The sequence below is a fragment of the Stenotrophomonas sp. 10L48 genome (assembly GCF_056395105.1).
In genome coordinates this window covers 1-56860 of sequence record NZ_JBFTIX010000015.1, presented here as the reverse complement: position 1 = coordinate 56860, position 56860 = coordinate 1, and the positions used below count along the sequence as shown (strand labels likewise).

Below are 56860 nucleotides of genomic sequence, written 5' to 3'. Positions count from 1 at the left end.
AACGCGCTGATGGCGGTGGGCCGCGGCGAGTGGACCGGCGTTGGCCTGGGCAATTCGGTGCAGAAGCTGTACTACCTGCCCGAGGCGCACACCGACTTCATCTTCTCGGTCACCGCCGAGGAATTCGGTTTCCTGGGCACCTGCGTGATCGTGGCCCTGTACGCACTGCTGGTCGGCCGCACCTTCTGGCTGGGCATGCGCTGCGTGGAAATGAAGCGCCACTTCTCCGGTTACATCGCCTTCGGCATCGGCCTGTGGATCAGCATGCAGACCTTCGTTTCGATCGGCGTGAACCTGGGCATCCTGCCGACCAAGGGCCTGACCCTGCCGCTGATTTCGTCGGGTGGTTCGTCGGTGCTGATGACCTGCGTGGCGATGGGCCTGCTGCTGCGCGTGTCCTATGAACTCAAGCGCGCCGAGCGCCGCCAGGCCGTGCGCATGGGCGCCGCCGACGATGTAGCCGGGCCTGCCGCCGCCGAGCCTTCTGCTGCACCGGTGGCGAAGAACGTGCCGATGGCTGCCGAACCGGCCGCGGCCGAGCCGGCCGCCGTGCGTGGCACCAGCCGCCTGCAGTCGCGCGTCGAACCCACCTTCGGGAGGCTCGGATGAGCGCGGCCCAGAACAACAACCGGCCGGTGATGATCCTGGCCGGTGGTACTGGCGGGCACATCTTCCCGGGCCTGGCCGTGGCCCGCGTGCTGCGCGCGCGTGGCGTGCCGGTCACCTGGATGGGTGCCGATGGCGCCATGGAAACCCGCCTGGTTCCGCAGCACGACATCGCCATCGATACGCTGGCCATCACCGGCCTGCGTGGCAAGGGCAAGCTGGCTCTGCTGGCCGCGCCGTGGCGCCTGATGCGCGCGCTGCGTGCGGCCGGCCTGATCATCCGTGATCGCCAGCCGCGTGCGGTGGTCGCCTTCGGTGGCTTCGCTTCCGGCCCCGGTGGCATGGCCGCGCGCCTGCACGGCCTGCCGCTGATCGTGCACGAACAGAACCGCGCGCCGGGCCTGACCAACCGCATCCTGTCGCGCTACGCGCGCCGCCTGCTGACCGGTTTCCCGGGCACCTTCGCTGCACGCGAAGAGTTCGTGGGCAATCCGGTGCGCGCCGAAATCGCCGCCGTCGCGCCGCCGCAGCAGCGGCTGGCCGATCGCAGCGGTCCGCTGCGCCTGCTGGTGCTGGGCGGAAGCCAGGGTGCCCGCGCGCTCAACAGTGGCGTGCCGCAGGCACTGGCCAGCCTGGGTGCGCAGGTGCCGGTGGTGGTGCGTCACCAGAGCGGCGAGAAGCTGCATGCCGAAGCAGTCGAGGCCTATGCCAAGGCCGGCGTGCAGGGCGAGGTCACACCGTTCATCGCCGACATGGCCGAAGCCTTCGCCTGGGCCGACCTGGTGGTATGCCGTTCCGGCGCGTCCACGCTGGCCGAACTCTGCGCGGTCGGCATCGGCAGCGTGCTGGTGCCATTCCCCGCTGCTGTCGACGATCACCAGACCCGCAATGCGGAGTACCTGGTCGAGCGCGATGCAGCCGTATTGCTGAAGCAGGACGAAACGCTGGCAGACGGCATTGCCGCGCTGCTGCGTGATCTGTCCGAAAATCCCGCCCGCCGCATGCAGATGGCGCAAGCCGCGCGTGCCCTGGCCAAGGTCGATGCCGCCGAGCGCATCGCCGATATCATTCTCGAGGAAGCTGTATGAAGAAGGCACGCTCCAGCGCCTGCCCTGCGCGAGGCCGCGCATGATCCGCCGCCTGCATGACACCAACGATCTGGTGCGCGCGTTCCCGCGCGTGCATTTCGTCGGCATCGGCGGCACCGGCATGAGCGGCATCGCCGAAGTGATGCTGACGCTGGGCTACGAAGTGTCCGGTTCGGACAACGCCGACAACGTCGCGACCCGCCGCTTGGCCGGCCTGGGCGCGCGCATCATGCGCGGCCACTCGGCCGCCAACGTGCTGGGCACCGACTGCGTGGTGGTCTCCAGCGCGATCCGCGAAGACAACCCGGAGCTGATGGAAGCGCGCAGCCAGCGCATTCCGATCATGCCGCGCGCGGCGATGCTGGCCGAACTGATGCGCTTCCGTCGCGGCATCGCCGTGGCCGGCACCCACGGCAAGACCACCACCACCAGCCTGACCGCTGCGGTGCTGAGCGAGGGTGGGCTGGACCCGACCTTCGTGATCGGTGGCCAGCTGCTGGCTGCCGGTGCCAACGCCAAGCTCGGTGGTGGCCAGTGGCTGGTGGCCGAGGCCGACGAGAGCGACGGCAGCTTCCTGCGCCTGAATCCGTTGATGTCGATCATCACCAACATCGATTCCGATCATCTGGAGAACTACGGCAACGATTTCGCCCGCGTGCAGGCAGCGTTCGCCGAGTTCCTGCAGCGCCTGCCGTTCTACGGCCTGGCAGTGCTGTGCATCGACGATCCGGAAGTGGCCGCACTGGCCGCCAAGACCCCGCGCCACGTGATGAGCTACGGCATGAGCCCGCAGGCCGACGTGCGCGCCGAGAACGTGGTGCAGGAAGGTTCGCGCATGCGCTTCACCCTGCGCCTGCCGCAGGGCACCAGCCAGGAAGTGGTACTGGCGCTGCCGGGCAAGCACAACGTGCTCAACGCGCTGGCCGCTGCGGCGGTGGGCTGGCAGCTGGGCGTGGCCCCGGACACGATCGCGCGTGCGCTGGCCAGCTTCGCTGGCGTCGGTCGCCGCTTCAATGACCTGGGCGAAGTGACCACCGCCAGCGGTGCCAAGGTCCGCATCATCGACGACTACGGCCACCATCCGAGCGAGCTGGAAGCGGTGTTCGCCGCCGCGCGTGGCGGCTGGGCCGACAAGCGCCTGGTGGTCGCCTTCCAGCCGCACCGCTACAGCCGTACCCGTGATCAGTTCGACAAGTTCGCCGCGGTGCTGTCCAGTGTCGATGCACTGGTGCTGAGCGAGGTCTACCCGGCCGGTGAAGAGCCGATCGCTGGCGCCGATTCGCATGCACTGGCCCGCGCCATCCGTGCACGTGGCCGCAGCGAGCCGGTGGTGGTCGGCAAGGCATCCGAGCTGGCCACCGTGCTGCCGGACGTGCTGCAGGACGGTGACCTGCTGCTGATGATGGGTGCCGGCGACATCGGCGCCGTCGCCAGCCACATTGCCGTGGAAGGCTTCAAGGCGGAGGGCGAGGCGTGAGCACGCTGACCTTCCCGCCGCTGCGCAGCACCGACCCGGCCGCGTTCGGCCGCGTCGCCGTGCTGCTCGGTGGCAGCTCCAGCGAACGCGAAGTGTCGCTGGATTCGGGCCGCAACGTACTCGAAGCGCTGCAGTCGCGCGGCGTCGACGCCGTCGCCATCGATGGCATTCCGGCGCTGGCCAAGGCGCTGGCGGCCGGCGGCATCGATCGCGTGTTCAACATCCTGCACGGCCACAATGGTGGTGGTGAGGACGGCATCGTACAGGGCCTGATGGAGGCCTTCGGCGTGCCGTACACCGGCTCCAACGTGCTGGGCTCGGCGTTGAGCATGGACAAGATCCGCACCAAGCAGGTGTGGCTGTCACTGGGCCTGCCGACCCCGCAGTACCGCGAAGTACACGGAGGTACGAGTGCCACGGGAGGCAGGATGCCGGGAGCGGCCGAAAAGAATGTCCACGCGCTTGCGGCCGAGCTCGGCCTGCCGGTGGTGGTCAAGCCGGCCAACGAAGGCTCCAGCGTGGGCATCAGCCGGGTCACCGACGACGCCGGCCTGGACGACGCCGTGGCCCTGGCCGCGCGTTACGACGGCCAGCTGCTGATGGAACAGATGGTGGTCGGTGACGAACTGACCGTGGCCATCCTCGGCGACGTTGCGCTGCCGTCGATCCGCATCGTGCCCAAGGGCCAGTGGTACGACTACAACGCCAAGTACATCGCCGAAGACACCCAGTACCTGTGCCCGGGCCTGGACGGTGATGACGAAGACGAGATCCGCCGCATCGCGCTGGCTGCCTTCCGCGCGGCCGGTTGCCGTGGCTGGGGTCGCGTCGACGTGATGCGTGACCGCACCAGCGGCCGCTTCTTCCTGCTGGAAGTGAACACCGCGCCGGGCATGACCAGCCACTCGCTGGTGCCCAAGGCGGCCGGGCAGGCCGGTATCAGCTTCGAAGAGCTGGTGTGGCGCGTGCTGGAACAGACCCTGGAGGCATCGCACGCATGAACGCGGTGCTGCGCATCTTCGTCTGGCTGTTGGCACTGTCGGTGGTTGCACTGCCGGTGGTGGCCGTGGTCAATGGCTGGGTCGGCGCCGAGCGCTGGCCGCTGGCGAAGCTGCGCGTGCACGGTGAGTTCAAGCGGGTGCCGCCGGAACAGCTGCAGCAGGTGCTGCTGCCGTATGCGCATGCCGGCTTCTTCGCGGTCAAGCTGCAGGACGCGCAGGACGCACTGGAAAAACTGCCGTGGGTGGAAAGCGCGCAGGTGCGCAAGCAGTGGCCGGACGTGCTGGAAGTGACGCTGGTCGAGCACAAGCCGTTCGCGCGCTGGGGCGAAGATCGCCTGCTGTCCGAGCAGGGCAAGCTGTTCCCCACGCCGAAGAAGCTGGCCGACCTGCAGCTGCCCGAGCTGGATGGCCCGGACAGCCAGACCGAGGAAGTGGTCAAGCTGTACAACGATTCGCGCGCGCTGTTCGCGCCGGCAGGCGTCGACGTGCGCCGGCTGACGATGGACGCGCGCGGCAGCTGGTCGCTGCTGCTGAGCAACGGCACTGAAGTGGTGGTCGGCCGCGACGATGCCCGCTCGCGCCTGCAGCGCTTCGTGCGCGTGCTGCCGCAGCTGGCCAACCAGGCCGCGCCGATCGAGCGCGCCGACCTCCGATATACCAATGGTTTCACGCTGAGCTGGGGCACTCCGGCCGCCCCCGCCAATGCACCGGGCACCCCGGCAAGAAGGACGCAGGAAAGAACATGAATCGCAAGGGTGACAAATCGCTGATCGTCGGCCTGGATATCGGCACCTCCAAGGTGGTGGCGCTGGTGGGCGAGTATTCGCCGGGCAACCCGATCGAAGTGATCGGCATCGGCTCCCATGAGTCGCGCGGCCTCAAGCGCGGCGTGGTGGTGGATATCGAATCGACCGTGCAGTCGATCCAGCGTGCGGTCGAAGAAGCCGAGCTGATGGCCGGCTGCGAGATCCGCTCGGTGTATGCCTCCATTTCCGGCAACCACGTGCAGTGCAAGAACTCGCCCGGCATCGTGCCGATCCGCGACGGCGAAGTGACCTGGGGCGACCTGGATCGCGTGCTCGATGCGGCCAAGGCAGTGGCGATTCCGGCCGACCAGAAGATCCTGCATGCGATCCCGCGCGAGTACGTGCTGGATGATTCGCAGGAAGGCATCCGCAACCCCGTCGGCATGACCGGCGTGCGCCTGGAGGTGCATGCGCACCTGGTGGTGTGCGCGCAGTCGGCTGCGGCCAACATCAGCAAGTGCGTGCAGCGCTGCGGCCTGCAGGTGGACGATCTGGTGCTGTCCTCGCTGGCGTCCAGCGTGGCGGTGCTGACCGCCGACGAGCGCGAACTGGGCGTGGTGCTGGTCGACATGGGCGCCGGCACCACCGACATCGCAGTGTTCGTGCAGGGCGCGATCTGTCATACCGCCTCGCTGCCGATCGCCGGCGACCACGTGACCAACGACATCGCGCACATGCTGCGCACGCCGACCCCGGAAGCCGAGCAGATCAAGGTGCGCTATGCATGCGCCCTGGCCCAGCTGGCTACCGCCGAGGAAAGCATCCAGGTGCCGTCGGTCGGTGATCGTCCGCCGCGCCGCATGCCGCGCCACGCGCTGGCGCAGGCAGTGCAGGGCCGCTACGAAGAGATCTTCGAAATGGTGCAGGCCGAACTGCGCCGCTCCGGGTTCGAGGAACTGGTGCGCGCCGGCATGGTGCTGACCGGTGGTGCCTCGAAGATGGAAGGCGTGGTCGAACTGGCCGAGGAAATGCTGCAGATGCCGGTACGCGTGGGCATCCCGCAGCACGTTACCGGCCTGGGCGAAGTGGTGGGCAACCCGGTGCATGCCACCGGCGTGGGCCTGCTGCTGATGGGCAGCCAGATCGAGCATCCGCGCCGGCCGTCGCTGCCGACCGGCCGCGCCGGAAGCATGTTCAAGAAACTCAAGACCTGGTTCCGCGGCGAATTCTGACGCGGCACCTGTACCACCCGGGCGCAGCCCGGCTGCAACACCGGCAACACGACGCTACACCGGCAACACACATAACCCACACAGCCGCAACGACGGCATGCAGCACGAAGGCAGGACGCCCGAACGCCCATGCAATCGAAAGCGGATACAACGAGGACACGGACATGGCGCATTTTGAACTGATCGAAAAGATGGCACCCAATGCGGTGATCAAGGTGGTTGGCGTGGGCGGCGGCGGCGGCAATGCCGTGGCGCACATGGTCAACTCGGCAGTGGATGGCGTGGAATTCATCACTGCCAACACCGACTCGCAGGCCATCAAGAATTGTGGTGCCAAGCTGCAGCTGCAGCTGGGTACCAATGTCACCAAGGGCCTGGGCGCAGGCGCGAATCCGGAAGTCGGCCGCCAGGCTGCGCTGGAAGACCGTGAGCGCATCATGGACGCGCTGCAGGGCGCGGACATGGTGTTCATCACCGCTGGCATGGGCGGTGGCACCGGTACCGGCGCTGCGCCGGTGGTGGCACAGCTGGCCAAGGAAATGGGCATCCTGACCGTGGCCGTGGTCACCAAGCCGTTCCCGTTCGAAGGCCGCCGCCGCATGCAGGTCGCGCTGAAGGGCATTGAAGAACTGAGCCAGCACTGCGACTCGCTGATCACCATCCCCAACGAGAAGCTGATCACCGTGCTGGGTCGCAACGCGACCATGATCCAGGCCTTCCGTGCCGCCAACGACGTGCTGCAGGGCGCCGTGCAGGGCATCGCCGACCTGATCGTGCGTCCGGGCCTGATCAACGTCGACTTCGCCGACGTGCGCACCGTCATGTCCGAAATGGGCCTGGCGATGATGGGTACCGGTACCGCCCGCGGCGATGACCGCGCGCAGGCCGCGGCCGAGTCGGCCATCCAGAACCCGCTGCTGGACGATGTGAACCTGGCTGGCGCCAACGGCATCCTGGTCAACATCACCGCCGGTGCCGACTTCACCATGGCCGAGTTCGACGAGATCGGCCGCACCATCGACGGCTTCGCTTCGGAAGACGCGACCGTGGTGGTGGGTACCGTGCTCGATCCGGACATGCAGGACGAAGTGCGCGTGACCGTGGTCGCCACGGGCCTGAACCGCGTCTCGGCCAGCAAGACCCAGCGTCCGGGCGAGCGTGCACCGATCAAGCTGGTCCGCAACGCCACCACCGGCCAGCCGGAGTTCGGCGAGTTCGACAACGGCGGCGATGCGGTGTCCAAGGCCGTCGGCGGCATGGGCCTGGGTCTGCGTCGTGCCAGCAGCGACAGCGTGGCAGCTTCCACCCCGTCGGCTCCGGCCTCCTCGGCCCCGGCCGCGGCGGAACTGCCGAACGATTACCTGGACATCCCGGCGTTCCTGCGCCGCCAGGCGGACTGATCGACGCTGCCCGGGGCTTGTCCCCCCCGGGTTGCGCCACCATGTCCTGAAAACGCGGGCGCCGGGCCAGGATGGGCCCGGCCGCCCTGCTTCACGCGCGTCCCACCGGCGTTTCAGCCGGGGTAGGGGACCCTGCGTGTTAATCTACTGTGTCACTTCCGGTCGTCCCCCATGATCCAGCAACGCACCCTCAAGAACACGATCCGCGCCACCGGTGTAGGCCTGCACAGCGGCGACAAGGTCTACATGACCCTGCGCCCGGCGCCGGTCAACCATGGCATCGTGTTCCGGCGCGTGGACCTGGACCCGGTAGTGGAAGTGCCTGCGAAGGCCGAACTGGTCACCGAAGTGACCCTGTGCACCGGCCTGACCTGCAACGACGCCAAGATCCAGACCGTCGAGCACCTGATGTCGGCCCTGGCCGGCCTGGGTGTGGACAACATCATCGTCGAACTGTCCTCGGCCGAGCTGCCGATCATGGACGGTTCGTCCGGCCCGTTCGTGTTCCTGCTGCAGTCGGCAGGCATCGTCGAACAGGATGCGCCCAAGCGCTTCATCCGCGTGCTGAAGACCGTGGAAGTGACCGAGGGCGACAAGATGGCCCGCTTTACCCCGTACGAGGGGTACAAGCTGGGCTTCACCATCCAGTTCGACCACCCGATGATCCCGGCCAAGCAGTCGCGCCAGGAAATCGAGTTCTCGACGATGGCCTACACCAAGGAAATCTCCCGCGCGCGCACCTTCGGCTTCATGCGCGACCTGGAATACATGCGCGAGCGCAATCTCGGCCTGGGCGGTTCGATGGACAACGCCATCGTGCTCGACGAGTTCCGCGTGCTCAACGAAGACGGCCTGCGCTACGCCGACGAATTCGTGCGCCACAAGATTCTTGACGCGATCGGCGACCTCTATCTGGCCGGCGGCCAGGTGCTGGGTGCCTACGAGGGCTTCAAGTCCGGCCACGCGCTCAACAACAAGCTGGTGCGGGCGCTGATGGCCGATGCCACCGCCTGGGAATGGGTCACTTACGACTCGCCGGCCGTGCCGGACCCGGTGGTGTACGCCACGCCGGCCTATGCCTGATTTCACAAGCTGTTGAATTTCAATGCAAAAACGCCGCCTTCCAGGGCGGCGTCTGCGTTTCCGGCGTTGTTTGACGCACTGGCGCAGTTGGTGACGCGACGGCCGGGCCGAGGTCACGGTTTTGTGAACCTGTTGGATCCGAAGCCTGAATTTAACGTTGTTTTAACAACAATCTAACGACTGGCCCACCGCGGCCAGCTAGGATGCGACCCGGCCCCCGAAATGTTTCACGCTGCGGTGACACGCGCGACGGGGAGTGGAGCAGGACGCTCCGCTGCTTTCAGGTTTCCCGCTTCGGTTTCGAAGGAAGGTCCTGCAGAGCTGCCAAGGCGTCGCGTAGCCCTTTGTGCGTGGCGGCTGAAACTGCGTGGGGTCCATTCCGGTTGTCGAGCGCTGGGGAGCGCGTGGGAGTGGGAGACGCAGTCTTGACGGTCACCTTGGTGGCCTTCAGCCCGATGGACCGGGCCGCGTCGAGCAACTGGGCTTCGGCAAGCCGCAACTTGGCATGCCAGACCGGGGACTCGACGAGAAAAACGAGGTGTTCCCCGTCCACATTGGCCAGCCGGCAACGGCTGCGCAGAGGTGGCGGCAACTGGGGGCGCAACTGACGGTCCAGCGCGTCGAGCCATAGGGCACGCCGCAGCGGGTTCCCGCTTTTGTCCGCCATCACTGCATCCAGGGCCGGTTTCGGTCGGGATGCGGGACGAACGCTGGATTTCGGCTCAGACATGAAAACTCACTGATGGCATTCAAAAAGATCGTAATCAAAACGCGTGAAGGACAGGCCAAATCGGCGCTCACGCGTTTGCGGTTCTACTTCGAGGACCGCCCCCGAGCCCTGCTGGGCAGCGTGCTCGGCGCAGGTTGCATTATCGGCCTTGCCGGTGGAATTGGCGTCAGCGCGCTCAATGACTCGCGCCTGCAGGCCAAGGTCGACCGCCAGGAGGCCGAACTGGCCAAGGTCCAGCGTGATGCGCAGACCCAGGTCAACGCGCTGGCTGCCCGCCTCGGCGAGCTGCAGGCGCAGGCCACCCGCCTGAACGCCCTGGGCGAGCGACTGACCCAGATGGGCAAGCTGGAAGACGGCGAATTCGATTTCAACGAGACCCCCGGCCTCGGTGACGGCGATGCCGGCGGCCCGACCGCCGACATCCCGGTGAAGGACGTCAACGCCGACTTACAGGTGCTGGAGCAGCGCTTCGCTGCTTCAGGCCGCCAGTTGTCGGTGATGGAATCGCTGATGTTCGACCACCAGCTGCAGCAGAACGCCGTGCCTTCGCGCATGCCGATCCGCAACAGCTACGTCACGTCCGGCTTCGGTACCCGTGCCGACCCGTTCGGTCGCGGTGCCGCCACCCACAAGGGCATGGACTTCCACGCCCGCGTCGGTGACCCGGTGATGTCGGTGGCCGACGGCGTGGTCAGCTTCTCCGGGGTCAAGGGCGGCTACGGCAACGTGGTCGATGTGGACCACGGCAACGGCTACGTCACCCGCTACGCGCACAATTCGCGCCTGGTGGTGAAGGTCGGCGACCTCGTCCGTGCCGGCCAGGAAGTGGCCAAGGCCGGTTCCACCGGTCGTTCGACCGGCGCCCACGTGCACTTCGAGGTGTGGGAGAACGGCAACGTGGTCAACCCGCGCAAGTTCCTCGGCGATGGCGGCAATACCCCGGTCGGGCGCATCACCCGCGGTTGAATCGGGCCCCCGTACTCCGGGGGCGGTAGTGCCGGCCGCTGGCCGGCAACCTCATGATCTTCGGCAACATCGCGGATTGCCGGCCAGCGGCCGGCACTACCGGAATGTTCGGATGCCAATGCCGCCACAGGGTTGAAACCCCAGCGGCCCATCCCAAGCTACAATGGGTGTTGCCATCGACAGGGCGCCAGGCGCCCTGATTCGTTTGCGGCGGACGGATCCTTCCCGGAGCCGTGCGGCATTTCCATCCAACCCGGTTCCCTCAATGATCAACAGCCTGCTTACCCGCGTATTTGGCAGTCGTAATGAACGACAGCTGCGCCAGCTCAACCGCATCGTCGCCAAGATCAATGCGCTGGAGCCGGAGATCGAGAAGCTTTCCGACGAGCAGCTGCAGGCCAAGACGCCGGAATTCAAGCAGCGCATCGCCGGTGGTGAAGCCCTGGACAAGGTGTTGCCCGAAGCGTTCGCGGTCTGCCGCGAGGCCGGTCGCCGCGTGCTGGGCATGCGCCACTACGACGTGCAGCTGATCGGCGGCATGGTGCTTCACCTGGGCAAGATCGCAGAAATGCGCACCGGTGAAGGCAAGACCCTGGTGGCGACCCTGCCGGTGTACCTCAACGCGCTGGAAGGCAAGGGCGTGCACGTGGTCACCGTGAACGACTACCTGGCCCGCCGCGATGCCGCGCAGATGGGCAAGCTGTACAACTGGCTGGGCCTGAGCGTGGGCGTGGTCTACCCGGGCATGCCGCACAGCGACAAGCGCGAAGCCTATGGTTCGGACATCACCTACGGCACCAACAACGAATTCGGTTTCGACTACCTGCGCGACAACATGGCGCTGTCCAAGGCTGACCGCTACCAGCGCGGCCTGCACTACGCCATCGTCGACGAAGTCGACTCCATCCTGATCGACGAAGCGCGTACCCCGCTGATCATCTCCGGCCCGGCCGACGATTCCCCGGAGCTGTACATCCGCGTCAACCGCATCGTGCCGAACCTGGTCAAGCAGGAAGCGGAAGACGGCGAAGGCGACTTCTGGGTCGATGAGAAGGGCAAGCAGGTGCACCTGTCCGAGGCGGGCATGGAGCACGCCGAACAGCTGCTGGTGGAAGCGGGCATCCTCGATGCCGAGACCGAAGGCCTGTACGCGGCGCAGAACCTGACCGTGGTCCACCACCTCAACGCCGCCCTGCGCGCGCACGCCATCTACCAGCGCGATGTGGACTACATCGTGCGCGATGGCGAAGTGGTCATCGTCGACGAATTCACCGGCCGTACCCTGGCCGGCCGCCGCTGGTCCGATGGCCTGCACCAGGCGGTGGAAGCGAAGGAAGGCGTGCCGGTCCAGCGCGAGAACCAGACGCTGGCCAGCATCACCTTCCAGAACCTGTTCCGCATGTACAAGAAGCTGTCCGGCATGACCGGTACGGCCGATACCGAAGCGTTCGAATTCCAGAGCATCTATGGCCTGGAAGTGGTGGTGATCCCGACCAACCGCCCGACCATCCGCAAGGACAGCCCGGACCAGGTGTTCCTCAACCGCAAGGGCAAGTTCAATGCGGTGCTGGCCGACATCGAAGAGTGCGCCAAGCGCGGCCAGCCGGTGCTGGTGGGTACCACCTCGATCGAAACCTCGGAAATGCTGTCCGAGCACCTGCGCAAGGCGGGTGTGAAGCACGAAGTGCTCAACGCCAAGCAGCACGACCGCGAAGCGACCATCGTTGCCAACGCCGGTCGTCCGGCCGCCGTGACCATCGCCACCAACATGGCCGGTCGTGGTACCGACATCGTGCTGGGCGGTTCGCTGGAAGCGGAAATCCACGAGCTGGGTGAAGGCGCGACCGACGAGCAGAAGGCCGCGATCAAGGCCGAGTGGCAGAAGCGCCATGACGCGGTCAAGGCGGCCGGCGGCCTGCACATCGTCGGCACCGAACGCCACGAATCGCGTCGTATCGACAACCAGCTGCGTGGCCGTTCGGGCCGCCAGGGTGATCCGGGCTCGTCCCGTTTCTACCTGTCGCTGGAAGACAACCTGATGCGCATCTTCGCCTCCGACTGGGTGCAGAAGGCCATGCGCATGATGGGCATGAAGGAAGACGACGTCATCGAAGACCGCCTGGTCAGCCGCCAGATTGAAAAGGCGCAGCGCAAGGTCGAGGCCCACAACTTCGACATCCGCAAGAACCTGCTGGATTTCGACGACGTCAACAACGACCAGCGCAAGGTGATCTACGCCCAGCGCGACGAACTGCTGGACGCCGACTCGGTGAAGGACAACGTCGATGGCATCCGCGACGACGTGATCTTCGACATCGTTGCCCGCTTCGTGCCGCCGAACTCGGTGGACGAGCAGTGGGACCTGCGTGGCCTGGAAGCCACCCTGCAGTCGGACTTCGGTGTGGACATGTCGCTGACCGATCTGGTCAAGTCGCACGAGGAGCTGGATGCCGAAGGCATCACCGCCAAGGTGCAGGAGCGCATCAACCAGCACTTCGCCGAGAAGGAAGCGGGCGTGGGCGAAGAGACCATGCGCGCGCTGGAGAAGCACGTGATGCTGACCGTGCTCGACCAGAGCTGGAAGGAGCACCTGGCACGCATGGATTACCTGCGCCAGGGCATCTACCTGCGCGGTTATGCGCAGAAGCAGCCGAAGCAGGAATACAAGAAGGAAGCCTTCGAGCTGTTCTCGGACATGCTGGAGAACGTCAAGCGCGAAGTGGTGACCCTGCTGGCCCGCGTGCGCATCCGCAGCGACGAGGAAGTGCAGGCACTGGAAGCGGCCGAGCGCCAGCAGGTGGAAGCCCGCCTGAGCCAGTCGCAGTTCCAGCACCAGGACGCCGGCGGCTACGGCGCCGACGAAGAGGCGGCGCAGGTGGAGGCCACCCAGCAGGGCGTGGCGCAGCTGCAGCGTGACGAGCCCAAGATCGGTCGCAACGATCCGTGCCCGTGCGGCAGCGGCAAGAAGTACAAGCACTGCCACGGCCAGCTGAGCTGACCCCCGGAGAGCCCCGCGAAAGCGGGGCTTTCCTGTTCTGGGCCTTGAAGCGCCCGGCGATTGCGCCGGTGCCCCGCTTTTCGGCATGCTTCGGCCATGCCTTCCCCGAAACGATCGATCCACGTCGTAGCCGCCGTCATCACCGACGCCCGCGGCCGCATCCTGCTCAACCGCCGTACCGAAAGCCGCGACATGGCCGGCCTCTGGGAATTCCCGGGCGGCAAGCGCGAGCCCGGTGAGACCTCCGAACAGGCGCTGGTGCGCGAGCTGCACGAGGAGCTGGGCATCGAGGCAGAGGTGGGCGAGTGGATCATGGACGTGCCGCAGCGCTACCCGGACAAGGACCTGACCCTGGAAGTGCGCCACGTGCGCAGCTGGAAGGGCGCCCCGCGTGGACGCGAGGGCCAGGCCATCACCTGGGTGACGCCGGACAAGCTGGCCCGTTATTCAATGCCGCCGGCCGACCTGCCGGTGGTGGCCGCACTGCGCCAGCCGGACTGCTACCTGATCACCCCTGCGCCGGACATCGATGAGGGCGGCCTGCAGCGTTGGCACGGCCAGCTGCAGCAGGCCGTGGCTTCGGGGCAGCAACGCATCCAGCTGCGCCTGCCCGCCGAGCATCCGCAGCGTCAGGGCGTGATCGAGCAGGCCGTGCGCGCGCATCGGCGCGGTGTGCAGTGGCTGCTCAACCGCGATATCGAACTGGCGCGCACCCTCGGCGTTGGCGTGCACCTGGGCAGCGAGCAGCTGCAGTCGCTGCAGGAACGGCCGCTGCCGCCCGGGCAGCTGGTGGCCGCCTCCTGCCACGGGCTTGAGCAGCTGCTGGCCGCACAGCGGCTGGGCTGCGACTTCGCCGTGCTGGGGCCGGTGCAGGCCACTGCGAGCCATCCCGATGCAATGCCGTTGGGGTGGGAGGCCTTCGCCGCGCTGCGCGCCCAGGTCTCGCTGCCGATCTATGCGCTCGGCGGCATGACACCGCAGCATGTGGCCGAGGCACGCCGGCATGGCGGGCAGGGTATCGCCGCCATCCGCGGACTATGGCCGGTGTAGCGCGATACACAGGGGCGCAAGCAAGTAGATCCACGCCATGCGTGGATGAGCAGACCCACGCCACGCAGCGACCAGTAGATCCACGCCATGCGTGGATGGCGGTTCAGCAGCACCCGCTCACAACGTAATCCAGAAACACCCATACTGCCGCCGCAGCCCAAGCACGGTCGCCGCGCGCGTGGCGCTGCCCGGCAGGGTCTGCTCCAACCGCAACCCGATCGGATGGCGCCGTGCAGCCGGCATCGGCACCGTTTCCGGATCCTGTGAGGCGATGCCCTGGCCCTCATCCAGATCCTGGCGCGGATACACCGGCACCACGTCCACCAGCGGCCGCCGCACCACCGATTCCAGCTGGCCAAGAATCCGCTGTGCGCCGGCATCGGACACCGCGCCCCACAGGTACAGCGAAGAAAGCCGGTTCACATCACCGATGCCGACCGCCGTGTGCAAAGCCTGCACCAGTTCGCTCAGCCGGCGCGGGCAGCTGCTGCCGAGGCTGTCGCGCTGCAGGGTATTGCCGGAAGGCGCCGGCGGTGGCCGCCGGGACTGCGCGCCCAGGCTGTCGCAGGGGCGGTCGCTATAGACACTTTGCCCCTGCGGATCGGTGCAGCGGTTCAAGCGCGTGGTCTGCGCCTGCACACCGGCGCAGACACCGGGCAGCAGCAGGACCAGCAACAGGGACAGGACGAGCTTCATCGACGCAGCGTAGCGCCGATTGCGATAACGCAGCGTACTTTTCAGCCTTGCAGCAGCTTCAGTACCGAGACCGTCGGCTTGGCCAGGTTCAAGGTGTAGAAGTGCAGGCCCGGTGCGCCGCCTTCGACCAGGCGCTGGCACAGCTTGGCCACCACTTCGGCGCCGAAGGCGCGCACCGATTCGGCGTCGTCACCGTAGGCCTGCATCTTGCGGCTGATCCAGCGCGGGATTTCCGCGCCGCACTGTTCGGAGAAACGGCGCAGCTGGCTGAAGTTGGAGATCGGCATGATGCCCGGGGTGATCGGCACCTGCACGCCGAGCCGCTGCACTTCGTCGACGAAGTGGAAGTAGGCATCCGGGTTGAAGAAGTACTGGGTGATGGCGGCATTGGCACCGGCGTCGATCTTGGCCTTGAAGTGCTTCAGGTCGAGCAGGGCGTCCTGCGCTTGCGGATGCGTTTCCGGATACGCGCCCACTTCGATGCGGAAGGCGTCACCGTGCTCGGCACGGATGAAGGCGATCAGTTCGGAGGCATAGCGCATGTCACCGGGAAAACCCATGCCCGACGGCAGGTCGCCACGCAGGGCGACGATGCGCTGGCAGCCGATGGCGCGGTACAGCGTCAGCAGCTCGCGGATCTCCTGGCGGGTACCGCCCACGCAGGACAGGTGCGGTGCCGCGTCGAAGCCGTGGTGCTGGTTGAGATGGCGCACGGTCTCGGAGGTGTAGCTGAGGGTCGAGCCACCGGCGCCGAAGGTACAGGACACGTACTCGGGGGCATACGTCTTCAGCTTGGCCGCGGCACGGTCCAGCTGGGTGCGCTGTTCGTCGGTCTTGGGCGGATAGAACTCGAAGCTGATGGTGGTCATGGCACGGGCGGCGGCGTCGGGTGCGGAGAAGTATATCTCTCCATCGAGATGGATGTAAAACAAGGCAGCCGCTACAGTTCCGCGCTGACCGGGCTGGTCACGAATCCCCACAGCAGCCGCGCCATCACCGCAGGTGAGCGTGCCTGCGCGCGGGAGTAGGCCAGCAGTGCATCCAGCCTTGGACGGTCGTAGAGGTGGCCGGCCAGCAGCACCGCATGCACGCGCCGGCTGTTGCCGATGTCCAGCAGAGGATTGCCGTCCAGCAGCACCAGGTCGGCCGCTTTGCCGACCTCGACACTGCCATGCCGGGCCTGCAGGCGAAGGTGCTGTGCGGCGTGCAACGTGGCTGCGCGCAGCACGTCGGCTTGGCTGAGTCCGGCCTGGTGCAGCAGTTGCAGTTCATCGTGATAGCGGAAGCCGCCAAGCCCGGTGTCGGTGCCCACCAGCACCGGAACACCGGCGCGGTGCGCAGCGCCGGTCAGTGCCAGGCCATGATTGAAATAGGCGTGCAGCGCGCGCTCGCCACGTTGGCCTGGATGGCGGGTGACCGTGGCCTGCAGGTCGTCGCGCCAGGCCCAGCGCGAAAGCGGATCGAGGTACGCCAGTCGCGGATCATCGATGAAGCCCGGATCGCGCGCGCGGGCATCCTCCTCGCGGGTGACATGAGTGGGCACGAAGGCGCTGCCGCTGGCCTGCATCAGCGCGAAGGCGGCCTTGCACCTTGCAGGCGCATAGCTGTCCACCAAGTGCTCGGCCAAGGCTGTCGGGTCTTCACCTTCCAGCGTCCCGCTGCGCCATGCAGCTGCGGAGCCGGAGCAGTGGCGAACGAACAGATGCGCGTGTTCAAAGCTGTGCTGTCCGGCCTGCAGTGCCTCTTCCAGCGCCACCGCCCTGGGCAGGTGGCCCACCAGCGGACGATGCAGTTGCCGCGCCTCGGCAGCCAGCCGTTGGTAGGTATCCGGGCGCAGCCGGTTGTAGACCTTCAGTGCATCCACGCCGCGCTCGGCGTACTCACGCGCGCGACGGACGGCGTCCTGTGGTGCCAGCGCAGGGTCTTCGAAGTAGAAGCTTGCCACCTGCACGAATCGCGGCGCGGTCAACGTGCCAGCGATGGCCTGTGCGCTCCAGCGACGCTTCTCAGCGACGCAGGCGATCAGCGGATCGGTCGGCTGCGGGCAGTCCATCATGTCGCGGGTGCCGGTGATGCCGTTGGCCAGCATCAACGGGAACTGCAGTTGCGGAGACAGCTGCAGTGCGTGGGTATGCATGTCCCAGAAGCCAGGCAGCAGCCAGCGGCCACCGGCGTCGAATACGTGCAAGGTGGCGTCGTGGGGGCCATTGCCGATGGCGATGATGGTGCCGTTGCGCACCGTTACAGTGGTGGGCGCGCTGGCAACGCCGTTCTGCACGTCCACCACCCGCGCATTGATGATCACCCGGCTGTTGCCGACATCGGGCGGCGGCGGCGCTGGCAACGGCCAGATCAGGGCGGCAGCGAACAGCAGGGGCGGAGCGAGAAGCACAGCCGCTACTGCCTTAAGCAGAGGCCGTTGGTGTGATCGAGGGGAAGGGGACAACGCGCGTGCTGCATCCATGAGCCTGCAATCCCTACGGTGGGTCGAAGGCAGGGTGGGGCAAGTCCGGTTCGGATGCCAGTGACTCTCGGCCTGCTCCCCTTGCACCGCCGGTGGCGGTTACCCTGTGCAGCGGATTCTTCGATCACGTCGCGCCATGTCCATCGTCCTCACCGATTTCGCCCGCCCCCGCCTGTTCCCGCGCGTACCGCGCGGCAACACCATCCAGGACTGCAGCGCCGAGCAGTTCCAGGCGCATCTCAACGCGCACCCGCCGCTGAAGGTGCTCGATGGCTATGCACCGTTCTGCAAGCTGTTCGTCTATGAGAACTGGACCAGCACGCGCTGCCTGACCGTGCCGGTCACCGATGCCAACCGGCACCTGCTGCGCAGCGGCTACGAGGCGCGCAACCGTGAGGAACTGCCGGTGCTGGTGCGCTGGTTCGAGGGCGTGGAATCGCCACGGGCCAATTACTTGGTGGTGATCCTGTACAGCGCCGAGCAGCTGGCCAAGGAAGGTTCACCCATCGATGCGGACTGGGGCATCGTCGGCTGCATCTATACCGCCGAGCCGGAAGAAGTGCCGATGGCGCCGATCACCATGATGCGCAATGCGCTGGGCGTGGAGGAGGGTGGTTCGGGCGTGCCGCTGGACCGCGAAGCCTATCAGCGCGCGGTGGCGTTCTGGGAGAACAACGCCAACTGGCGGCCGTGAGAACACAGCATCGCGATGCGCGTCAGCGCACTGCGATGTGAAATCCGCTGCGGCCACCGCGGGATACGATGCTGTTTCCATCACAGCAGGAAGCAACGATGACGATCAGAACGTGGATGCCGTTGGCGGTGGCGCTGGGCGCCTTGCTGGGTTCAGCCGAGAGTTCAGCCCAGCGTTACGATGCCAACGCCGCATGCGGTGGATTGAGCAACGCGGCATCGATCCAGGATGTGGGCGTCAGCAGCATGGAGGCGCGTGCCCAGCAAGGGCGCTGCACGCTGCACGTCGTGGCTGCGGATGCGGAAGCGCTGGTGCGCCAGCAACGCATGCTGGAAGCGGTGTCGATGGCGGTATGCAAGGCCGCTGCGGAACCTCAGCCGTCCGCGCAGCCGCTGTCACTGGTGCTGCGATTCCCTGCGCGCTGCCCGCTGTCGTCCAAGGCGACACTGTTCCCTGCGGCCAGCGGCAACTGGAGGCGTGAATTCCCCGAGTACCCCTCTGCGGCTGTACGTGACGGGTTGCAGGGCAAAGTGCAGCTGAAGGCGCTGGTGAACGAGGACGGCAGGATTGTCGCGGCCGTGGTACGCGTGTCCAGTGGTCACGCGGTGCTGGACGCGGCAGCGGCCAAGGGGCTCCGCTCGTGGGCCATGCAACGCGACGCGCAACAGCCCGCGTTGCCCGCCATGAGTGTGATGGACGTGCCGGTGACCTTTGCTCTCAACGAATGAAGGACGTGCTCTCCTGGCTTTCGTAGCGGGAGCCGGCACAACCAGGCTTGGCGTGGATCCGCCTTCGCAGTAGAGCCACGCCACGCGTGGCTTCAATCAATGGCGAGCAAGGTCCACTCCCACCACGGGTAGTGGTACTCACGGTCGGTGGCATCCCAGTGCTGGCCGCAGCAGGTGCAGGCCACCCGATGGCGGTCGCCCCAGCCATCCTCGGCCACGCCCTGTTCCAGCAGCCGCACATGGCTCTGCTCGATGAGCCGGCGTGGGTCGAAGAACAGGTAATCCGGATACAGCGCGCACAGGCAGCCTTTGCGCTCACGCCAATAACGCAGGCGGCGCAGTGCGGCTTGCAGGTGAACATCGTTGCTGACCAGCGCACCGCCAAGCTGCACGCCCTGGCAGGCCTGCTCGATCCGCTCGGTCTGCGGCGCCAGCGCATCCAGCGTCGTAGCGCTGAACAACCGCGCCAGGCTGCTGCTGGCGGCATGGATACGACTGGCATCGCGCGACAGCAGGTCCTGCAGCAGCACATCGGCCTGCGGGTCGGCCAGCCGCGGTGGCGGCGATGTGGACCAGGGCCAGCGCATCAACGGGGCCTGCCGATCGCGGCGTAGTGGCCGCCGGTCAGGTGCAGCAGGTCGGCCGGTGCCAGCTCCACTTCCAGGCCACGCCGTCCCGCGCTGACGTGCAGGGTGGGCAGTGCCTGCGCGCTGGCGTCGAGAAAACTGCGCAGGCGCTTCTTCTGCCCAAGCGGGCTGATGCCGCCGACCAGATAGCCGGTTGCGCGCTGCGCGGCATCGACGGCGGCCATCTCGCACTTCTTGCAGCCGGCCGCCTCGGCCAGTGCTTTCAGATCAAGCTGGCCGGCCACCGGCACGATGGCAACGAGCAGTTCGTGCGTTTCGGTGCTGGCCAGCAGGGTCTTGAATACCTGTGCCGGGTCCAGGCCCAGCTTTTCGACGGCTTCGCCGCCATAGGATTCGGCATGGGCATCGTGCACGTAGCTGTGCACGGTATGGGCGATCTTCTCGCGCTTGAGCAGGTTGATGGCCGGGGTCATGGGCATATCGTAGCGCCGCGCGCGGGCATTGCCTTGACCGAGGCTATTGCCGCGCCCTGCGATACTGCACGTCGGCTTTCCCTGGCTCCAGCATGCGCGCACCCGCTCACCTCCACGACCTGACCTTTGACACCGAAGTGGCAGCGGGCCCGTACCCACCGCAGGGTTTTCTGCCGATCGCCGAAGGCGCGTTGGGCAACGGCGATTGCTTCGGGCTGTACTGGCCATTGGGGCGCGAAGGCGCATTGCCGCTGGTCTGCGAGATGTTCCATGACGAGGGCAGGATGGTCTACAGCCATTCTTCGCTGGACGTGTTCGCGCACTGGTTGGGCATCAATCGTGCGCTGGACGAGGATGCGTGGGATGACGACGAGTGGGATCCGCGCGCGCATGATGTGGACGACGCAGACTCGCCTCTGCGGCTTGTCGAGTTGGCGCAGGGACATGTAGCAGCGGGCGAGCCCGCCGCTGCGATCCCACTGCTCGACGCCGCAACCGCGGCTTTTCCAGACCTGCAGAAGGGCTGGGCCATGCTCGCTGGCCAGCACATGCGGTTGCGCAATGCCGAGCTGGCGGTGCGCGCGGCGCGCTCGGCCGTGCTGGCCAACTGGGCCTTTGGCGTGCCCGAAGCAGGTGTGCTGCGCATCCTGAAATCGGCGCATGCTGGTGCGGATCCGGTGGTGGCGATGGCGCAGCAGATGGGCTTCGCCTTTGGCGGTGCCAGGAACAACCCGGACTATGCGTTGATGCAGGCCTGCATCGATCGGTGTTGGCGGATCGGCGATAGGGAGGCGGCACTACGGTTGTCGCAAAACCGCTGTTACGTGCTGGCCGCCGAGACGGTGTCATTCCAGGAGCGCGAGCGCTTTGATCTGCCCGCGTGGCAGCTTGCGTTCCGCGAACAGTGCCGCCTCGCCCTCGGCGACGACCGCCAGCGCATGCAGTAGAGCCACGCCGCGCGTGGATACCGAACCGGATGACAGGATCCACGCTGTGCGTGGATCCGATCCATCGCAGATCAGCGCGACAGCGGCTGCTGTGCCTGTGCCTGTTCCTGCGCCTGTCGTTGTGTCTGTTCGGCGTTCAACGCTTCGCTCTGGCGAGTGCTGGATGGCAGATCCTGGCTGACCGCCTGCGCAAGGTCGATGTAGGTGCGATGCGCTGCAGGATCGCCCAGCTGGCCCTGCACCGCGAATACACCCTGGCCGTCGGGGCGCGCCACCACGGTGTCCACCTGTGACATGCCGACAAGCTTGGACTCGTAGGCGACCTGTCCAGCGGCATTCTCCAGCTGGCCGCGGTCATGGAACAGCGGCGATAGTCCACCTTGGCTGCGCTGCTGTTCCAACGTTTCCAGCTTTTCCACGACCTGCTGGTAGCGCGGATTGTCGGCGTGCCCGGGCGTGGCCATGCTCGGTGCTGCTGATTCGGCCTGCTGATGCTGCTGGCTTGCCGCCTCCAGCGCACCCAAGGTGCCGCTGCCGGCTTTGCCGTCCACCGTCAGCTGATGATCGCGCTGGAACTGCTGGACCGCCTGCAGGGTGCCCGGGCCAAAGTGACCGTCGGCCACCAGCGGTGCACCGTCCTTGCCCGTGTAGCCGAGGTCGGCCAGCTTCTGCTGCATGGCCTGCACCTCATCGCCCTTTGCGCCGTTCACCAGCACGCCACTGCCAGCCGACGCACCGGGTGTGCTGGGCGAGCCGTGCGAGGGGGCATGGGTTGGGGTGATGCCCAGCTGGGTCATGGCCGTGTCGAAGCGTTGATCGCGGCTGGTCACGGCCGCAGGCGACTGGATGCCGAATTTGGTCGCATCGACGAAGGTCTGCACGTCGGCCCGGCTTGGTGGATCGCCGGCCTGGACGGTACCGCCCTGCAGCTTCTCCGCGTTGCCGGCCAGATAGCTGATGAACTGCGGGCCCATGCTGCCGAACTGGTTGTCATAGTCGGCCATGGCCAGCTGCAGTTCCGGGTTTGCCACGATGGCATCGGCGGCGGCCGGGTTGGTCGCACGCACCTTGGCGATGGCCTCGTCGACGCGCTCGATGGCGCTGTCCAGCTTGGCGTTGGTGAGCTTGTCGATGTTGGCCTGCGGAATGGCCTGCAGCTTGGCGTCGAGCGCGGCCAGCTGCTGTGTGCTCAGCCCCCCGTGCTGGGACAGCAGTTCGATGTCACCGTTGGTGAAGCCGTTGTCGCGCAGGAAGCGCCTGGCCTGGGGGTTGCCGCCGACGTCGAACTGCACCAGGCCGAACGAGTAGGCGCTGGTGCCCTCCTGGGCGTATGAGAAATGGTCCAGGTGGCGGGTGTTGCCGCCCAGTTCGGTGTTGAGGAACAGCGTGGACAGCTGTTCGCGGGTGAGAGTGGAATCCGTTGCCATGGTCATCGTCCTTCAATGAGGAAAAGGGAGCCGTGCCCGCCCGGCTGATGTCAGCCGGCGCAGTGCTGCTGGGTGAAGCCGAGCAGCTGGCGGGTGGCCTCGGTGCCGTAGGCAGCCGGTGCCGGTTCGATGGCGAACTGGCCGACCATCTGGTTGCTGCATAGCTGCACGTTGCGCTTGCCGGTGGCTGTTTCCAGGGTGCAGTTGGCCGCCAGCAGGGCGTTGTGGCCGGCGCCGATGTTGGTTGCCGCCGTGCAGCCCAGCAGGCTGCCTTTTTGGCCGTTTTCACCCAGCAGCGTGTTGAAGGTCGCCAGCTGGCTGTTGGGGTCGCGCAGCACCAGCATGTCCACGCACTGCTGCTGGCCGTCGGGCACTTCGCAGGCGTCCTGGTCGACCAGACCGTCGCGCGTGGCCGACAGTACCTTGAGGCGGTCGGCAGATACCTGTTGCAGGCAGTGCGCGTCGCTGCACAGGTCGCGCGTGTGCTGGATCCAGCGCTGCTGCTCGGCCTGCAGCTTGGCCTTGCCGGCGGCATCGAGGGTTTGGCTTGCGGCGGCTTCGGCCTTGGCCAGCTCGCCTTCCTGCTTCAACAGGGCGGGGTCGTTGCAGATCAGGGTCTGCACCGGCGATGCCGGATTGGCGCAGGCGGTGCTGCCGGCGGCCGCTGCCGGGGCGCTGGCCGCCTTGCCGTCGGTGTTGGCCTGTTCGGTGGCGGCTGCAGGCGTCGTGGCCTGGGCTTCACCGGAGGGCGGGGTGCAGGCGGCCAGCAGGGCCACCCAACACAGGGTCATGAGGGGCTTGATGGCCCGGGTCATACGTTCACTGCTGCGCTGCATGTCTATCCTTTGATGTCTGCGTCCTGGCGCATGGCCTGCGGGCGGCAGGCATGGGGCGAACCATGGAACGGGGGTGCCGTGGCGGCCGCGCGGCGGGCTGGGCATTGCAACATCCCGCGCCGGGCCGTTGGCGGGAACAGAGCGTAGCAAGCGACTGCTTAGGGCTCTGTGACAGGACGCGCGGAACGCGGCGGCGGGTGCCCGGATGCAGAACGGGCGCCCGAAGGCGCCCGTCCGTGTGCATCCGTTGCTGGGGTCAGAGCCCTTTCCTGCGGAAAGGAATCCGACCCCGCGCACGGCATCAGTAGCGGTAATGATCCGGCTTGAACGGACCTTCCACCGGCACGCCGATGTAGTCGGCCTGTTCCTGGCTCAGGGTGGTCAGCTTCACGCCGATCTTTTCCAGGTGCAGACGGGCCACTTCTTCGTCCAGCTTCTTCGGCAGCAGGTACACCTTGTTCTCGTAGGTGCCCTTGTTGGCCCACAGGTCGATCTGGGCCAGGGTCTGGTTGGCGAACGAGTTGGACATCACGAAGCTCGGGTGGCCGGTGGCGCAGCCGAGGTTGACCAGGCGGCCTTCGGCCAGCAGGAAGATCGCATTGCCGTTGGGGAAGATGTACTTGTCCACCTGCGGCTTGATGTTGACGTGCTTCACGCCCGGGAAGTCGACCAGCGCATCGACCTGGATCTCGTTGTCGAAGTGGCCGATGTTGCAGACGATGGCCTGGTCCTTCATCGCGCTCAGGTGCTCGATGCGGATGATGTCCTTGTTGCCGGTGGTGGTGACGTACAGGTCGGCACGGCCCAGGGTGGATTCGATGGTGTTGACCTCGAAGCCTTCCATCGCCGCCTGCAGGGCGCAGATCGGATCGATCTCGGTGACCACCACGCGCGCGCCGTAGGCACGCAGCGACGCGGCGCAGCCCTTGCCGACGTCACCGTAGCCGCAGACCACGGCGACCTTGCCGGCCAGCATCACGTCCATCGCGCGCTTGAGGCCATCGGCCAGCGACTCGCGGCAGCCGTACAGGTTGTCGAACTTGCTCTTGGTGACCGAGTCGTTGACGTTGATCGCCGGGATCAGCAGGGTGCCGGCCTGGGCCAGCTGGTACAGGCGGTGCACGCCGGTGGTGGTTTCTTCCGAAACGCCCTTCCAGTCCTTGACCACGCGGCCCCAGTAACCCGGGCGCTCCTTGGCCACGCGCTTGAGCAGGTTCTTGATGACCTGCTCTTCGTGCGAAGCGGCCTTTTCGTCGACCCAGGTGCTGCCGTTTTCCAGTTCGTAGCCCTTGTGGATCAGCAGGGTCACGTCACCGCCGTCGTCGACCACCAGCTCCGGGCCGGTCAGGGTGCCGTCGGGCAGGGTGAAGGTCAGCGCGTCCAGGGTGCAGTCCCAGTACTCTTCCAGCGACTCGCCCTTCCAGGCGAACACGGGGGTGCCGGTGGCGGCGATCGCCGCAGCGGCGTGGTCCTGGGTCGAGAAGATGTTGCACGAAGCCCAGCGCACGTCGGCGCCGATGTCCTTCAGGGTCTCGATCAGCACCGCGGTCTGGATGGTCATGTGCAGCGAGCCGGTCACGCGCACGCCCTTCAGCGGCAGCTCGGTCTGGTACTTGCGGCGGATGGACATCAGGCCCGGCATCTCGTGCTCGGCGATGTCCAGTTCCTTGCGGCCCCAGTCGGCCAGGGTGATGTCGCGGATCTTGTAATCGCCTTCGGTGGAGAAGGTCTTGGCAACAGCATTCATGCAGTAGCTCCGGTTGTGGGCGAGCGGATGCTCGCATCTGGCCGGGCGCCGTTGTTGCAAAGCCACCTGGCCGAGCCTGGCCGGTCTCAGGGATCCGGTCGCAGCGCCCCTCGGCAGGGGAGGATGCCCATTATATCGCGCCTCCGCTGTGACACGGCGATGACCCAACCATCGGCAGATGGGCGGAGGTGCATGGCCTGTTAAGGTCGAGGGCTTCACGCAGCGAACAGGTGGAACAATGATGAGCACGCACGCACGCCGCAACCGGCGCTTGACTGGCCTGGTCCTGTCGATGGCCCTGCTGGCGGTGGTCCCGCAGGCCTGGGCTGCCGCACCGCAGGCGGCCGCGGCGCAGGCGCAGGGCGTGGCCGGTTACGAGCTGCCCTCGGCCGCACTGCAGGCCGTGGTCGACGCGCCGCGGGCGCCGTCGCTGTTCCTGTCGCCGCGCCGGGATGTCGCCGCGTTGATGCAGATGCCGTCGCTGCCGTCGATCCAGGTGGTGGCGCAGCCGGAGCTGAAACTCGCGGGCCTGCGCATCAATCCGAAAACCTTCTCTGACAGCCGCTTCAGCTTCGGCCAGAAGCTGTGGTTGATGAATGTGGCTGACGGCAAGGAGCGGCAGATCAGCGGGTTGCCGGCCTCGCTGTCGATCGCCAGCCTGACGTGGTCGCCGGACCAGAAGTGGCTGGCCTTCAACCAGGTCGATGCCGCTACCGGGGCCAATGAGCTGTGGCTGGTGGACGTGGCTGGCGGCAGCGCCCGTCGCCTGGTCGCCGGCCTGAACACCGTTCTGGGCAGTGGCTACCAGTGGTTGCCGGACAGCCGAGGCCTGGTGGTGTTCACCCGCCCGGCCAACCTTGGCGCCGCCCCGGCTGCAGATGGCATCCCGACCGGCCCGGCCGTGCAGCAGACCAGCCAGGGCGGTGGCGTGGTGTCCATCCGCACCTACCAGGACCTGCTGAAGAACGAGGCCGACGCGCGCCAGTTCGATTACTACGCCACCACCCAACCGATGGAAGTGGGGCTGGACGGGCAGAGCCGTGCCATTGGTGCGGCCGGCATTTTCATGGGTTTTGCGGTGTCGCCCGACGGCCGCTTCGTGCTCAGCCAGCCGGTGCAGCGTCCGTACTCCTACGTGGTGCCGCTGAGCAGCTTCCCGCGCCGTATCGAAGTGCTCGACCGCAGCACCGGCAAGCTGGTGCATACCGTGGCCGTACGGCCGCTGGTGGAAGGCCTGCCGACCGGCAACGATGCCGAAGTGACCGGCGTGCGTGACATCAGCTGGCGTGGCGATGCCGATGCCACTCTGGTCTGGGCCGAAGCGCAGGATGGTGGCGACCCGAACAGGGAAGCCAAGGTGCGCGATGCGGTGTTCATGCAGGCCGCACCGTTCGACACGCCGCCGGTGACCCTGGCCCAGCTCGGCAGCCGCTATGCCGGCATCAGCTGGGGCCGCGGCGACCTTGCCCTGCTCAACGAATCGTGGTGGAAGACCCGCCGCAGCAAGACCTGGCTGATCGCACCGGACAACGCCAGCGCCGATGCCAGGCTGCTGTGGGATCGCGACGCGCAGGACCGCTACGCCGATCCGGGCCGCCCGCTGATGGCCAGTGATGACCGCGGCCGCTCGCTGCTGCAGACCACCGCTGATGGCGGCAGCCTGTACCTGGCCGGTGCCGGTGCATCGCCGGAAGGCGACCGTCCGTTCGTTGATCGCTTCGACGTGGCCAGCGGCAAGGCAACCCGCCTGTTCCATTCGCAGGCACCGACCTACGCCGCGCCGGTAACGCTGCTGGATGCGCAGGCCAGTTCGCTGCTGATCAGCCGCGAGAGCCCGGACGAGCCGACCAACTTCTACGTGCAGTCGCTGGCCGACACCAACGCCGCACCGCGTGCGCTGACCCATTTCGCCCATCCGCTGCCGCAGCTGAAGGGCGTGCAGAAGGAGCAGATCCGCTACAAGCGCAAGGACGGCGTGGACCTGACCGCGACCCTGCTGCTGCCGCCGGGCTATGACCCCAAGCGCGATGGTCCGCGGCCGCTGCTGATGTGGGCCTACCCGGGTGAGTTCAAGAGCGCGGCGGCCGCCAGCCAGGTGACCGATTCGCCGTACCGCTTCAACGCCATCAGCTACTGGGGCCCGCAGGCGTTCCTGGCCAAGGGCTATGTGGTGCTGGCCAGCCCGTCGATGCCGATCATCGGCGAAGGCGACAAGGAACCCAACGACACCTACATCGAACAGTTGGTGGCCAATGCGCAGGCCGCAGTGGACGAGGTGGTGCGGCGTGGCGTGACCGACCGCGAGCACATCGCCATCGGTGGCCACTCCTACGGTGCGTTCATGACCGCCAACCTGCTCGCGCACACCCGCCTGTTCAAGGCCGGTATCGCGCGCAGCGGCGCCTACAACCGCACGCTCACCCCGTTTGGTTTCCAGGCCGAAGAGCGCAACTACTGGCAGGCGCAGGACGTGTACCAGAAGATGGCGCCGTTCAATTACGCCGACAGGATCAAGGATCCGATCCTCTTCATCCACGGCGTGGACGACAACAACTCGGGCACCTTCCCGATGCAGAGCGAACGCATGTTTGCCGCAGTGAAGGGGCTGGGCGGCACCGCCCGCCTGGTGATGCTGCCGAACGAGTCGCATGCCTACCGCGCACGCGAATCGATCATGACGATGCTGGCCGAAAGCGAACGCTCCTCATGGACCTGCGCAACGTGAGGTTGCCGGCCAGCGGCCGGCACTACCAGATGAAACCATTTCTGCAGCGCAGCACGGCACGCGTTCTGGTTTAGGCTTGGGGTCTGGATCCGTTGACCGAGGCCTGTGCGTCGCCGATGAACGAGTACCGCAGCAGTATCGAATTCGCTTCCCCTGATCTTCCCTTGCGTGACGACGTGCGCCGTCTGGGTGCACTGGTCGGTGACCTGCTGGTCGAGCAGGTATCGGCCGCCTTTCTCGATGACGTCGAGGACGTGCGCACGCGTGCCATTGCCCGCCGCGAGAACCAGGCGCCGCTGTCAGAGCTGGCCGACGGCCTGGCTGGGCGTGAACCGCAGCAGGCCGAGACAATGGTGCGTGCGTTCAGTACCTACTTCCAGGTGGTCAACATCGCCGAGCGCGTGCATCGCATCCGTCGCCGCCGCGACTACCAGCGCGCCGTTGCCGCCGCGCCGCAACCCGATGGCCTGCAGGATGCCCTGCAGCACCTGAAGGCGCAGGGCGTCGGCCTGGATGAACTGGCACAGTGGCTGCCACGCATCGATATCGAGCCGGTGTTCACCGCGCACCCGACCGAGGCGGTGCGCCGCGCGCTGCTGGAGAAGGAACAGCTGATGGTGGCCAGCCTGGTCGACAACCTCGACGGCCAGCGCACGCCGGGTGAAGCAGCCGCAGATGCCGCGCGTTTCCGCATGGCGTTGACCGCCTCGTGGCAGACCACCGATTCCTCGCCGGTGCGCCCGACCGTGGACGACGAACGCGAGCACGTCGGCTTCTATCTGGTGCAGGTGCTGTACCGGGTGATCCCGGTGCTGTACGAATCGCTGCAACAGGCACTGCGCGATACCTATAGCGCGGAACTGCCGCTGCCGCGCCTGCTGCGTTTCGGCACGTGGGTGGGCGGCGACATGGACGGCAATCCCAATGTGGATGCGCACACCATCCGCAATACGCTGGATGCACAGCGCGTTGCCGTGCTGGGCCGCTACCAGAAGGAACTGCTGCAGCTGGCCAGCCTGCTCAGCCAATCCACCGAGCGGGTTGGGGTGAGCGATGCACTGCAGGCGCGCGTCGCGCATTACCAGCAGTTGCTGCCGCAGGTGCAGTCGCGGCCACGCCATGCCGACATGCCATATCGGTTGCTCAATGACCGCATGCGCGCACGCCTGCAGGCCACGCTGGATGATGCCGACGGCGCCTATGCCGGCCCGGACGAGCTGATCGACGACCTGCAGCTGATCCTCGACAGCCTGCGCGCGAACCGGGGCGAACATGCCGGCGGCTTCGCGGTGCAGCGCCTGTTGTGGCGGGTGAAGACCTTCGGTTTCCATCTGGCGCGGCTGGATGTGCGCCAGGAATCGAGCGTGCATGCGCGCGCGCTGGCGGCAGTGCTGGGGGGCGATGCGGCATGGGACGCATTGGATACAGCGGGTCGCGCACGCCTGCTGGCACCGCATGCCAGTGGTGAAACACCATTGCCTGTTGGCGATGATGAGGGCAACCAGCGCTTGGATGCAGTGTTCGCGGCCTTGGCCGATGCCCGTGCGCGGCATGGTGGCGACGCGCTGGGCAGCTACATCATCTCGATGGCGCACGACCGTGGCGATGTGCTGGCGGTGCTGGCCCTGGCGCGTCGTGGCGGCCTGGTCGATGACGCCGGCCACGTGCCGCTGGATATCGCGCCGCTGTTCGAAACCGTGGACGACCTCAAGCGCGGCACCGCGACGCTGCGCGATCTGCTGGCCGATCCGGTGTACCGCGCGCACCTGCGTGCACGCGAGGACGTGCAGATGGTGATGCTCGGCTATTCGGACAGCAGCAAGGATGGTGGCATTGCCGCATCACGCTGGGGCCTGCAGCGCGCGCAGGTGGAGCTGCTGGAAGTGGCTGCCGAAGCGGGCCTGCGCCTGACCTTCTTCCATGGCCGCGGTGGCTCGATCAGCCGCGGTGGTGGCAAGACCACGCACGCGGTCGATGCCTCGCCACGCGGCAGCATCGATGGCCGCCTGCGGGTGACCGAGCAGGGCGAGGTGATCCACCGCAAGTACGGCATCCGCGCGCTGGCATTGCGTTCGCTGGAGCAAGCCACCGGTGCGGTGCTGCGCGCCAGCCTGCGCCCGCGTGCCGCCGAACCGCGCGAGGATGATTGGCGGCCGGTGATGGACGTGGTCGCCGGTTCCAGCAGCGAGGTCTATCGGGCGTTCGTCGGCCAACCGCGTTTCATGGATTACTTCCGTACCGCCACGCCGATCGATGTGATTGAACGGATGACGCTGGGATCGCGGCCGTCGCGCCGGCTCGGCCAGGATGCGGCCTTGACCAACCTGCGCGCGATTCCGTGGGTGTTCGCCTGGAGCCAGGCGCGCGCGGTGATTCCGGGCTGGTATGGGGTCGGCAGCGGCCTGCAGGCGGCCGCCGACGCCGGCCATGAAGCCACGTTGCGTGAAATGGCGCGGGACTGGCCGTTCTTCCGCACGTTCCTGGATGACATCGCGATGGTGCTGTCCAAGGGGGATATCACCATCGCCGAACAGTTCTCGCGCCTGTCCGGCGAGCTGCACGATGCGTTCTTCCCGCAGGTCGAGCGCGAACTGGAGCTGACCCGGCACTGGCTGCTGGCGCTGATGGAGCAGCAGACCCTGCTGGACCACGACGCGCGGCTGGCGCTGTCGATCCGCCTGCGCAATCCCTATGTGGACCCGATCAGCGTGCTGCAGGTGGACCTGCTGCAGCGCTGGCGCGAAAGCGGGCGCGAGGACGACGACCTGCTGCGTGCGCTGGTGGCCTGCGTGAATGGTGTCTCGCAGGGCGTGCAGAACACGGGGTGATCCGCATCCGCCGGGCATGGCCCGGCGAATTCGCAATGGTAGTGCCGGCCGCTGGCCGGCAACCTCGCAGCAGGCAGGCTACTGCAGTTGCCGGCCAGCGGCCGGCACTACCGGTTTGCCAGGTGCCGAGCCCGGTCGGCGCGCTTTCATTCTTCCGGTGACGGCGGATTGGACGCCAGCAGTTCCAGATGCCGCTGCTCCATTTCCTGCCGAAGTTGGCGGCGGATCAGCGCCGCGGCCTGCCGGCGCTTTTCATCCGAACTGGCCGGCTGCAGCGATGGAACCGGCGTCGGCCGGCCGTCCTCGTCCACCGCCACCATGGTGAAGAAGCAGCTGTTGGCGTGGCGCACGCTGCGCTTGAGGATGTCCTCGGCCACCACCTTGACGCCGATTTCCATCGACGAGGTACCGGTGTAGTTCACCGAGGCAAGGAAGGTGACCAGTTCGCCCACCGCGATCGGCTGGCGGAACACTACCTGGTCCACCGACAGGGTGACCACGTAGCGGCCGGCATAGCGGCTGGCGCAGGCATAGGCGACCTGGTCGAGCAGGCGCAGGATCGCGCCACCGTGGACCTTGCCGGAGAAATTGGCCATTTCCGGCGACATCAGCACGGTCATGGACAGCTGGTGGGATTTGAGTTCGGTCGACATGGGGCGATTGTATCGGCAACCACCGGCACTACCATCTGCCGGCCAACGGCCGGCACCTTCATGATGTCCGCAAACCGATGCATGGTTGCCGGCCAGCGGCCGGCACTACCGAAAGCAGAAGGGCCGCTTGCGCGGCCCTTCGTGTTTCTTACTTCAGCTTCGCATCGGCGCGCAGGGCGGCGGCGCGATCGGTCTTCTCCCAGGAGAAGGCCGTGGCGTTGACGGTCTCGCCCTCGCCGTTGATGTAGCTGAACTCCTTCGGCTTGCGGCCGAAGTGGCCATAGGCCGCGGTCTGCTGGTACATCGGGTGGATCAGGTCCAGCATCTTGATGATGCCGTACGGGCGCAGGTCGAAGTGCTTGCGGATCAGCTTCTCGATCTTGTCGTCGCTGATCTTGCCGGTGCCGAAGGTGGTGACCGAGATCGAGGTCGGCTCAGCCACGCCGATGGCGTAGGAGACCTGCACTTCGCAACGGTCGGCCAGGCCGGCGGCAACCACGTTCTTGGCGACGTAGCGGGCAGCGTAGGCGGCCGAACGATCGACCTTGGACGGATCCTTGCCGGAGAACGCGCCACCACCGTGACGAGCCCAGCCGCCGTAGGTGTCGACGATGATCTTGCGGCCGGTCAGGCCGCAGTCGCCCACCGGGCCGCCGATCTCGAACTTGCCGGTCGGGTTGATGTGGAACTTGGTGCCCTTGTGCAGCCACTTGGCCGGCAGCACCGGCTTGATGATCTCTTCGCGGACGGCCTCGATGAGGTCCTTCTGCTTGATGCCCGGGGCGTGCTGGGTCGACAGGACCACCGCGTCGATGGCCGAAACCACGCCGTTTTCATAGCGCAGGGTGACCTGGCTCTTGGCGTCCGGACGCAGCCAGGACAGCGGCGAGTTGCGCTTCTTGCGGATCTTGGCCTGCTGCTCGACCAGGCGGTGCGACAGGTGGATCGCCGCCGGCATGTAGCTGTCGGTTTCGTTGGTGGCATAGCCGAACATCAGGCCCTGGTCGCCAGCGCCCATTTCTTCCGGCTTCTTGCGGTCAACGCCCTGGGCGATGTGCGGGGACTGCTTGCCGATCAGGTTCAGCACGCCGCAGGTGGCGCCGTCGAAGCCGACGTCGGAGCTGTCATAGCCGATGTCCACGATGACCTTGCGGGTCAGCGCTTCCAGGTCGATCCAGGCGCTGGTGGTGATTTCGCCGGCAACGATGGCAACGCCGGTCTTGACCATGGTCTCGCAGGCCACGCGGGCGCGCTGGTCCTGGGTCAGGATCGCGTCCAGCACCGCATCGGAGATCTGGTCGGCAACCTTGTCCGGATGGCCTTCAGAGACCGACTCGGAGGTGAAGAGGTAGCTGGACATCAGGCTTAATATCCTTTGATTCGGATGGAAAGATGGGCGCGAATGATACACGGGGTGCGCCGCCTGTGCATTGTGAACCTGTATGGGTTGCCAGTGGTTAAGGTGTTGTGCCCGGCAGAGCAGGCCTTGGCGGGCACTGTGGGGGCATCGTGCACAGGCAGTGTTCCACTGGCGTGACCATTGCCGCCCACCGCCGGGACCGGATGTGCCAGCACCTGCGCCGTCATCATTCTGCCGCCAAACCGCCATCTGGCTGCCGCCTGCCGGGAGCAGGCTCTCGGCCAACCCGGCCGCCGGGCAGGAGTGGACACGCCATGCAGGAACTCGAACAGCGTCTGCAGCAACGCTATCCCGACTGGTTCCATGGCCGTCGCGGCCAACTGGCCCGGCCCCTGCTGCGCAGCGTGGGACGCTGGTCGCGGCTGGACCGGATCGAGGCGTTCCTGCGCCGCAACGCCAACGTGCGCGGTTTCGACTTCGTCGCCGCCGGGCTGGAGTTCATCGAGGGTCGCTACCACGTGGACCCCGCCGCGCTGGCGCGGATCCCGGCCACCGGCCGCCTGCTGATCGTGGCCAACCACCCTTCCGGCGCGCTGGATGCGCTGGCGCTGCTGGATGCGGTCGGCCGCATCCGCCGAGACGTGCGGATCGTGGCCAACGATCTGCTGGGCGCGATCGGGCCGCTGCAGGACCTGCTGCTGCCGGTACGCATCCTCGGCGGCAAGGTCCAGCGCAGCAGCCTGCAGGCGGTGGAGCAGGCGCTGGCGGCCGAGCAGTGCGTGATCGTGTTCCCGGCCGGCGAGGTCTCGCGGCTGTCGCTGCTCGGCATCCGCGATGGCCGCTGGCAGCGGGGGTTTGTCCGCTTTGCCCGCGCCGCCGCCGCACCGGTACTGCCGGTGCGGGTGGAAGCGCGCAATTCGGCGCTGTTCTACGGCGCTTCGACCCTGTTCAAGCCGGCCGGTACGGCACTGCTGGCACGGGAGATGTTCGCCCGCCGCGGCCGGCCGCTGCGGCTGCGCATCGGCGAACCGATGCAGCTGGGGCAGGGTGATCCCGGCGCGCAGCTGCTGGCGGTGCGCCGCGCGGTATATGCGCTGGGGCGCAGCACAGCCATTGCCGAAGGCTGCCCGGCAGGGCCCGAGCCGCTTGCCGCGCCGGTGCCGCCTGCACAGGTCGCCGCTGCGATTGCCGCCGCCACCGTGCTGGGGCAGACCGCCGATGGCAAACAGATCCTGCTGGCCAGCTGCACGGCCGATTCGCCGCTGCTGCACGAGCTGGGGCGGCTGCGCGAACTGACTTTCCGCCAGGTGGGCGAGGGCACTGGGCGCAGTCGCGACCTGGATGACTTCGACCTGCACTACCAGCACATCGTGATCTGGGACGGCACCGCCCAGCGCATCGCCGGTGCCTACCGGATCATGCGGGGCGCGCAGGCGCTGGCGCGCCGGGGCCTGGCCGGGCTCTACAGCGCTTCGCTGTTCCGCTATTCCGACGACGCCATTCCCCGCATTGCCGAAGGCCTGGAATTGGGCCGCAGCTTCGTGGTGCCCGATTACTGGGGCAGCCGCAGCCTGGATTACCTGTGGCAGGGCATCGGCGCTTACCTGCAATGCCAGCCCGGCATCCGCTACCTGTTCGGTGCGGTGTCCATCAGCGCCGCGCTGCCACGCGATGCGCGGGAGCAGCTGGTGGCCTATTACCAGCGTTACTACGGCGCAGCCGATGGCCGCGTGCAGTCGAACCGGCCGTTCCAGTACTTCGCCGCGCCACCTTGCTTTGGTGAGATGGATGCGGCGGCTGCCTTCGACGTGCTCAAAGCCAATCTCGCCGCGCTCGGTACCGGTGTGCCCACCTTGTACCGGCAGTACACAGACCTGTGCGAACCCGGCGGTGCAAGGTTCCTGGCGTTTGGCGTCGATCCGGATTTCAGCGACTCGATCGACGGCCTGATCGAAGTCGACCTGCACGCGATCCGGCCACACAAGCGCAAACGCTATCTGCGCGATGCGGGGATGCCGGCATGAGCACGCTGGCGAACCTGGCACCGCATCGTCGCGCCGTGTTCGTCTCCGATGTTCATCTCGGGTCGCGGCATTGCCACGCCACCGAGCTGGCGCGTTTCCTCGGCACCCTGCGCTGCGAGCGCCTGTATCTGGTCGGCGACATCATCGACCTGTGGTGGATGGCACACCGACGCGCCAACTGGCGGCAGTCGCACAGCGAGGTCATCCTGGCCCTGCACGCGCTGCGACGCGCCGGTACCGAGATCATCTACATCCCCGGCAACCACGACGCCTCGCTGCGCCAGGTGTGCGGCCTGATGCTGCCGGCGATGCAGGTGCGCCGCCGTGCGATCCACACCACCGCCGATGGCCGCCGGCTGCTGGTGGCGCATGGCGACGACTATGACGGTGTCACCCACTTCGGTGGCCTGCAGGAGCGGTTTGGTGACTGGCTGTACTACCGCATCCTCACCGGCAACCATCTGTTGAATGCGGTGCGGCGCCGACTCGGGATGCGCTACTGGTCACTGTCCGAATTCCTGAAACGGCAGAGTGGTGCCGCTGAACGCTACATCGAGCGCTTCGTGCAGGCCGGCCTGGACGATGTTCGCCGGCGAGGCCTCGACGGCATCATCTGTGGGCACATCCACCGCGCCGCACTGATCGAACGCGACGGTCTGGTCTACGCCAATGACGGCGACTGGGTGGAGAGCCTGACCGCGTTGGCCGAGGACCACGACGGCGCCATGCGGCTGCTGGACCACAACGGGCGGACGTTGGTGGAGCTGCCGGGAGCACGGTTGTCGCAGGCAGCGTGATTCACAGCTGCAGGGACAGGCCCACGCGCGGCTGCGGCCGCACTGGCAGCTGACTGACGCGCCGCCGGGCAGGAAACCGCCGCTGCACGGAGATCGCCAAGCCGCTAGCATCGGCCGATGGACTCATTGACCCAGATCGTTCTTGGCGGCGCCGTCGCTGCCGCCATCGCCCCGCCTGGACACCGCCGTGCCGCCCTGCTGGCCGGTGCCGCGCTCGGTACCCTGCCGGACCTGGATGCCCTCTGGCTGGGCTTTGCCGCCGCCGACCCGGTGGCGAACATGACCGACCATCGCAGCTTCAGCCATTCGCTGCTGGTGCTGCCGTGGGTGGCCGCGCTGATCTGGTGGCTGTTCAAGCGCTTCGGCAACGGCCGGGTGGCGCAATCACCGCTGCGCTGGTTCTGGGCGATCCAGCTGGCGCTGGTCACCCCTCCGGTGCTGGATGCGTTCACTGTCTACGGCACGCAGCTGTGGTGGCCGTTGCAGCCACATCCCGCGATGGGTTCGAGTGTCTTCATCATCGATCCCGGCTACACGGTGTGGCTGCTGCTGGGCTGCGTGCTGGCGTGGTTCGGCCGCGCGCGACCGTGGGTGGGCAAGGTGCTCTGCGTTTCGTTGCTGCTCAGCAGTGCGTACCTGGGCTGGGGGCTGATCGCCAAGGCACAGGTCGACCGCGCCGCGCAGCAGAGCCTGGCCGCGATGGGCCTGGGCGACGCGCCGCGGTTCTCGGTGCCGATGCCGTTCAATACCCTGTTGTGGCGGGTCGTGGCGATGACCCCGAATGGCTACGTGGTCGCTGACCGTTCGCTGGTGGCCGACCACGGGCCGATGCGTTTCGAGGGGCATCCGTCCAACGTGCAGGCCTTGCGCGAAGCGGCGGGAATTCCGGCAGTACGGCGCCTGCAGTGGTTCAACCGTGGCTTCATGCGCGCACAGGTGGTGCAGGGCAGGCTGGTGCTGAGCGACCTGCGCATGGGGCTGGAGCCGGACTACACCTTCAATTTCGCGGTGGCCCAGCAGGTTGATGGCCAGTGGCGCGCGATCGTGCCCGAGCAGTTGCGGGTGGACTACAGCAGCCCGGCCGCGCGTGCCGATGCCGGCCGCCGGTTGTCGGCGATGTGGCAGCGCATCTGGCACGAACCGGCGGTGGCGGACGGCGCCGCCGCGCACCCGTAGATCCACGCCACGGCCCATCAGCACAGTAGATCCACGCCATGCGTGGATGGCGTGTACCGCGGCCGCTCAATACACCGTTGCGCGGCCCTGCACGAACGAATAGAAGAACACCGCGTTCGGATCGTTCTGCACCAGCCGGAACTCGCGGCGCATGCCCTCCACCGTCTCTTCGTCCACCGTGCCGGCCTGCAGCAGCTGGTCGGCCGCCGACAGCAGCAGCTGTTCCCAGAAAGCGATCATCGTCTTGCGACGTGCCGGTTCGCGGTTGTCCAGATGGATGGTCTTGATCTCGGTGTGCACATCGCGGAAGCCACCGGCCAGCAGCAGGTTACCCAGCTTGGCGCCGACGAACGGATCACCGCCGTGGTCGTACTGGAAATCGTTGAAGGCCATCCAGTAGCGCCAGATGTGCGGCGAATACGGATCAAGCAGGAACGAAGCATTCATCACCTCGGTGATGTAGACCGGCGAGCCCGGGGCCAGCACGCGGCGTACTTCACTCAGCACGCGCGCCGGCGACGGCACGTGTTCCAGCACCCAGCACAGGAACGCCGCATCGAAGCTGCGCGCCTCGAAAGGCAGTTCGCCGGCATCGGCCTGCTGCAGGGTGTAGCGGTCGTTGCACCACGGCGTGCGCGCCAGGTTTTCGCGCGCGGTTTCCAGCTGGGCCTCGCTCAGGTCCACGCCGGTCACGTGCAGCTCGGGGAAGCGGCGCAGCAGGATCTCGGTCTGCGCGCCCACGCCACTGCCGACTTCCAGCAGGCGCTTTGCGCCGCTGTAATCGATCTGGCCGAAGATGCTCGTTTCCAGCAGGCGCGCCTGGGTCATCAGCCGTTGCTGCTCCGTGCCGGAGAACCCATGCAGGTAGGTCGGGGAAGAAATCGGCGGGGTCATGGGGGCGGGCTCAGGCAGCGGAAGACATCGCCGGTTCCCCGGCAATCAGGCGGTCGAAATAGTCGGTGGTCAGCGCGATCTGGCTGGCCGGATCTTCGGCGCGGTTGACCACCGCGCGGAACGCGGCATTCTCCGGCCGATCCTTGGCGTACCAGCCCAGGTGCTTGCGCGCGATGCGCACGCCCTGCGGTTCGCCGTAGAAATCGTGCAGCGCGTGCAGATGGCCGAGCAGGATGTCGCGCACTTCGGCCAGCGACGGCGGCGGCAGCTTCTCGCCGGTGGCCAGGTAATGCGCCACTTCGCGGAAGATCCACGGCCGGCCCTGTGCGGAGCGGCCGATCATCACCGCATCCACGCCGGTCTGCTGCAGGACGAAGGCGGCCTTCTGCGGCGAATCGATATCGCCGTTGGCGATCACCGGGATGCGCAGCGCGGCCTTGATCTCGCCGATCGTGGCGTACTCGGCCTGGCCGGTGTAATGCTGGTCGCGGGTACGGCCGTGCACCGCCAGCGCAGCGATGCCACTGTCTTCGGCGATGCGCGCGATGAGCGGGCCGTTGCGATGGTCGCAGTCCCAGCCGGTGCGGATCTTCAGCGTCACCGGCACGTCCACCGCGTTCACCACTGCTTCCAGGATGCGCGCGACCAGCTGCTCGTCGCGCATCAGCGCTGACCCCGCCCAGGCGTTGCACACCTTCTTGGCCGGGCAGCCCATGTTGATGTCGATGATCTGCGCGCCATGGTCGACGTTGTAACGCGCGGCCTCGGCCAGCTGCTGCGGCTCGGTGCCGGCGATCTGCACGCTGATCGGCGCCGGTTCACCGGCATGGTCCATGCGGTGGATGGACTTGCGCGTGTTCCAGAATCGCGGGTCGCTGATGGTCATTTCCGTGGCGGCCAGGCCCGCGCCCAGCCGTTTGCACAGCAGGCGGAAGGGTTTGTCGGTAACGCCGGCCATGGGCGCAAGCACGACGTTGGGGGCAATGGAGTACGGGCCGATCTGCATGTGCCCATTGTAGGGCGCGGCAGGCGCCCCGGCTGGGTTTGCGGCTCGCCGGTTCAGGCCGATCCTGACCGACCTCATGCCGGACGGGCATCAGCAGATGCTTGATGGTCGCTTCCGTCGCCCCCACGGGCCGGTCATGGTGGGCGGCTGGGCGGGCCGGCAAGGCGCATCCACGCATGGCGTGGATCTACTGTGCCCCGGTAGATCCACGCCATGCGTGGATGGGGCCTTGCCCATGAACGTGAAAAGGCCCGGGCATCTGCATGCCCGGGCCCGATCATCATCCCCACGGGGATGTCGCGTTACTTCACTTCGGCATCGGCCGGGGTGAAGCGCGGCATCGCCGCCGCTGCGCCTTCCTTCTCGGTCGAGCGACCGGCGAACTGGTTGGCGAAGCGCACGTGGCGGGCGAACGGAGCGTCCGGCACCTGTGCCATCGAGGCCACCAGCGCACCGTTGAAGGCATCGCCGGCACCGGTGGTGTCGATCGCCTGCACCTGTTCGGCACCCACGCGGTAGTACGGCTGGGTGTCGCCACGCAGGTGCTCGTCGGCATGCGACACGAACACGCCCACCGAACCCAGGGTCACCACCACCGTGCCGTTGCCGACCAGCTTGCGGCACAGCGCGTGCAGGCTGGCACCGTCCAGCGCGGCGACGTCATTGGCATCCACGCGCTCGCCGACATGACGGCCGAGCAGGGCGGCGAACTCGGTTTCGTTCGGGGTGATCACATCGGCCAGCTTCAGCAGGCCGATGCTCGACGGGGCGTCGGCCGGGGCGGCGTTGAGAACGGTGGTGACACCGGCCTCACGGGCTACGGCCAGGGCCGCTTCGATGGTCTGCACCGGCGATTCCAGCTGCACCAGCACCACTTTGGCGCCGGTCAGCAGGGCCTGCTGTTGCTGTACGAAGTCGGTGCTCAGCGCCGCGTTGGCACCCGGACCGATGACGATGGTGTTGCGGCCACGGGCATCGACGTAGATGCCGGCGGTGCCGGTCGGCTCGCTGCTGGCTTCGGCGATCAGCGCGAAACCATCCTGCGCGGCCAGGTCACGGGCGGTGGCACCACCGGCGTCGTCGCCCAGTGCACACAGGAAGCTGGTGTCAGCGCCGGCACGGCAGGCGGCAACGGCCTGGTTGAAGCCCTTGCCACCGGGACCGGTGCTGTAGCGGCCGGCAATGGTCGCACCCGGTGCCGGCAGCGACTCGCACCGCCACACGTGATCGACATTGAAGGAACCGACGACAACGACACTGCTGCTCATAGGGAATCTGTTCTCGAAACTAGGGTTCAGCTGAAATGCGTCAGCACGCCGGCGATGGTAGCCGTCATGAAGGTGGCGATGGTACCGCCCAGCACCGCGCGCAGGCCGAACTTGGCCAGATCGTGGCGACGTTCCGGTGCCAACCCGCCGATGCCGCCAATCTGGATCGCGATCGAACTGAAATTGGCGAAGCCACACAGCGCGTAGGTGGCGATCAGGCGACCTTCGTCGGACAGGCTCATGCCCGGCACCTGGCCATTCACGATCTTCGACAGTTCGGTGTAGGCGACGAACTCGTTGATCACGACCTTCTGGCCGATCAGCGAACCGACGGTGGTGGCGTCGGCCCACGGGGTGCCGATCACCCAGGCGATCGGGGCCAGCACGTAGCCGAAGATGGTCGACAGGTCGGTCGGCTTGCCGATCGCAGCCGCCAGGCCGGTCACTTCACCGATCCAGGTCAGCGGCGCATTGAGCAGGGCGATCAGGGCGATGAAGGCCAGCAGCATCGCACCGATGTTCAGGGCCAGCTTCAGGCCGTCACCGGCGCCGGCGGCGGCGGCGTCGATGATGTTGCTGGAGGTCTTCTCCACTTCCATCTTGACCGTGCCGCGGGTCAGCGGGGTGCCGGTTTCCGGAATCAGCAGCTTGGCCACGACCAGGGTGGCCGGTGCCGCCATGATGCTGGCCGCCAGCAGGTGCTTGGCGTAGAACGCCTGCTGCACCGGATCGCCGCCGCCCAGCATGCCCACGTACGCGGCAAGCACGCCGCCGGCGATGTGGGCCATGCCGCCGATCATCATCGTCAGCAGTTCGGACTGGGTCATCCTGGCGATGTACGGACGCACCGTCAGCGGCGCCTCGGTCTGGCCGATGAACACGCTGGCGCAGACGCTGGTGGTTTCCGCACCGGACACGCGCATCACCTTGGTGATCGACCAGGCCATCACCCGCACGATCGCCTGCATGACGTTGAGGTGGTACATGACCCCCATCAGCGCCGAGAAGAAGATGATCGTCGGCAGCACCTGGAAGGCGAAGATGAAACCGTAGTTCTTGACGTCCATCAACGAGCCGAAGATGAACTTCGAACCTTCGTTGACGAAGCTCAGCACCTTCACGAAGCCCTGGCCCAGCGCATCGAACACGTCGCGCCCGCCCGGTACCAGGATCACCAGTGCCGCAAAGGCGATCTGCAGGGTGATGCCGGTGGCGACCAGCTTCCAGTCCACCGCGCGCTTGTTGTTGGAAAACAGCCAGGTGATGCCGATCAGCACCGCCAAACCGAACAGGCCGAAGCCGATCCTGCCCAAACCTTCGACCATCTGAGTGACTCCCCTGGGGCGTCGCGAAAAACGGGAAGCCTAGTGCAGGGCAGGGGCCGGAGCAAGGAAAAGCCGTCTGCGCGCGGCCATCGGCTCCGATCAGGCCAGCAACAGCAAGGGGTTGCGCCTGCCGGGACAGGTAGAATGGTGGCTTGATCCCGGCCCGTATGCGGGCCCGCAGCAGGAGAATCGCATGCTCTACCGTCGCCTTGGCTCCACCGGCCTGCCGATGTCCGCCCTGTCCTTCGGCGCCTGGGTGACCTTCGGCGACCAGGTGCCGCGCGACGAGGCGCGCAACCTGGTGGCGGCGGCCTGGGACCATGGCATCAACTTCTTCGACAACGCCGAGGGCTATGCCAACGGCCGCGCCGAGCAGGTGATGGGTGATGTGATGGCCGACCTGCGCCTGCCGCGCGATGGCTTCTGTGTGTCCAGCAAGGTGTTCTTCGGCAGTGCCAAGGATCCCCGGCCCACCCAGCGCGGCCTGTCGCGCAAGCATGTGACCGACGCCTGCCACGCCGCGCTCAAGCGCCTGCGGGTGGACTACCTGGACCTTTATTACTGTCATCGTCCGGATCCGGACGCGCCGATCGCTGAGACGGTGCATGCCATGGACACCCTGGTCCGGCAGGGCAAGGTGCTGTACTGGGGCACGTCGGAATGGTCGGCCAACCAGATCCAGGAGGCGGTGGACATCGCCGCGCGCCACAACCTGCAGGCGCCGTCGATGGAGCAGCCGCAGTACAACCTTCTGCACCGTCAGCGCGTGGAAGTGGAGTACGCGCCGCTGTATGCCACCGCCGGACTGGGCACCACGATCTTCTCGCCGCTGGCCTCGGGCCTGCTGAGCGGCAAGTACGACGACGGCGTGCCGGCCGATGCGCGCCTGGGGCGCGAAGGCATGGGCTGGCTGCAGGACCTGGTGCTGGGCGACAACGCCGATGAGCGTTTGGCCCGGGTGCGCCGCTTCAGTGCGGTGGCCCGCGAGCTGGGTCACGCCCCGGCCAGCCTGGCCATCGCCTGGTGCCTGCGCAATCCCAACGTCTCCAGCGTGATCCTCGGCGCCAGCCGGGTCAGCCAGCTGCTGCAGAACCTGCAGGCGCTGGACGTGCTGGCGCAGGTGGACGACGCCGGCTGGGCGCAGGTGGAAGCCGTATTCGCCTGAGGAACGGGGACAGGTGGCAGGGCCGAACCCACGCTCGGTCGGCCCTCCCGCGCGCAGTCGGGCCCATTTCAATAGATGGCAGCTATCGAATTTTAGATTTCGATCATTAATTCCATCAATGAAGTTGAGAATGGTTGTTGATTGTCAACTGAGAATCATTATCATTTAACTCGTCCCTCGCACGAGTCCAGATGCTCATGAATGCTCAACCTGTACTGCTGCGCCCCGAAACGCTGACCCTCCGCGACCGCCCGGTGCGTGTCGTGCCGCCGGAAGAGGTCATCGACAGCGAAGCCCTGCTCAAGGGCCGTCGTGAAATCCTGATCCAGCACGGTGACCGTTTCTACCGTCTGCGTCATACCAGCAACGACAAGCTGATCCTGACCAAGTAACGCGGTCTGGTCGCCCGCCTCCCTCCCTCCTGTCGGCAGCGCCGGCAGGGTGGGCGACCCGTCCGCTCCTGCTCTCTCCCCCTCGGTCTACCGTTCATGCCTGTCTGGCGTGGCGGTGGCCGGGGGTTCCCCTGCCTGACCGAACGATGCCGATGACCCGCCCGACTGCCCTTTCCATTGCCCTGTGGATGGCTCTGCCGCTGTCCGCCCACGCTGCTGCCGATGCCGCGCCCGACGCGCGCGAATTCGATCGCGTGCAGGTCACCGCCACCCGTACCGAACGTGCGGTCAGCGATGTCGCCGCCACCGTCGATGTGATCGACCGCGAGCAGATGGACCGGCAGCTGGTGCAGGACATCAAGGATCTGGTCCGCTACGAGCCGGGCCTGTCGGTCAGCCGCAGTGCCACCCGTTTCGGCCTTGGCAGCATCCGCATCCGCGGCCTGGATGGCAATCGCGTACGCATCCAGACCGATGGCATCGCCATGCCGACCAGCTTCAACATCGGTTCGTTCTCCAACGCCAACCGCAACTTCACCGACCTGGACACGCTCAAGCGCGTGGAGATCGTGCGCGGGCCGGCGAGTTCGCTGTACGGCTCGGACGCACTTGGCGGCGTGGTTGCCTTCGTCACCAAGGATCCGGCTGATTACCTCAAGGATGGCAAGGACAGCTACGTCGGCCTGAAATTCGGCTACGACGGCGAGTGGAAGGGCCTGCTCGGCGGCGTCACCAGCGCTTTCGGTGGCGAGCACTGGAGCGGCATGGTCAACATCAACCACCGCCAGGGCCAGGAAACCGACAACAAGGGCGATGTGCGCAGCAATGACAACACGCGCACCGCGGCCAACCCGCAGGACCGCGATGGTCGCAGCGGCCTGGCCAAGCTGGTCTATGCGCCCAGCGAAGACCAGCGTTTCCGCCTGACCGTGGAAGGCAACGAAGACAACACCGATACCGACGTGCTGTCCTCGATCGACCGCACCACCACCACCGGCATGAAGGCGCGCGACAAGCAGAACCGCACCCGCGTGTCCTTCGCCCACGAGATGGATGCGCTGGACAAGGGCTTCGCCGACAGCCTGCACTGGCAGGTCTACACGCAGGACAGCGAAACCACGCAGCGCACCGATGAGGCGCGCGCCAACGGCAGCCGCCGCCATCGCGAGTTCAGTTTCGACCAGCGCGTCTATGGCCTGCAGGCGGTGTTCAACAAGGCCTTCAGCACCGGCAGCGTCGAACACGCGCTGACCTATGGCTTCGATGGCGCCCGCACCGAGATCCGCCAGAAGCGCGATGGCTACCAGGTCAGCAATCGTGGCGTGGTCAGCACGACGATCCTGCCCGACGCGTTCCCCGTGCGCGATTTCCCGATCAGCAAGACCACCGAGCTGGGCCTGTACGCGCAGGATGAAATGCGCCTGGCCGATGGCAGGCTGTCGTTGGTGCCGGGCGTGCGCGTGGACCGCTACGAACTGAAGCCGGACGTGGACAGCATCTTCGCCGAGGACAACCCCGGCGTGGCCGTGTCGGAGCTGAAGAAGACCAGCGTGTCGCCGAAGTTCGGCCTGGTCTATCGCTTCACCGACGAGTGGTCGCTGTTTGCCGGTTACTCGCGTGGTTTCCGCTCGCCGCCGTACAACGACGTCAACCTCGGCTTCACCAATTTCGCTTTCGGCTACACCGCCATTCCCAATCCGGACCTGAAGCCGGAAACCAGCGATGGCGTTGAGCTGGGCCTGCGCTTCCTGTCGCCGGCGGCGTACGTGAGCGTGAGCGGCTACTACAACGACTACAAGGACTTCATCGAGTCGCAGACGCTGGTGGGTACCAACCCGCAGGGCCTGATGGTGTTCCAGTCGCGCAACATCGCCGACGCACGTATCTATGGCGCCGAACTGAAGGCCGGCGTCGACTTCGGCCAGATCCGTCCCGCACTGCAGGGCTGGGCGCTGCGCAGTGCGGTGGCGTGGTCGCGCGGCGACAACAAGACCGAAGACACGCCACTGGATTCGGTCGATCCGCTGCGCGGCACCGTCGGCCTGATGTACGACACCGATACCTGGGGAGTTGAACTGGCAGGCACCTTCGTCAAGCGCAAGGACCGGCTGGCCAGCACCACCACCTATCGCCCGGCGGGCTATGGCGTGGCCGACCTGATGGCGCATTGGAACTTCGCCCCGGGCGCCACCTTCAACGTCGGTGTCTTCAACCTGGGTGACAAGCGTTACATCGACTGGTCCAACGTCGGCTCGACCCTGTCGGCCACCAGTACCGTTCTGGACCGCTATACCAGCCCCGGCCGCACCCTGTCGGCCAGCCTTGCCGTGTCCTGGTGATCCCATGAGCCGAGCCCTGTCCGCGCGTCGCCTGCCGTCCTCCCTGTCGCGTTCGTCGCCGCGGGCCTGGCCTGCGCCGGCACAGCTGGCAGCGCTCGGTACTGTGTTGTGCCTGTATCACGCCGATGGCAACGAACTGGGCGGTTGGCGCCAGGCGGTATCGGTGCATGCCTGCCAGGGCGTGGACAGCGAGGGCCTGCGCGAAAGCCTGTGCTTCCTCGATGCACGTGGCAGTTGCGTGTGGCGCCTGTACCTGTTGCCGGACAGCGATTTCCTGGCCTGGGACCGGCTGGTGGCGACGCTGCCGCCGGGTCCTTCGCACGATAGTGATGGCAGCGTCGGTGAACGCCTGTGGCGGCGCCTCGCCGGGCATCTGGGCGGACAGCGCTGGCGTCTGTGCACACTGCGCCTGCACGCCGCCGACGAGGGCCGGACCCTGGCCGCCAGCCTGTCCACGCTGTCGTCGCTCGGTGCCGCCACCGCGCGCCGCATCGCACGCATGGAAGGCGCCGAAGGCGAACTGGCGATCGACGACTGCTGCTGCGCCGACGCCGCACGCCGCCCTGCCGCGCGCGCTCCCGGCGACCTGCCGCTGGTACGGCTGTGACCTGATTGCGATGGATTGCCTGCCGGCCAGGATGGCCTTTCCACGAAACCTGCAACCCCGAAGGAAGACCCGATGAAGTTCCAGACAGCCAGCGTGATGGTGCTGCTCGCCGCCAGTGGCGCCGCCAGCGCGCAGCCCTCCGACATCGCCCGCGACCATGACAGCATCCTCGCCATGCAGGGTGAGTACACGGTGGATTTCGCCTTCGATGAGACCGTGCTGCTGAAGCCGGGCTACGAGCGCGCGCCGGCCATGCGCAGCGGTGGCAACGAAGTGGTGATCGTGGTCGAGGACACGCCGAAGCGCATCGTGCTGCAGCACCTGCTGCTGGACGAGAAGAGCGGCCACGTGACCAAGCACTGGCGGCAGGACTGGGTGTATGAAGCGCCGAACCGCTTCGAGTTCAGCGCCGACCAGACCTGGCAGGTGCGCACGATCGCAGCTGCGACCAACCAGGGCGCCTGGACCCAGTGCGTGTACGAAGTCAGCGATGCACCGCGCTACTGCGGCACCGGCACGTGGACCTACCTCAACAACGTGCCGACCTGGACCAGCGACATCAGCTGGCGGCCGCTGCCACGCCGCGAGTACACCAAGCGCAGCGATTACAACGCGCTGGCGGTGGTCAACCGCCACACCCTGACCCCGAACGGCTGGACCCACGAGCAGTTCAACACCAAGGTGCAGCGCAACGCGGATGGCAGCCAGGTGGAAATCGCCCGCGAATTCGGCTTCAACGACTACACCAGGACCACCGAGGTCGACTTCACCCCGGCGCGCGATTACTGGAAGGCCACCGCCGGTTACTGGAGCAAGGTGCGCCAGCGCTGGGACGGTTTCCTGACCCAGGCCCCGGGCGTGCACCTGAAGACCAAGCTCGACGGCATGGCGATGATCATCCCGTTGTTCACCCAGGCCGAGGACGTGCAGTCCGGCAAGAAGGTGAAGGACGCGCAGATCGACGAAGTCTTCGCCAAGTACGTGGAAAAGGCGCCAAAGGAAGGTTGATCGGCGCGCTGCGGTGCCGGATGCGCACTGCACTGGTGGGTGCCGAGCTTGCTCGGCACGCTCTCCGGCGGTGATTGCACCCGGCATCCACGCATGGCGTGGATCTACTGGGACCATCGGCACTGCATCCACGCATGGCGTGGATCTGCCGGGATCATCGGTAATTCATCCACGCTTGGCGTGGATCTACTGGGCTCGCTGGTAGATCCACGCCATGCGTGGATGCCTTTGCCACAGAACAGCGTCAGGCCTCGCGCAGCGCCAATGCCGGTGGCGTGTGCAGGATCCGCCGGGTCCCCAGCCAGCCGGCCAGCAGGCTCAGCGCGATGCCGAGCAGGCCACCCAGCAGCAGGCCAGGCCACGGCGGCAGCAGCGGCAGTTCGAACACCTTCTGCGACACCGCAACGCCGATCACCGCTGCCGCGCCCACCGCCAGCAGCGCCGCCAGCGCGCCCAGCGCACCGAATTCCACCAGCACCGCGCCACGCAGCTGGCGCCGCGTCGCACCCAGCGTGCGCAGCACCGCGCTGTCATAGCGTCGCTCGCCCGCCGTTGCCTGCAGCGCCGCCAGCAGCACCAGCACGCCGGCCAGCAGGCTGAACACCATCACCAGCTGCACCGCCTGCGCCACCCGTTCCATCACATCGCGTACCTGCGAGATCACCGCATCCACGTCCAGCAGCGAGAGGTTGGGCTGCGCGCGCACCAGGGCCCCGAGACCCGCTGCCTGTCCCGCCGGCAGGTGGAACGCCGACAGCAGGTTGTGCGGTGTATCGCCCACCGCATTCGGATTCAACAACACGAAGAAGTTCGGCCGGAAGGTGTTCCAGTCGGCCTTGCGCACGCTGGTAACGCTGAACTCGCGCTGCTGCTCGCCCACCGCAATGGTGATGCGGTCACCGGGGTACACGCCGTAGCGCTTGGCCCAGCCGATCTCCACGGATGCCTCCGCGGCGGTGCTGTCCGGCTTCCAGAACGTGCCGTTGACCAGCGTATTGGCCGGCGGGAACGTGCTGCGCCAACTGAAGTTCAGCGGCCGGTTCTCGTCATCGTCGTCGCGCTGTCCTTCACCCTGCGGCTGATTGTCGTCGGCCGGCGTGCGATCCACTCGCAGCGGCGGCTTGCCGTTGATCGCGATCAGGCGGCCGGTGGCCATCGGTTCGATGCTGGCATCATCCGCACCCAGGCCCTGCAGTGCAGCCAGCACGCTGTCGCGCTGCTCGGGCTGGATGTTGATCAGGAAATAATTGGGCGTGTCCGCAGGCAGGCGCTCGCGCCACTGCTGCAGCAGGCCGGGGCCGATCACCGCCAGCAACAGCAGGGCGCACAGCGACAGTGACAGCCCCACCAGCTGCATCACCGCCAGCATCCGCCGCCGCGTCAGCGCCGCCAGGCCCAGCCGCCAGTTGCCGTGCAGGCGGTGCTGCAGCCCACGCAGCAGCTGCAGCAGCAGGAACCCGACCACGCCCGCGGCCACCGCCAGCCCGGCCAGGCCACCCAGCACCCACAGCGCCAGTTTCAGATCGCCGGTGACCTGCACCGCCAGTACCAGGCTGGCCGCCAGCGCTGCCACATAGGCCAGCAGCGAGGCCGGCGGCAAGGCAGCGAACGAGCGGTTGAGCACGCGCATCGGCGGCACGCCACGCAGGCGCAGCAGCGGCGGCAGTCCGAAGCCGAACAACAGCAACAGGCCGATTCCCGCGCCGGTCAGCGCAGGCATGGCTTCGGGCAGCGGCAGGCGTTGCGGCACCAGGCTGCCCAGTACCTGCACCAGTCCTTCCTGTGCCGCCATGCCCAGGCCGATGCCGATCGCACACGCCGGCACCGCCAGCATCAGCAGCTGCAGGGCCAGGCCGGCCAGGATGTCGCGCTGGCGTGCACCCAGGCAGCGCAGGATCGCCACCTGGTCGATGCGACGCAGCGCGAACCGGTTGGCCGCCAGTGCGGTGGCAACGCCGGCCAGCAGCACCGCCAGCAGCGCGCTCAGGCCGAGGAAACGACCGGCCAGGTCGAAGGCCTGGCGCACACCGCGCTGGGTATCGTTCACGCTGAGCAGGCGCATGCCTTTTACCTGCGGCAGCAGCCATTGCCGGAATGACGCGATGTCGGCGGCAGGGCCGGCGAACATCACCCGGTAATTGATGCGGCTGCCGGGGCCGAGCAGGCCGGTGCCTTCCACATCGGCGCGGTTGACCAGCAGGGTCGGCGACAGCGTCAGCAGGTCGCCACCGGCATCCGGTTCCGATTCGATGATGCCGGCGATGCGCAGCGTGCCCGCACCGAATTCCAGATCGTCGCCAGCCTTCAGGCCCAGTGCCTGCAGCAGGCGTGGGTCGGCATAGGCCTGGCCCTTGGCCGGCATTCCGGCATCGGCGATCAGCGCGCCGCCGGGCGTGGCACGCACGCGCAGCGCGCCGCGCAGGGGGTAGCCCGCTTCCACGGCCTTGATGCTGGCCATCTGGCTGGCATCGCCCTGGAACAGCACGCTGCCGAAGCTGGCCAGCCGCGTATGCGCCAGGCCGCGTCGCTGCGCCTCCTCAGCGAACGCGGCGGGCGGGTCATCGCGGCCGGCAACACCGAGGTCGCCGCCGAGCATTTCCGCCGCGCTGCCGGTCAATGCCAGGTTGACCCGGTTCACCAGCGTGCCCACCGCCGTCATCACCGCCACGCCCAGTACCAGGGCGGCGAACACGGTCAGCAGGTCACCTGCCAGGGCCTCGCGGCGCAGCGCGCGCCACGCATGCCGCAGCAGGTTCATGCGTCCACTCCATGTTCCACCGGCTGCAGGCGGCCGTTGTCGATGCGATGGATGTACTGGCAGCGCTGCGCCAGGCGCAGGTCGTGGGTGACCAGCACCAGCGTGGTACCGCTGCCGGCGTTGAGTTCGAACAGCAGATCGCTGATGTGCTGGCCGGTGGCCTGGTCCAGTGAACCGGTGGGTTCGTCGGCGAACAGGATGCGCGGGCGGCTGACGAACGCCCGGGCAAGGGCGACACGCTGCTGCTCACCGCCGGACAACTGCCGCGGATAGTGGCGGGCGCGATGCGAGAGCCCGACCGCAGCCAGCACCTCGTCCACCCGCGTGCGGTCCTCGCGCCCGGCCAGTTCCAGCGGCAGCGCGATGTTCTCGGCCGCCGTCAGCGCCGGCAGCAGATGGAAGCTCTGGAAGACGAAGCCGACGTCGCGCGCGCGCAGCTGTGCACGCGCTTCTTCGTCCAGTGCCGTCAGATCCTGGCCCGCCAGCGCGATGCGGCCACGGCTGGGCAGGTCCAGCCCGGCCAGCAGGCCGAGCAGGGTGGTCTTGCCGGAACCAGAGGCGCCGACGATGGCTACGCTGGTGCCTTCATGGACGGTCAGGGTGATGTTGTCCAGTATGTGGACTTCACCCTCCGGGCCATGCACGGATTTGCCGACCTGGTCGACGGCGATGGCGACGGGCGCGCTGCGGGGGGACAGGCTGTCGATGAGGAGACTCCAATGCACAAGACGGAATGGAGCCGGCAAGCCGGCGCAATGATGATGGTGCTGCTAGGGTTGCTGCTGTTGCCGGCACTGGCGTGTGCCAAAGGTCCGGGCGGCGGTACCGTGCTGGTGCTCGGTGACAGCCTCAGTGCCGCCCACAATATCCCGGCCGATGCCGGCTGGGTCAGCCTGCTGCAGCAGCGGGTCAGGCAGCAGTCGAAAACCCCGCCGCGCATCGTCAACGCCAGCATGAGCGGGGAAACCACTGCTGGCGCGCTGACCCGCCTGCCGGGCCTGCTTGGCCGGGAGAAGCCCACGGTGGTGGTGATCGCCCTCGGTGGCAACGATGCGCTGCGCGGGCTGACCCCGGCGCAGGTGCAGGGCAACCTGGAAAAGATGGTGCAGGCCAGCCAGAAGGCCGGTGCCAAGGTCCTGCTGCTGGGCATCGACGTGCCGCCCAACTATGGGCCGGGCTACCGCCAGCGCCTGGCTGCGGCGTACCGGGCACTGGCCACGCAGTACAAGGTGCCGTTGCTCCCGTTCCTGCTGGAAGGCGTGGCCCTGCAGCCCGGCTTGATGCAGGCCGACGGCCTGCATCCCACCGCCCAAGCGCAGCCGAAGGTGCTGGACAACGTCTGGCCGCTGCTGAAACCGCTGCTGTGAGCACGCCATCTTCTTTTCATTGACGCAACTTCACATCGCGTGCACCGTCGATCGGGCATGTTTCACAAAGCTGAAGAAAGAGGGATTCTCATGCGTCAGACGAAGGAGACTTCCGGCTTGGTGCTGGTGGTCGAAGACAACCGCAATATCTCCGAGATGATCGGTGAATACCTGGAAGGCCGTGGCTTCGAGGTCGACTATGCGCAGGATGGCCTGGACGGCTACCGTCTGGCTGCCGAGAACAGCTACGACGTCGTCGTGCTGGACCTCATGCTGCCGCGGCTGGATGGCATCGAAGTGTGCCGCCGGCTGCGCAACGATGCGCGCAAGTCGACCCCGGTGCTGATGCTGACCGCGCGCGACACGCTGGATGACAAGCTCACCGGGCTTGGCTTTGGTGCCGACGATTACCTGACCAAGCCGTTCGCGATCCAGGAACTGGAAGCCCGCCTGCGCGCGCTGATCCGCCGCGAACGTCGCCAGGTGGGTTCGGAAGTGCTCAAGGTCGCCGACCTGGTGCTCGATCCGGTCAGCATGCGTGCCACCCGTGCCGGCACCGAGCTGCAGCTGTCGCCGATCGGCCTGCGCCTGCTGACCATCCTGATGCGTGAATCGCCGCGTGTGGTCACCCGCCAGGAAATCGAGCGCGAGATCTGGGGCAACGGCCTGCCTGATTCGGACACGTTGCGCAGCCATCTGTACAACCTGCGCAAGATCATCGACAAGCCGTTCGATCGGCCGCTGCTGCACACCGTGCAGAGCGCGGGCTATCGCATCGCCGATATCGCCCAGCCGATGGCCTGATCGACGTCGTGCCGGTGTTGCAGCAGAACCGGCACGGCCGTGGTCGGCAGGGAAGGGGTGAACGTTCCGGATACCGGGTCGTCATCGTCCATGCACGATCACGGCACAGCGCGCTGCCTATAATCGCAGCGCTCTGACCGGGACATCGCAATGCCGCACGGCCTGCCGCGCAAGATCCGTATCGCTTTCATCCTGCAAGCCGTGCTGGCCAGCCTGGGTATCCTGCTGGGTGCCTGGCTGGTTTCGCTGGTGATCAAGCACAGCCTGGTGGGCGCTGCCCTGCGCGAAGAAGCGGCGTACTACTGGACACTGCACGAGGCCTCGCCCGTGCAGCCGCCGCCCAATACCCAGAACATCCGTGGCTACCTGCTGGAACGCGGGCAGTCCAGCCTGTCACTGCCGGCCAACCTGCGCACGTTGGAACCGGGTTTCCACGAACTGCCCGACGACGATCAGCTGGTGCTGGTCGACGCCCGCGAAGAGGGGCGCCTGTACCTGGTGTTCCTGCGCTCGCGCGCGGAGATGCTGGCGTTCTGGTTCGGCATCGTGCCGGTGCTGCTGACCCTGCTGGCGGTATATGGCGCCTCCTGGATCACCTACCGTGCCTCCAAACGCCTGGTATCGCCGGTGAACTGGCTGGCGCGCCGTGTCTCGCGCTGGGATCCGGGCCATCCGGAAGCGGCCGACCTGGAGCCGAACAAGCTGCCGGCGGACATGCAGGGCGAGACCCGGCAACTTGCGGCGGCGCTGCATTCGCTGGCCAACCGGGTCACCGCGCACGTGGCGCGCGAGCGCAACTTCACCCGTGATGCCAGCCATGAACTGCGCACGCCGCTGACCGTCATCCGCGTGGCCAGCGACATGGCGCTGGGCGATGAAAGCCTGGAGCCGCGCCTGCGTCGGAGCCTGCAGCGCATCCAGCGTGCCGGGCGGGACATGGAAGCGGTGATCGATGCCTTCCTGATCCTGGCCCGTGAGGCCGACGTCGAGCCGCAGGTGGAGCTGTTCGACGTCAACGACGTCGTCCGTTACGAAGTGGACAACGCCAACGAGCTGCTGGTGGGACGGCCGCTGGCGGTGCACCTGCACAGCGACGCGGCCGTGCAGCTGCACGCACCGCCGCGGGTGCTGCAGGTGGTGGTCAGCAACCTGGTGCGCAACGCCTGCAGCTATACCGATGAAGGCCGCATCGACGTGCACGTGCACAACGACCGGGTGGTGGTGAGCGATACCGGCATCGGCATGTCCGCCGACGCGCTGTCGCGTGCGTTCGAGCCGTTCTATCGTGCCGATCCCAGCCGACCGCAGGGCACTGGCCTGGGGCTGTCGATCGTGCGCCGCCTGTGTGACCGCTTCGGCTGGAAGGTCAGCCTGGCCAGCGAGCTGGGCAAGGGCACCGAGGCGACGGTGATTTTCCGCTGAGGGCCGCTTGCCACCTCGGTAGTTGCCGACCTTGGTCGGCGCTTTCACTGGGATGCAGGTGGACGCATTCATGCCAACCAAGGTTGGCAACTACCGGAGCACGCGCGTTGTCGCGGTGGTGCCGGCCGCTGGCCGGCAACCTCGGGATCAATCAGTTGCAGTTGACCTTCGGCGCCAGCGCCTTGGTCCAGATCGCATAGCCGGCCGGGGTCATGTGCAGCATGTCCTCGCGGAACAACGACGCATCGGGTTGGCCGTCGGCCCCGAGCATCGGTGTGTAGATGTCGGTGTAGCCGGTGTTGGGCAGCTTCGCCAACGCAGCCTTGATCTTCGCGTTGGCGTCGTTGATCGCCGGCAGCAGGTGCGCCCGCGAGGGGCTGGGCTTGATGGAGACGTATTCCACCTTCGTCTGCGGCAGGTCGCGATGCACGCGCTGCACGAAGGCCACCACGTCATCGCGTACCTGGGTCGCGCTGCGGCCGCTGTTGAGGTCGTTGTCGCCGGCGTAGAAGAACACCTTGCACGGCGCGTACGGCACGATGGCCTGGCCGGCGTACCAGGTGCTGTCGCGTACTTCCGAACCCCCGAAGCCGCGGTTGAACACCGGTTGCCCCGGGAAATCCCGGGCCAGGCTGTCCCACATGCGGAAGGACGAGCTGCCGATGAACTCGATGCCGCCGCGCGGCGGCGGATTGGTCCGGTCGGCGCTGGCGAAGGCGGCGATGTCGGCCTCCCAGGCCACGTTGGAGACCTGCGCAGGGACCTGCGGCGACGCCGGCGGGCTCAGGGCCTGGGCCAGCGGCGCGGCCAGCAGGCCGAGCAGGATCAGGCAGGTGCGGGGACGGGTCATCAGGCACTCCGGCAGGGCAGGGGTATCCATCATAGAAGCTGGGCTGGCCCCGCGCTTGGCCGCGCTGGGCCGTTTGCGGGGTCGTTCGCAGGGCCTCGCGGCGGGGCGTGCGGGGTGCCATTGCCGCCCTTGTGGCAAAATGGGGGCTGTCTGCCTATCCCTGTGCACCCATGATTTCCTGCCGTGCGTCTGAGCGGTCGCTGCGCCGCGCCCCTGTTGCTGGATCCATCACCCGTGGCTGATCAGTTCGGCCACATGCCCCGCGGCCCGCGCCGCATCTTCCAGGCCGCCCGCTGGTCCTGGCAGGGCCTGCGTGCTGCCTGGCTGCACGAGTCCTCGTTCCGGCTGGAGGTCTACCTGCTGGTGCTGCTGACCCCGCTGGCGATCTGGCTGGGCCAGACCCCGGTGGAGCGTGCGCTGATGATCGGCTCGATGCTGCTGGTGCTGGCGATGGAGCTGGCCAATTCGGCCATCGAGGCGGTGATCGAGCGCTATGGCGCGGAAATCCACGAACTGGCCGGCCGCGCCAAGGACATGGGCTCGGCGGCGGTGTTCGTGCTGATGATGAACGTGCTGCTGTGCTGGGCCCTGGTGCTGGTGCCGCGGTTGTTCCCGGCCAGCGTCGGCTGATCCTTCTTCCTCCCCCTTGTTGAAGACTTCCCATGTCCCTTGAGCTTCTCGCCGATCCGAACGTCTGGTTGACCCTGTTCACCTTGAGCGCGCTGGAAATCGTGCTCGGCATCGACAATCTGGTGTTCATCTCCATCGCCGTCAGCAAGCTGCCCGAAGAGCGCCGCCCGTTCGCGCGCCGCCTCGGCATCGCTGTGGCCTGCATCACCCGTATCGGCCTGCTGGTCTCGCTGGCGTACCTGGCGCACATGCAGGCAAACCTGTTCACCGTGGCCGGCATGGGCATCTCCATCCGCGACCTGGTGCTGATCGTCGGTGGCCTGTTCCTGATCATCAAGGGCTGGATGGAGATCAAGGAGATGATCACCGGTGGCGAGGACGAGGACCCGACCACCACCAAGACCTCGGCCGTGTTCGGCTACGTGATCGCGCAGATCGCGGTCATCGACATCGTGTTCTCGCTGGACTCGGTGATCACCGCTGTCGGCATCGCCGACCACGTGCCGGTGATGGTGGCGGCGATCCTGTTGTCGGTGGCGGTGATGCTGCTGGCGGCCAATCCGCTGGGCCGCTTCATCGATGCCAACCCGACCGTGAAGATGCTGGCCCTGGCCTTCATCCTGCTGATCGGCGCGGTGCTGATCCTGGACGGCCTGGACGTGCACGTGCCCAAGCCCTACATCTACGCCGCGATGGGCTTCTCGGTGCTGGTGGAGTGGCTGAACCTGCTGATGCGCCGCCGCGCACGCGAACACCACGTGCCGGGCGCCGGCGACTGGTAAGCAAGCGAGACAGAACCCCCGGCCCGGCCGGGGGTTCTGCGTTTCAGTCGCCGCTGCGCTCGCCGGGCATGGCCCGGCGCTACCCAAGCGTGGGCCCGTTCCGGTAGCGCCGGGCGATGCGCGGCGGGGCTTCTTCCCGCAATGCCGGCTTGCACCTTCCACTTGTGAATCGGGATCAACACTGTTTTCCCGCGTAGTGGCTTACTCCCGGCCGGCAAAGCGCGCAGGCTACGCGCTCATTTTCCACAGGGCCTGCCCCCACGCAGGCAATCCCCATGAATTCCAGAGCCGCATTGCTGGCCCTCGCCGTCGGCGCCTTCGCCATTGGCACCACCGAGTTCACGCCGATGGGCCTGCTGCCGGTCATCGCCAACGGCGTGGGGGTCAGCATCCCCACCGCCGGCATGCTGATCACCGCCTATGCGGTGGGCGTGATGCTGGGCGCACCGGTGATGACCCTGCTGATGGGACGCTTCGGCAAGCGCACCGCGCTGATGCTGCTGATGTCGATCTTCGTCATCGGCAACCTGCTGTCGGCGCTGGCCCCGAACTACGGCCTGCTGCTGCTGTCACGGCTGGTGACCAGCCTCAATCACGGTGCGTTCTTCGGCATCGGCGCGGTGGTCGCCGCCAGCCTGGTGCCGAAGGAGAAGCAGGCCGCGGCGGTGGCGACGATGTTCATGGGCCTGACCATCGCCAACATCGGTGGCGTGCCGCTGGCGACCTGGGTCGGCCAGCAGCTGGGCTGGCGCCTGGCCTTTGCCGGCACCGCCGTACTCGGTGTGGTTGCGATCAGCGCGTTGGCCATGGCACTGCCGCCGTCGGCCGCGGGCGCGCGCCCGGATGTCCGGCGTGAACTGAAATCGATCATGCAGCCGCAGGTGCTGCTGGCGATGGCCACTACGGTGCTGGGTGCAGGTGCGATGTTCACCCTCTACACCTACGTGGCGCCGGTGCTGACTGAACTGACCGGTGCGTCGAATGCCTTCATCGCGCTGTCGCTGGCATTGATCGGCATCGGCTTTACCTTCGGCAACGGTATTGGCGGCCGCATGGCCGACTGGTCGCTGGACGGCGCCACCCGGATCCTGCTGGCGGTACTTGCGGTGCTGATGTTCGTGCTGCCGCTGGCTTTCATGAGCCACGCGACTGCAGCGCTGGGTGTACTGCTGTTCGGTGCGGCGACCTTCGCGATCGTGCCGCCGTTGCAGATCCGGGTGATGCAGGCGGCCAGCGAGGCGCCGGGTCTGGCGTCGTCGATCAACGTCGGTGCTTTCAACCTCGGCAATGCACTGGGCGCGGCGCTGGGTGGTGCGGTGATCAGCCTGGGGCTGGGGTACGCGGCGATTCCGGTGGCCGGTGGCCTGCTGGCAGCGTCGGCGCTGCTGCTGGCATGGCTGGGGCGGGCACGCGCGCCGGTGGCTGAGGCTTGCTGAGGGACGAGTTCCGGCAGGGCTGCGCCCTGCACCCGCAGAGGCGGTAGTGCCGGCCGCTGGCCGGCAACCTCAACAGCAACGGCGGGCATTCCGTGGGATGGCGGGGTGGGTCAGCTTGCGGGGGACGCTGCAAGTACGTCCATGTAAGCTCGGTCGCGCCATCCATGGCGCTCACGCCCCCAGCCAACCCACCCTCGCGGCCACGGACGGTTTCCTGCGCACCGCGGGAAGATCAAAAGAAAAAGAAAAATCAAAAGCGAAAACCGAT

At 67.0% G+C, this 56860-nt stretch carries 47 protein-coding genes, 1 pseudogene and 1 riboswitch (1 of these 49 cut by a window edge); of the genes and pseudogenes, 30 read left to right on the top strand and 18 right to left on the bottom strand.

Annotated features, from left to right (window positions below; translation table 11 throughout):
• The 8 genes and pseudogenes from ftsW to lpxC form a co-directional block, all read left to right on the top strand.
• Nucleotides 1-609 carry the final stretch of a putative lipid II flippase FtsW gene (gene ftsW / locus AC1DCU_RS19180; protein ID WP_025876590.1) on the top strand. The gene continues 711 nt to the left of window position 1, outside the view, so only the last 609 of its 1320 coding nucleotides appear in the window; its start codon lies off the left edge, out of view; the stop codon is at nt 607-609.
• Nucleotides 606-1694, top strand: a complete 1089-nt coding sequence (gene murG, locus AC1DCU_RS19175; RefSeq protein WP_032974909.1) for an undecaprenyldiphospho-muramoylpentapeptide beta-N-acetylglucosaminyltransferase — start codon at nt 606-608, stop codon at nt 1692-1694. Before ftsW ends, murG begins: the two co-directional genes overlap by 4 nt.
• 40 nt (nt 1695-1734) lie before the next feature.
• A complete protein-coding gene (gene murC, locus AC1DCU_RS19170) occupies nt 1735-3171 on the top strand; it encodes a UDP-N-acetylmuramate--L-alanine ligase (protein WP_025876586.1) in 1437 nt (478 codons plus the stop codon).
• Entirely contained in the window at nt 3168-4172 is a 1005-nt protein-coding gene (locus AC1DCU_RS19165; RefSeq protein WP_442252228.1) for a D-alanine--D-alanine ligase, read from the top strand. The genes murC and AC1DCU_RS19165 overlap by 4 nt, the downstream gene beginning before the upstream one ends.
• A pseudogene (locus AC1DCU_RS19160) lies at nt 4169-4846 on the top strand (cell division protein FtsQ/DivIB); the annotation flags it as partial. The gene AC1DCU_RS19165 and the pseudogene AC1DCU_RS19160, both read left to right, overlap by 4 nt.
• A 68-nt stretch (nt 4847-4914) precedes the next feature.
• Nucleotides 4915-6150, top strand: a complete 1236-nt coding sequence (gene ftsA / locus AC1DCU_RS19155) for a cell division protein FtsA (protein ID WP_025876580.1) — start codon at nt 4915-4917, stop codon at nt 6148-6150.
• 164 nt (nt 6151-6314) lie between these two features.
• Nucleotides 6315-7550 carry a cell division protein FtsZ gene (gene ftsZ, locus AC1DCU_RS19150; protein ID WP_025876577.1) on the top strand — a complete coding sequence of 412 codons (1236 nt, stop codon included), beginning with the start codon at nt 6315-6317 and terminating at the stop codon, nt 7548-7550.
• A gap of 171 nt (nt 7551-7721) precedes the next feature.
• A complete protein-coding gene (lpxC, locus tag AC1DCU_RS19145; protein ID WP_025876575.1) occupies nt 7722-8633 on the top strand; it encodes a UDP-3-O-acyl-N-acetylglucosamine deacetylase in 912 nt (303 codons plus the stop codon).
• Between the two features lie 280 nt (nt 8634-8913).
• Here the strand turns inward: lpxC and AC1DCU_RS19140 are convergent, their stop codons facing one another.
• The gene (locus AC1DCU_RS19140; protein ID WP_025876573.1) at nt 8914-9363 is read right to left on the bottom strand and encodes a DciA family protein; all 450 of its coding nucleotides are present in this window, start codon (nt 9361-9363) and stop codon (nt 8914-8916) included.
• A gap of 12 nt (nt 9364-9375) precedes the next feature.
• On the opposite strand from AC1DCU_RS19140, the gene AC1DCU_RS19135 reads away from it, so the two are divergent.
• The 3 genes from AC1DCU_RS19135 (at nt 9376) to AC1DCU_RS19125 (ending at nt 14377) form a co-directional block, all read left to right on the top strand.
• Nucleotides 9376-10329 (top strand): M23 family metallopeptidase, encoded by a 954-nt coding sequence (locus AC1DCU_RS19135; RefSeq protein WP_025876571.1) that lies wholly within the window; start codon nt 9376-9378, stop codon nt 10327-10329.
• 265 nt (nt 10330-10594) lie between these two features.
• Entirely contained in the window at nt 10595-13327 is a 2733-nt protein-coding gene (gene secA / locus AC1DCU_RS19130) for a preprotein translocase subunit SecA (RefSeq protein ID WP_313116358.1), read from the top strand.
• A gap of 96 nt (nt 13328-13423) precedes the next feature.
• Nucleotides 13424-14377: a Nudix family hydrolase gene (locus AC1DCU_RS19125; RefSeq protein WP_032974911.1), complete on the top strand. Its 954-nt coding sequence runs from the start codon at nt 13424-13426 to the stop codon at nt 14375-14377.
• Between the two features lie 117 nt (nt 14378-14494).
• On the opposite strand, the gene AC1DCU_RS19120 is transcribed toward AC1DCU_RS19125, so the two are convergent.
• From AC1DCU_RS19120 to AC1DCU_RS19110, 3 genes are all read right to left on the bottom strand, one after another.
• Nucleotides 14495-15073, bottom strand: coding sequence for a DUF4124 domain-containing protein (locus tag AC1DCU_RS19120; protein WP_442252260.1), 579 nt, complete (start codon nt 15071-15073; stop codon nt 14495-14497).
• 41 nt (nt 15074-15114) lie between these two features.
• Nucleotides 15115-15942, bottom strand: a complete 828-nt coding sequence (metF, locus tag AC1DCU_RS19115; protein WP_442252261.1) for a methylenetetrahydrofolate reductase [NAD(P)H] — start codon at nt 15940-15942, stop codon at nt 15115-15117.
• Between the two features lie 71 nt (nt 15943-16013).
• Complete coding sequence (locus AC1DCU_RS19110) at nt 16014-17537, bottom strand: amidohydrolase family protein (RefSeq protein ID WP_478013617.1); 1524 nt, start codon at nt 17535-17537, stop codon at nt 16014-16016.
• 136 nt (nt 17538-17673) lie between these two features.
• Between AC1DCU_RS19110 and AC1DCU_RS19105 the strand changes: the two genes are divergently transcribed.
• Both AC1DCU_RS19105 and AC1DCU_RS19100 read left to right on the top strand, forming a co-directional pair.
• The gene (locus AC1DCU_RS19105; protein WP_025876554.1) at nt 17674-18231 is read left to right on the top strand and encodes a DUF3228 family protein; all 558 of its coding nucleotides are present in this window, start codon (nt 17674-17676) and stop codon (nt 18229-18231) included.
• Between the two features lie 98 nt (nt 18232-18329).
• The gene (locus AC1DCU_RS19100; RefSeq protein WP_312962710.1) at nt 18330-18959 is read left to right on the top strand and encodes an energy transducer TonB; all 630 of its coding nucleotides are present in this window, start codon (nt 18330-18332) and stop codon (nt 18957-18959) included.
• A 92-nt stretch (nt 18960-19051) separates the two neighbouring features.
• Here AC1DCU_RS19100 and AC1DCU_RS19095 read toward each other — a convergent pair whose 3' ends face one another.
• Nucleotides 19052-19546, bottom strand: coding sequence for a hypothetical protein (locus tag AC1DCU_RS19095; RefSeq protein WP_282280495.1), 495 nt, complete (start codon nt 19544-19546; stop codon nt 19052-19054).
• Nucleotides 19546-20019 carry a Cys-tRNA(Pro) deacylase gene (ybaK, locus tag AC1DCU_RS19090; protein WP_025876549.1) on the bottom strand — a complete coding sequence of 158 codons (474 nt, stop codon included), beginning with the start codon at nt 20017-20019 and terminating at the stop codon, nt 19546-19548. Before ybaK ends, AC1DCU_RS19095 begins: the two co-directional genes overlap by 1 nt.
• A 92-nt stretch (nt 20020-20111) precedes the next feature.
• Here ybaK and AC1DCU_RS19085 point away from each other — a divergent pair, with 92 nt between their 5' ends.
• Nucleotides 20112-20966: a hypothetical protein gene (locus AC1DCU_RS19085; protein WP_312962713.1), complete on the top strand. Its 855-nt coding sequence runs from the start codon at nt 20112-20114 to the stop codon at nt 20964-20966.
• A 71-nt stretch (nt 20967-21037) separates the two neighbouring features.
• Here the strand turns inward: AC1DCU_RS19085 and AC1DCU_RS19080 are convergent, their stop codons facing one another.
• The 3 genes from AC1DCU_RS19080 to ahcY all read right to left on the bottom strand — a co-directional run bounded on the left by AC1DCU_RS19080 (nt 21038) and on the right by ahcY (nt 24976).
• A complete protein-coding gene (locus AC1DCU_RS19080) occupies nt 21038-22393 on the bottom strand; it encodes a peptidoglycan-binding protein (RefSeq protein WP_312962715.1) in 1356 nt (451 codons plus the stop codon).
• A gap of 50 nt (nt 22394-22443) precedes the next feature.
• Nucleotides 22444-23184 carry a lysozyme inhibitor LprI family protein gene (locus AC1DCU_RS19075; RefSeq protein WP_238492693.1) on the bottom strand — a complete coding sequence of 247 codons (741 nt, stop codon included), beginning with the start codon at nt 23182-23184 and terminating at the stop codon, nt 22444-22446.
• A gap of 346 nt (nt 23185-23530) precedes the next feature.
• Nucleotides 23531-24976, bottom strand: a complete 1446-nt coding sequence (gene ahcY / locus AC1DCU_RS19070) for an adenosylhomocysteinase (protein WP_032974920.1) — start codon at nt 24974-24976, stop codon at nt 23531-23533.
• 36 nt (nt 24977-25012) lie between these two features.
• A riboswitch (S-adenosyl-L-homocysteine riboswitch) is annotated at nt 25013-25094 on the bottom strand.
• Nucleotides 25095-25217: 123 nt separating this feature from the next.
• Here ahcY and AC1DCU_RS19065 point away from each other — a divergent pair.
• Nucleotides 25218-27701, top strand: coding sequence for a S9 family peptidase (locus AC1DCU_RS19065; RefSeq protein ID WP_478014255.1), 2484 nt, complete (start codon nt 25218-25220; stop codon nt 27699-27701).
• Nucleotides 27702-27817: 116 nt separating this feature from the next.
• Nucleotides 27818-30529, top strand: coding sequence for a phosphoenolpyruvate carboxylase (ppc, locus tag AC1DCU_RS19060; protein WP_442252413.1), 2712 nt, complete (start codon nt 27818-27820; stop codon nt 30527-30529).
• A gap of 146 nt (nt 30530-30675) precedes the next feature.
• Here ppc and AC1DCU_RS19055 read toward each other — a convergent pair whose 3' ends face one another.
• Nucleotides 30676-31182, bottom strand: coding sequence for an acyl-CoA thioesterase (locus tag AC1DCU_RS19055; RefSeq protein WP_025876535.1), 507 nt, complete (start codon nt 31180-31182; stop codon nt 30676-30678).
• A gap of 148 nt (nt 31183-31330) precedes the next feature.
• Nucleotides 31331-32542, bottom strand: a complete 1212-nt coding sequence (gene metK, locus AC1DCU_RS19050) for a methionine adenosyltransferase (RefSeq protein WP_025876533.1) — start codon at nt 32540-32542, stop codon at nt 31331-31333.
• A 314-nt stretch (nt 32543-32856) separates the two neighbouring features.
• Here metK and olsF point away from each other — a divergent pair, with 314 nt between their 5' ends.
• The 3 genes from olsF (at nt 32857) to AC1DCU_RS19035 (ending at nt 36539) form a co-directional block, all read left to right on the top strand.
• Nucleotides 32857-34566, top strand: a complete 1710-nt coding sequence (gene olsF / locus AC1DCU_RS19045; RefSeq protein ID WP_032974921.1) for a bifunctional ornithine lipid synthase OlsF — start codon at nt 32857-32859, stop codon at nt 34564-34566.
• Complete coding sequence (locus AC1DCU_RS19040; protein WP_025877846.1) at nt 34563-35363, top strand: UDP-2,3-diacylglucosamine diphosphatase; 801 nt, start codon at nt 34563-34565, stop codon at nt 35361-35363. Before olsF ends, AC1DCU_RS19040 begins: the two co-directional genes overlap by 4 nt.
• Before the next feature lie 117 nt (nt 35364-35480).
• Nucleotides 35481-36539 carry a metal-dependent hydrolase gene (locus AC1DCU_RS19035; RefSeq protein ID WP_442252094.1) on the top strand — a complete coding sequence of 353 codons (1059 nt, stop codon included), beginning with the start codon at nt 35481-35483 and terminating at the stop codon, nt 36537-36539.
• Nucleotides 36540-36605: 66 nt separating this feature from the next.
• Here the strand turns inward: AC1DCU_RS19035 and AC1DCU_RS19030 are convergent, their stop codons facing one another.
• From AC1DCU_RS19030 to AC1DCU_RS19015, 4 genes are all read right to left on the bottom strand, one after another.
• On the bottom strand, nt 36606-37433 hold the full coding sequence (locus AC1DCU_RS19030; RefSeq protein WP_032974924.1) for a class I SAM-dependent methyltransferase: 828 nt from the start codon (nt 37431-37433) through the stop codon (nt 36606-36608).
• Between the two features lie 10 nt (nt 37434-37443).
• Complete coding sequence (gene dusB, locus AC1DCU_RS19025) at nt 37444-38439, bottom strand: tRNA dihydrouridine synthase DusB (protein WP_442252093.1); 996 nt, start codon at nt 38437-38439, stop codon at nt 37444-37446.
• Between the two features lie 302 nt (nt 38440-38741).
• Nucleotides 38742-39707: a ribokinase gene (locus AC1DCU_RS19020; protein ID WP_025877854.1), complete on the bottom strand. Its 966-nt coding sequence runs from the start codon at nt 39705-39707 to the stop codon at nt 38742-38744.
• A 26-nt stretch (nt 39708-39733) separates the two neighbouring features.
• Nucleotides 39734-41032, bottom strand: coding sequence for a NupC/NupG family nucleoside CNT transporter (locus tag AC1DCU_RS19015; protein ID WP_032974926.1), 1299 nt, complete (start codon nt 41030-41032; stop codon nt 39734-39736).
• A gap of 193 nt (nt 41033-41225) precedes the next feature.
• On the opposite strand from AC1DCU_RS19015, the gene AC1DCU_RS19010 reads away from it, so the two are divergent.
• The 5 genes from AC1DCU_RS19010 (at nt 41226) to AC1DCU_RS18990 (ending at nt 46543) form a co-directional block, all read left to right on the top strand.
• Entirely contained in the window at nt 41226-42197 is a 972-nt protein-coding gene (locus AC1DCU_RS19010) for an aldo/keto reductase (RefSeq protein WP_025877856.1), read from the top strand.
• A gap of 197 nt (nt 42198-42394) precedes the next feature.
• Nucleotides 42395-42589, top strand: coding sequence for a hemin uptake protein HemP (hemP, locus tag AC1DCU_RS19005; RefSeq protein ID WP_005412278.1), 195 nt, complete (start codon nt 42395-42397; stop codon nt 42587-42589).
• Between the two features lie 152 nt (nt 42590-42741).
• Complete coding sequence (locus tag AC1DCU_RS19000; protein ID WP_025877865.1) at nt 42742-44928, top strand: TonB-dependent hemoglobin/transferrin/lactoferrin family receptor; 2187 nt, start codon at nt 42742-42744, stop codon at nt 44926-44928.
• Between the two features lie 4 nt (nt 44929-44932).
• Nucleotides 44933-45535: a ChuX/HutX family heme-like substrate-binding protein gene (locus AC1DCU_RS18995; protein ID WP_282280388.1), complete on the top strand. Its 603-nt coding sequence runs from the start codon at nt 44933-44935 to the stop codon at nt 45533-45535.
• 72 nt (nt 45536-45607) lie between these two features.
• Complete coding sequence (locus AC1DCU_RS18990) at nt 45608-46543, top strand: DUF6607 family protein (RefSeq protein ID WP_282280389.1); 936 nt, start codon at nt 45608-45610, stop codon at nt 46541-46543.
• Nucleotides 46544-46787: 244 nt separating this feature from the next.
• On the opposite strand, the gene AC1DCU_RS18985 is transcribed toward AC1DCU_RS18990, so the two are convergent.
• A complete protein-coding gene (locus tag AC1DCU_RS18985) occupies nt 46788-49301 on the bottom strand; it encodes an ABC transporter permease (RefSeq protein WP_282280390.1) in 2514 nt (837 codons plus the stop codon).
• Nucleotides 49298-49945 (bottom strand): ABC transporter ATP-binding protein, encoded by a 648-nt coding sequence (locus AC1DCU_RS18980; protein WP_059066070.1) that lies wholly within the window; start codon nt 49943-49945, stop codon nt 49298-49300. Before AC1DCU_RS18980 ends, AC1DCU_RS18985 begins: the two co-directional genes overlap by 4 nt.
• A 75-nt stretch (nt 49946-50020) precedes the next feature.
• Between AC1DCU_RS18980 and AC1DCU_RS18975 the strand changes: the two genes are divergently transcribed.
• The 3 genes from AC1DCU_RS18975 (at nt 50021) to AC1DCU_RS18965 (ending at nt 52894) form a co-directional block, all read left to right on the top strand.
• On the top strand, nt 50021-50668 hold the full coding sequence (locus AC1DCU_RS18975) for an arylesterase (RefSeq protein ID WP_442252091.1): 648 nt from the start codon (nt 50021-50023) through the stop codon (nt 50666-50668).
• Nucleotides 50669-50758: 90 nt separating this feature from the next.
• Nucleotides 50759-51472 (top strand): response regulator transcription factor, encoded by a 714-nt coding sequence (locus AC1DCU_RS18970; protein ID WP_002811889.1) that lies wholly within the window; start codon nt 50759-50761, stop codon nt 51470-51472.
• Nucleotides 51473-51622: 150 nt separating this feature from the next.
• A complete protein-coding gene (locus tag AC1DCU_RS18965) occupies nt 51623-52894 on the top strand; it encodes a sensor histidine kinase (RefSeq protein WP_442252090.1) in 1272 nt (423 codons plus the stop codon).
• A 151-nt stretch (nt 52895-53045) separates the two neighbouring features.
• Here AC1DCU_RS18965 and AC1DCU_RS18960 read toward each other — a convergent pair whose 3' ends face one another.
• A complete protein-coding gene (locus AC1DCU_RS18960) occupies nt 53046-53744 on the bottom strand; it encodes an SGNH/GDSL hydrolase family protein (protein WP_442252089.1) in 699 nt (232 codons plus the stop codon).
• A gap of 234 nt (nt 53745-53978) precedes the next feature.
• On the opposite strand from AC1DCU_RS18960, the gene AC1DCU_RS18955 reads away from it, so the two are divergent.
• From AC1DCU_RS18955 to AC1DCU_RS18945, 3 genes are all read left to right on the top strand, one after another.
• Nucleotides 53979-54374 (top strand): diacylglycerol kinase, encoded by a 396-nt coding sequence (locus AC1DCU_RS18955; protein ID WP_025877898.1) that lies wholly within the window; start codon nt 53979-53981, stop codon nt 54372-54374.
• 32 nt (nt 54375-54406) lie between these two features.
• A complete protein-coding gene (locus AC1DCU_RS18950; RefSeq protein WP_025877899.1) occupies nt 54407-55156 on the top strand; it encodes a TerC family protein in 750 nt (249 codons plus the stop codon).
• Between the two features lie 275 nt (nt 55157-55431).
• Nucleotides 55432-56592 carry an MFS transporter gene (locus AC1DCU_RS18945; protein ID WP_442252088.1) on the top strand — a complete coding sequence of 387 codons (1161 nt, stop codon included), beginning with the start codon at nt 55432-55434 and terminating at the stop codon, nt 56590-56592.
• The last annotated feature ends 268 nt before the right edge of the window (nt 56593-56860 follow it).

Excerpts from the sequence above, each read along its gene's own strand:
- murG (WP_032974909.1), top strand. The coding sequence starts at position 606 with ATGAGCGCGGCCCAGAACAACAACCGGCCGGTGATGATCCTGGCCGGT.
- murC (WP_025876586.1), top strand. The coding sequence starts at position 1,735 with ATGATCCGCCGCCTGCATGACACCAACGATCTGGTGCGCGCGTTCCCG.
- ftsA (WP_025876580.1), top strand. The coding sequence starts at position 4,915 with ATGAATCGCAAGGGTGACAAATCGCTGATCGTCGGCCTGGATATCGGC.
- ftsZ (WP_025876577.1), top strand. The coding sequence starts at position 6,315 with ATGGCGCATTTTGAACTGATCGAAAAGATGGCACCCAATGCGGTGATC.
- lpxC (WP_025876575.1), top strand. The coding sequence starts at position 7,722 with ATGATCCAGCAACGCACCCTCAAGAACACGATCCGCGCCACCGGTGTA.
- AC1DCU_RS19140 (WP_025876573.1), bottom strand. The coding sequence starts at position 9,363 with ATGTCTGAGCCGAAATCCAGCGTTCGTCCCGCATCCCGACCGAAACCG.
- AC1DCU_RS19135 (WP_025876571.1), top strand. The coding sequence starts at position 9,376 with ATGGCATTCAAAAAGATCGTAATCAAAACGCGTGAAGGACAGGCCAAA.
- secA (WP_313116358.1), top strand. The coding sequence starts at position 10,595 with ATGATCAACAGCCTGCTTACCCGCGTATTTGGCAGTCGTAATGAACGA.
- AC1DCU_RS19125 (WP_032974911.1), top strand. The coding sequence starts at position 13,424 with ATGCCTTCCCCGAAACGATCGATCCACGTCGTAGCCGCCGTCATCACC.
- AC1DCU_RS19120 (WP_442252260.1), bottom strand. The coding sequence starts at position 15,073 with ATGAAGCTCGTCCTGTCCCTGTTGCTGGTCCTGCTGCTGCCCGGTGTC.
- metF (WP_442252261.1), bottom strand. The coding sequence starts at position 15,942 with ATGACCACCATCAGCTTCGAGTTCTATCCGCCCAAGACCGACGAACAG.
- AC1DCU_RS19110 (WP_478013617.1), bottom strand. The coding sequence starts at position 17,537 with ATGGATGCAGCACGCGCGTTGTCCCCTTCCCCTCGATCACACCAACGG.
- AC1DCU_RS19105 (WP_025876554.1), top strand. The coding sequence starts at position 17,674 with ATGTCCATCGTCCTCACCGATTTCGCCCGCCCCCGCCTGTTCCCGCGC.
- AC1DCU_RS19100 (WP_312962710.1), top strand. The coding sequence starts at position 18,330 with ATGACGATCAGAACGTGGATGCCGTTGGCGGTGGCGCTGGGCGCCTTG.
- AC1DCU_RS19095 (WP_282280495.1), bottom strand. The coding sequence starts at position 19,546 with ATGCGCTGGCCCTGGTCCACATCGCCGCCACCGCGGCTGGCCGACCCG.
- ybaK (WP_025876549.1), bottom strand. The coding sequence starts at position 20,019 with ATGACCCCGGCCATCAACCTGCTCAAGCGCGAGAAGATCGCCCATACC.
- AC1DCU_RS19085 (WP_312962713.1), top strand. The coding sequence starts at position 20,112 with ATGCGCGCACCCGCTCACCTCCACGACCTGACCTTTGACACCGAAGTG.
- AC1DCU_RS19080 (WP_312962715.1), bottom strand. The coding sequence starts at position 22,393 with ATGGCAACGGATTCCACTCTCACCCGCGAACAGCTGTCCACGCTGTTC.
- AC1DCU_RS19075 (WP_238492693.1), bottom strand. The coding sequence starts at position 23,184 with ATGACCCTGTGTTGGGTGGCCCTGCTGGCCGCCTGCACCCCGCCCTCC.
- ahcY (WP_032974920.1), bottom strand. The coding sequence starts at position 24,976 with ATGAATGCTGTTGCCAAGACCTTCTCCACCGAAGGCGATTACAAGATC.
- AC1DCU_RS19065 (WP_478014255.1), top strand. The coding sequence starts at position 25,218 with ATGAGCACGCACGCACGCCGCAACCGGCGCTTGACTGGCCTGGTCCTG.
- ppc (WP_442252413.1), top strand. The coding sequence starts at position 27,818 with ATGAACGAGTACCGCAGCAGTATCGAATTCGCTTCCCCTGATCTTCCC.
- AC1DCU_RS19055 (WP_025876535.1), bottom strand. The coding sequence starts at position 31,182 with ATGTCGACCGAACTCAAATCCCACCAGCTGTCCATGACCGTGCTGATG.
- metK (WP_025876533.1), bottom strand. The coding sequence starts at position 32,542 with ATGTCCAGCTACCTCTTCACCTCCGAGTCGGTCTCTGAAGGCCATCCG.
- olsF (WP_032974921.1), top strand. The coding sequence starts at position 32,857 with ATGCAGGAACTCGAACAGCGTCTGCAGCAACGCTATCCCGACTGGTTC.
- AC1DCU_RS19040 (WP_025877846.1), top strand. The coding sequence starts at position 34,563 with ATGAGCACGCTGGCGAACCTGGCACCGCATCGTCGCGCCGTGTTCGTC.
- AC1DCU_RS19035 (WP_442252094.1), top strand. The coding sequence starts at position 35,481 with ATGGACTCATTGACCCAGATCGTTCTTGGCGGCGCCGTCGCTGCCGCC.
- AC1DCU_RS19030 (WP_032974924.1), bottom strand. The coding sequence starts at position 37,433 with ATGACCCCGCCGATTTCTTCCCCGACCTACCTGCATGGGTTCTCCGGC.
- dusB (WP_442252093.1), bottom strand. The coding sequence starts at position 38,439 with ATGCAGATCGGCCCGTACTCCATTGCCCCCAACGTCGTGCTTGCGCCC.
- AC1DCU_RS19020 (WP_025877854.1), bottom strand. The coding sequence starts at position 39,707 with ATGAGCAGCAGTGTCGTTGTCGTCGGTTCCTTCAATGTCGATCACGTG.
- AC1DCU_RS19015 (WP_032974926.1), bottom strand. The coding sequence starts at position 41,032 with ATGGTCGAAGGTTTGGGCAGGATCGGCTTCGGCCTGTTCGGTTTGGCG.
- AC1DCU_RS19010 (WP_025877856.1), top strand. The coding sequence starts at position 41,226 with ATGCTCTACCGTCGCCTTGGCTCCACCGGCCTGCCGATGTCCGCCCTG.
- hemP (WP_005412278.1), top strand. The coding sequence starts at position 42,395 with ATGAATGCTCAACCTGTACTGCTGCGCCCCGAAACGCTGACCCTCCGC.
- AC1DCU_RS19000 (WP_025877865.1), top strand. The coding sequence starts at position 42,742 with ATGACCCGCCCGACTGCCCTTTCCATTGCCCTGTGGATGGCTCTGCCG.
- AC1DCU_RS18995 (WP_282280388.1), top strand. The coding sequence starts at position 44,933 with ATGAGCCGAGCCCTGTCCGCGCGTCGCCTGCCGTCCTCCCTGTCGCGT.
- AC1DCU_RS18990 (WP_282280389.1), top strand. The coding sequence starts at position 45,608 with ATGAAGTTCCAGACAGCCAGCGTGATGGTGCTGCTCGCCGCCAGTGGC.
- AC1DCU_RS18985 (WP_282280390.1), bottom strand. The coding sequence starts at position 49,301 with ATGAACCTGCTGCGGCATGCGTGGCGCGCGCTGCGCCGCGAGGCCCTG.
- AC1DCU_RS18975 (WP_442252091.1), top strand. The coding sequence starts at position 50,021 with ATGCACAAGACGGAATGGAGCCGGCAAGCCGGCGCAATGATGATGGTG.
- AC1DCU_RS18970 (WP_002811889.1), top strand. The coding sequence starts at position 50,759 with ATGCGTCAGACGAAGGAGACTTCCGGCTTGGTGCTGGTGGTCGAAGAC.
- AC1DCU_RS18965 (WP_442252090.1), top strand. The coding sequence starts at position 51,623 with ATGCCGCACGGCCTGCCGCGCAAGATCCGTATCGCTTTCATCCTGCAA.
- AC1DCU_RS18960 (WP_442252089.1), bottom strand. The coding sequence starts at position 53,744 with ATGACCCGTCCCCGCACCTGCCTGATCCTGCTCGGCCTGCTGGCCGCG.
- AC1DCU_RS18950 (WP_025877899.1), top strand. The coding sequence starts at position 54,407 with ATGTCCCTTGAGCTTCTCGCCGATCCGAACGTCTGGTTGACCCTGTTC.
- AC1DCU_RS18945 (WP_442252088.1), top strand. The coding sequence starts at position 55,432 with ATGAATTCCAGAGCCGCATTGCTGGCCCTCGCCGTCGGCGCCTTCGCC.